The sequence below is a fragment of the Mycolicibacillus trivialis genome (assembly GCF_002102395.1).
Classification (GTDB): Bacteria; Actinomycetota; Actinomycetes; order Mycobacteriales; family Mycobacteriaceae; genus Mycobacterium; species Mycobacterium triviale.
Genome location: NZ_LQPZ01000044.1, coordinates 113,090 through 170,760, shown reverse-complemented (window position 1 = coordinate 170,760; position 57,671 = coordinate 113,090). Strand labels below are relative to the sequence as shown.

At 70.3% G+C, this 57,671-nt stretch carries 49 protein-coding genes (2 of these 49 running past the window's edge); 25 read left to right on the top strand and 24 right to left on the bottom strand.

Annotated features, from left to right (window positions below; genetic code table 11):
- The 12 genes from eccD to AWC30_RS15890 all read right to left on the bottom strand — a co-directional run.
- On the bottom strand, positions 1-176 hold the beginning of the coding sequence (eccD, locus tag AWC30_RS15945) for a type VII secretion integral membrane protein EccD (RefSeq protein ID WP_272937755.1). It extends 1,246 nt beyond the left edge of the window; 176 of the gene's 1,422 nt are visible here — the first part of the coding sequence; the start codon lies at positions 174-176; its stop codon lies off the left edge, out of view.
- Between the two features lie 61 nt (positions 177-237).
- Positions 238-1,086, bottom strand: a complete 849-nt coding sequence (locus AWC30_RS15940; protein ID WP_085111201.1) for an ESX secretion-associated protein EspG — start codon at positions 1,084-1,086, stop codon at positions 238-240.
- A 6-nt stretch (positions 1,087-1,092) separates the two neighbouring features.
- The gene (locus AWC30_RS15935; protein WP_085111200.1) at positions 1,093-1,380 is read right to left on the bottom strand and encodes a WXG100 family type VII secretion target; all 288 of its coding nucleotides are present in this window, start codon (positions 1,378-1,380) and stop codon (positions 1,093-1,095) included.
- Between the two features lie 35 nt (positions 1,381-1,415).
- Positions 1,416-1,715, bottom strand: a complete 300-nt coding sequence (locus tag AWC30_RS15930; protein ID WP_085111199.1) for a type VII secretion protein EsxS — start codon at positions 1,713-1,715, stop codon at positions 1,416-1,418.
- A gap of 64 nt (positions 1,716-1,779) precedes the next feature.
- Entirely contained in the window at positions 1,780-3,303 is a 1,524-nt protein-coding gene (locus tag AWC30_RS15925; protein WP_085111198.1) for a PPE family protein, read from the bottom strand.
- 24 nt (positions 3,304-3,327) lie between these two features.
- Positions 3,328-3,636 (bottom strand): PE family protein, encoded by a 309-nt coding sequence (locus tag AWC30_RS15920; protein WP_085111197.1) that lies wholly within the window; start codon positions 3,634-3,636, stop codon positions 3,328-3,330.
- Positions 3,637-3,670: 34 nt separating this feature from the next.
- Positions 3,671-7,657 (bottom strand): type VII secretion protein EccCa, encoded by a 3,987-nt coding sequence (gene eccCa, locus AWC30_RS15915; protein WP_085111196.1) that lies wholly within the window; start codon positions 7,655-7,657, stop codon positions 3,671-3,673.
- Entirely contained in the window at positions 7,654-9,225 is a 1,572-nt protein-coding gene (eccB, locus tag AWC30_RS15910) for a type VII secretion protein EccB (protein WP_085111195.1), read from the bottom strand. Before eccB ends, eccCa begins: the two co-directional genes overlap by 4 nt.
- On the bottom strand, positions 9,222-11,063 hold the full coding sequence (gene eccA, locus AWC30_RS15905; protein ID WP_372507094.1) for a type VII secretion AAA-ATPase EccA: 1,842 nt from the start codon (positions 11,061-11,063) through the stop codon (positions 9,222-9,224). The genes eccB and eccA overlap by 4 nt, the downstream gene beginning before the upstream one ends.
- Positions 11,064-11,325: 262 nt before the next feature.
- Entirely contained in the window at positions 11,326-12,264 is a 939-nt protein-coding gene (locus AWC30_RS15900; RefSeq protein ID WP_085111232.1) for a class I SAM-dependent methyltransferase, read from the bottom strand.
- A gap of 179 nt (positions 12,265-12,443) precedes the next feature.
- Positions 12,444-13,349 (bottom strand): oxygenase MpaB family protein, encoded by a 906-nt coding sequence (locus AWC30_RS15895; RefSeq protein ID WP_085111193.1) that lies wholly within the window; start codon positions 13,347-13,349, stop codon positions 12,444-12,446.
- A gap of 138 nt (positions 13,350-13,487) precedes the next feature.
- The gene (locus AWC30_RS15890) at positions 13,488-14,066 is read right to left on the bottom strand and encodes a VOC family protein (protein WP_085111192.1); all 579 of its coding nucleotides are present in this window, start codon (positions 14,064-14,066) and stop codon (positions 13,488-13,490) included.
- Between the two features lie 91 nt (positions 14,067-14,157).
- On the opposite strand from AWC30_RS15890, the gene AWC30_RS15885 reads away from it, so the two are divergent.
- The 5 genes from AWC30_RS15885 (at position 14,158) to AWC30_RS15865 (ending at position 19,749) form a co-directional block, all read left to right on the top strand.
- Positions 14,158-14,796, top strand: coding sequence for a TetR/AcrR family transcriptional regulator (locus tag AWC30_RS15885; protein WP_085111191.1), 639 nt, complete (start codon positions 14,158-14,160; stop codon positions 14,794-14,796).
- Entirely contained in the window at positions 14,793-15,917 is a 1,125-nt protein-coding gene (locus AWC30_RS15880) for an alpha/beta hydrolase (protein ID WP_372507095.1), read from the top strand. The genes AWC30_RS15885 and AWC30_RS15880 overlap by 4 nt, the downstream gene beginning before the upstream one ends.
- Complete coding sequence (locus AWC30_RS15875) at positions 15,908-16,894, top strand: 2-hydroxyacid dehydrogenase (protein ID WP_085111230.1); 987 nt, start codon at positions 15,908-15,910, stop codon at positions 16,892-16,894. The genes AWC30_RS15880 and AWC30_RS15875 overlap by 10 nt, the downstream gene beginning before the upstream one ends.
- Before the next feature lie 9 nt (positions 16,895-16,903).
- On the top strand, positions 16,904-19,096 hold the full coding sequence (locus AWC30_RS15870; RefSeq protein ID WP_085111190.1) for an acyl-CoA dehydrogenase family protein: 2,193 nt from the start codon (positions 16,904-16,906) through the stop codon (positions 19,094-19,096).
- 143 nt (positions 19,097-19,239) lie between these two features.
- On the top strand, positions 19,240-19,749 hold the full coding sequence (locus tag AWC30_RS15865; protein ID WP_085111189.1) for a DinB family protein: 510 nt from the start codon (positions 19,240-19,242) through the stop codon (positions 19,747-19,749).
- 107 nt (positions 19,750-19,856) lie between these two features.
- On the opposite strand, the gene fadD2 is transcribed toward AWC30_RS15865, so the two are convergent.
- Entirely contained in the window at positions 19,857-21,527 is a 1,671-nt protein-coding gene (gene fadD2, locus AWC30_RS15860; protein WP_085111188.1) for a long-chain-fatty-acid--CoA ligase FadD2, read from the bottom strand.
- Between fadD2 and AWC30_RS15855 the strand changes: the two genes are divergently transcribed.
- The 6 genes from AWC30_RS15855 (at position 21,526) to AWC30_RS15830 (ending at position 29,863) form a co-directional block, all read left to right on the top strand.
- Positions 21,526-25,173: a hydantoinase B/oxoprolinase family protein gene (locus AWC30_RS15855; RefSeq protein ID WP_085111187.1), complete on the top strand. Its 3,648-nt coding sequence runs from the start codon at positions 21,526-21,528 to the stop codon at positions 25,171-25,173. The two genes, fadD2 and AWC30_RS15855, sit on opposite strands and share 2 nt — an antisense overlap.
- Positions 25,174-25,205: 32 nt before the next feature.
- Positions 25,206-26,177, top strand: coding sequence for an ABC transporter substrate-binding protein (locus AWC30_RS15850; protein ID WP_085111186.1), 972 nt, complete (start codon positions 25,206-25,208; stop codon positions 26,175-26,177).
- A 74-nt stretch (positions 26,178-26,251) separates the two neighbouring features.
- The gene (locus AWC30_RS15845) at positions 26,252-26,902 is read left to right on the top strand and encodes a 5-oxoprolinase subunit B family protein (RefSeq protein ID WP_085111185.1); all 651 of its coding nucleotides are present in this window, start codon (positions 26,252-26,254) and stop codon (positions 26,900-26,902) included.
- A 19-nt stretch (positions 26,903-26,921) separates the two neighbouring features.
- Positions 26,922-27,857 carry a 5-oxoprolinase/urea amidolyase family protein gene (locus tag AWC30_RS15840; protein ID WP_085111184.1) on the top strand — a complete coding sequence of 312 codons (936 nt, stop codon included), beginning with the start codon at positions 26,922-26,924 and terminating at the stop codon, positions 27,855-27,857.
- Positions 27,858-27,867: 10 nt separating this feature from the next.
- On the top strand, positions 27,868-28,413 hold the full coding sequence (locus tag AWC30_RS15835; protein WP_085111183.1) for a GNAT family N-acetyltransferase: 546 nt from the start codon (positions 27,868-27,870) through the stop codon (positions 28,411-28,413).
- Positions 28,414-28,417: 4 nt separating this feature from the next.
- Complete coding sequence (locus AWC30_RS15830; protein WP_109562100.1) at positions 28,418-29,863, top strand: MFS transporter; 1,446 nt, start codon at positions 28,418-28,420, stop codon at positions 29,861-29,863.
- On the opposite strand, the gene AWC30_RS15825 is transcribed toward AWC30_RS15830, so the two are convergent.
- Complete coding sequence (locus AWC30_RS15825; protein WP_085111182.1) at positions 29,775-31,031, bottom strand: NAD(P)/FAD-dependent oxidoreductase; 1,257 nt, start codon at positions 31,029-31,031, stop codon at positions 29,775-29,777. The two genes, AWC30_RS15830 and AWC30_RS15825, sit on opposite strands and share 89 nt — an antisense overlap.
- 242 nt (positions 31,032-31,273) lie before the next feature.
- Between AWC30_RS15825 and AWC30_RS15820 the strand changes: the two genes are divergently transcribed.
- From AWC30_RS15820 to AWC30_RS15810, 3 genes are all read left to right on the top strand, one after another.
- On the top strand, positions 31,274-32,689 hold the full coding sequence (locus AWC30_RS15820; protein ID WP_085111181.1) for an MFS transporter: 1,416 nt from the start codon (positions 31,274-31,276) through the stop codon (positions 32,687-32,689).
- A gap of 87 nt (positions 32,690-32,776) precedes the next feature.
- The gene (locus AWC30_RS15815) at positions 32,777-33,913 is read left to right on the top strand and encodes a uroporphyrinogen-III synthase (protein ID WP_085111180.1); all 1,137 of its coding nucleotides are present in this window, start codon (positions 32,777-32,779) and stop codon (positions 33,911-33,913) included.
- Entirely contained in the window at positions 33,898-34,596 is a 699-nt protein-coding gene (locus tag AWC30_RS15810; RefSeq protein WP_337333779.1) for a sirohydrochlorin chelatase, read from the top strand. The genes AWC30_RS15815 and AWC30_RS15810 overlap by 16 nt, the downstream gene beginning before the upstream one ends.
- Here AWC30_RS15810 and AWC30_RS15805 read toward each other — a convergent pair.
- The 5 genes from AWC30_RS15805 to nirB all read right to left on the bottom strand — a co-directional run bounded on the left by AWC30_RS15805 (position 34,579) and on the right by nirB (position 40,511).
- On the bottom strand, positions 34,579-36,108 hold the full coding sequence (locus AWC30_RS15805; protein WP_085111179.1) for a bifunctional aminoglycoside phosphotransferase/ATP-binding protein: 1,530 nt from the start codon (positions 36,106-36,108) through the stop codon (positions 34,579-34,581). The genes AWC30_RS15810 and AWC30_RS15805 overlap by 18 nt on opposite strands.
- Positions 36,105-37,001, bottom strand: coding sequence for a universal stress protein (locus tag AWC30_RS15800; RefSeq protein ID WP_085111178.1), 897 nt, complete (start codon positions 36,999-37,001; stop codon positions 36,105-36,107). Before AWC30_RS15800 ends, AWC30_RS15805 begins: the two co-directional genes overlap by 4 nt.
- Positions 37,002-37,160: 159 nt before the next feature.
- Positions 37,161-37,496 (bottom strand): cupin domain-containing protein, encoded by a 336-nt coding sequence (locus AWC30_RS15795; RefSeq protein ID WP_085111177.1) that lies wholly within the window; start codon positions 37,494-37,496, stop codon positions 37,161-37,163.
- A gap of 79 nt (positions 37,497-37,575) precedes the next feature.
- Positions 37,576-37,968, bottom strand: a complete 393-nt coding sequence (gene nirD / locus AWC30_RS15790) for a nitrite reductase small subunit NirD (RefSeq protein ID WP_085111227.1) — start codon at positions 37,966-37,968, stop codon at positions 37,576-37,578.
- 2 nt (positions 37,969-37,970) lie between these two features.
- Positions 37,971-40,511: a nitrite reductase large subunit NirB gene (gene nirB, locus AWC30_RS15785; protein ID WP_085111176.1), complete on the bottom strand. Its 2,541-nt coding sequence runs from the start codon at positions 40,509-40,511 to the stop codon at positions 37,971-37,973.
- 222 nt (positions 40,512-40,733) lie between these two features.
- On the opposite strand from nirB, the gene AWC30_RS15780 reads away from it, so the two are divergent.
- The 5 genes from AWC30_RS15780 to AWC30_RS15760 all read left to right on the top strand — a co-directional run bounded on the left by AWC30_RS15780 (position 40,734) and on the right by AWC30_RS15760 (position 45,283).
- Entirely contained in the window at positions 40,734-41,174 is a 441-nt protein-coding gene (locus tag AWC30_RS15780; RefSeq protein WP_085111175.1) for an Hsp20/alpha crystallin family protein, read from the top strand.
- 156 nt (positions 41,175-41,330) lie between these two features.
- Positions 41,331-41,624, top strand: coding sequence for an Rv0250c family protein (locus tag AWC30_RS15775; RefSeq protein WP_085111174.1), 294 nt, complete (start codon positions 41,331-41,333; stop codon positions 41,622-41,624).
- 94 nt (positions 41,625-41,718) lie between these two features.
- Positions 41,719-42,558, top strand: a complete 840-nt coding sequence (locus AWC30_RS15770; protein ID WP_085111173.1) for a succinate dehydrogenase subunit SdhC — start codon at positions 41,719-41,721, stop codon at positions 42,556-42,558.
- 60 nt (positions 42,559-42,618) lie between these two features.
- Positions 42,619-44,535, top strand: a complete 1,917-nt coding sequence (locus AWC30_RS15765; RefSeq protein WP_085111172.1) for a fumarate reductase/succinate dehydrogenase flavoprotein subunit — start codon at positions 42,619-42,621, stop codon at positions 44,533-44,535.
- 1 nt (position 44,536) lies between these two features.
- Complete coding sequence (locus tag AWC30_RS15760; RefSeq protein ID WP_085111171.1) at positions 44,537-45,283, top strand: succinate dehydrogenase/fumarate reductase iron-sulfur subunit; 747 nt, start codon at positions 44,537-44,539, stop codon at positions 45,281-45,283.
- Positions 45,284-45,298: 15 nt separating this feature from the next.
- Here the strand turns inward: AWC30_RS15760 and AWC30_RS15755 are convergent, their stop codons facing one another.
- The gene (locus tag AWC30_RS15755; RefSeq protein WP_085111226.1) at positions 45,299-45,787 is read right to left on the bottom strand and encodes a flavin reductase family protein; all 489 of its coding nucleotides are present in this window, start codon (positions 45,785-45,787) and stop codon (positions 45,299-45,301) included.
- 320 nt (positions 45,788-46,107) lie between these two features.
- Between AWC30_RS15755 and AWC30_RS15750 the strand changes: the two genes are divergently transcribed.
- The gene (locus AWC30_RS15750; protein ID WP_085111170.1) at positions 46,108-47,943 is read left to right on the top strand and encodes an acyl-CoA dehydrogenase; all 1,836 of its coding nucleotides are present in this window, start codon (positions 46,108-46,110) and stop codon (positions 47,941-47,943) included.
- A 218-nt stretch (positions 47,944-48,161) separates the two neighbouring features.
- Here AWC30_RS15750 and AWC30_RS15745 read toward each other — a convergent pair whose 3' ends face one another.
- Together AWC30_RS15745 and AWC30_RS15740 are read right to left on the bottom strand one after the other, a co-directional pair.
- Positions 48,162-49,082, bottom strand: a complete 921-nt coding sequence (locus AWC30_RS15745; RefSeq protein WP_085111169.1) for a TIGR03564 family F420-dependent LLM class oxidoreductase — start codon at positions 49,080-49,082, stop codon at positions 48,162-48,164.
- Positions 49,083-49,298: 216 nt separating this feature from the next.
- On the bottom strand, positions 49,299-50,708 hold the full coding sequence (locus tag AWC30_RS15740; protein WP_085111168.1) for an acetyl-CoA C-acetyltransferase: 1,410 nt from the start codon (positions 50,706-50,708) through the stop codon (positions 49,299-49,301).
- Between the two features lie 169 nt (positions 50,709-50,877).
- Here AWC30_RS15740 and AWC30_RS15735 point away from each other — a divergent pair, with 169 nt between their 5' ends.
- From AWC30_RS15735 to AWC30_RS15725, 3 genes are all read left to right on the top strand, one after another.
- The gene (locus tag AWC30_RS15735; protein ID WP_085111167.1) at positions 50,878-52,242 is read left to right on the top strand and encodes a 3-oxoacyl-ACP reductase; all 1,365 of its coding nucleotides are present in this window, start codon (positions 50,878-50,880) and stop codon (positions 52,240-52,242) included.
- Positions 52,242-53,087: a MaoC/PaaZ C-terminal domain-containing protein gene (locus tag AWC30_RS15730; RefSeq protein ID WP_085111166.1), complete on the top strand. Its 846-nt coding sequence runs from the start codon at positions 52,242-52,244 to the stop codon at positions 53,085-53,087. The genes AWC30_RS15735 and AWC30_RS15730 overlap by 1 nt, the downstream gene beginning before the upstream one ends.
- A 111-nt stretch (positions 53,088-53,198) precedes the next feature.
- Complete coding sequence (locus tag AWC30_RS15725; protein ID WP_085111165.1) at positions 53,199-53,525, top strand: DUF732 domain-containing protein; 327 nt, start codon at positions 53,199-53,201, stop codon at positions 53,523-53,525.
- A gap of 29 nt (positions 53,526-53,554) precedes the next feature.
- On the opposite strand, the gene AWC30_RS15720 is transcribed toward AWC30_RS15725, so the two are convergent.
- Both AWC30_RS15720 and AWC30_RS15715 read right to left on the bottom strand, forming a co-directional pair.
- Positions 53,555-54,169 (bottom strand): TetR/AcrR family transcriptional regulator, encoded by a 615-nt coding sequence (locus AWC30_RS15720; RefSeq protein ID WP_085111164.1) that lies wholly within the window; start codon positions 54,167-54,169, stop codon positions 53,555-53,557.
- Positions 54,170-54,234: 65 nt separating this feature from the next.
- Positions 54,235-55,434, bottom strand: a complete 1,200-nt coding sequence (locus AWC30_RS15715) for a glycoside hydrolase family 3 N-terminal domain-containing protein (RefSeq protein WP_085111163.1) — start codon at positions 55,432-55,434, stop codon at positions 54,235-54,237.
- 128 nt (positions 55,435-55,562) lie between these two features.
- Between AWC30_RS15715 and AWC30_RS15710 the strand changes: the two genes are divergently transcribed.
- A complete protein-coding gene (locus AWC30_RS15710) occupies positions 55,563-55,736 on the top strand; it encodes a DUF2613 domain-containing protein (protein WP_066851082.1) in 174 nt (57 codons plus the stop codon).
- Between the two features lie 43 nt (positions 55,737-55,779).
- Positions 55,780-57,671, top strand: the 5' portion of a protein-coding gene (locus tag AWC30_RS15705; protein ID WP_085111225.1) for an alpha-(1->3)-arabinofuranosyltransferase. The gene runs 2,302 nt beyond the window's last position; 1,892 of the gene's 4,194 nt are visible here — the first part of the coding sequence; it begins with the start codon at positions 55,780-55,782; its stop codon lies off the right edge, out of view.

The following is a 57,671-nucleotide window of genomic DNA, read 5'->3' as shown; positions in this document are numbered from 1 at the left end:
GCGGTGTGGTCGTCCGCGTCGTCGCCGGTGGGTGCCACGAGTTGCTGGACCGCGGGCAGGATCTCGCGCAGTGGCAGTTCAGCGGGCAGCGCCATCTCGGTCAGCCGGCTCTCGGAGAGCACGGCGACCCGAACGATCGGCATGACAACGTCGGGCAACACCGAGGTGTCGGTCATGGGTTATCTCTTCTCTGCGGGGCCGGTGTCGGCCGGTGACAAACGTCGGGACGGGCAGCGGTCAGGTGTGCTGTACGGAGAAATCTCGGGCGAGGCGAACCTCGGGGAACCATCGACCGTCCGGGAGCAGGTCGGTGAGGGCGTCGACCGCGGTGGCGATCGCCAGCGGGGTGCCGGGGCTGAACGTGGAGACCCATTCCCCGTCGAAAGCCCGGGACGGGCTGACCAGCACCCGTCCGGCGGTGGTGTCGACGATGCTCATCCCGACCTCGGTGGTGTCGTGGCGACCGTCGTGGCGCTGCCCGGCGACGATCTCGACGTAGCTGCGGGGTCCGGAGAACACCGATTCCACGACCGGGCGGGCCGCGCGCGGGATGCCCAGGTACTCCAGGACTTCCGGTAGCGGAGTGCCGGCGCGCAGCCGTTCGTCGGCGCGCGCCCCCACCCGGGCCGGCATGGCGAACTCGGGGAACCGGGCCGGTGGCCGTCCGGTCAGGCCGGCACCGAGGACCGGCGCCAGGTCCCTCGGGTCGTTGATGTCCATCGCGGTGAACGTGACCAGCTGGGCGTTGCGCAACGCGACCACCGTCTGGCGGCCGCGTCGCGCCACGATCCCACGCAGGAGCTCCTCCGGATTGGAGGAGGGACCGACGTAGCGAAGGTCCAGCCAGCGGTCCGGGAAGCACACCGCCCGGATCCACTCGGCTACCGCCGGGTTGACGGCACCGTCGGGTGCCAGCAGCCCCAGCTGGTCGAGTTCATGAGCTTGGTCGGCCAGGAACGCCGACCGTTCGCCGGCGTCCTGGTACGGCGTGGTGATCGCCAAAACCCACGGGAACGTCCCCGCGCCAATGGTTTCGGCGATGTACCATGCCTGGTCGACCGTCAGCTCAACCGCGTTGGGTCGCACTGCTCGTTAGCCCCACTTGGCCGCTTGCGCCTGGTCGCGGCCCAGCATGGCCAACGTGTTGGCCTCGTGGGTGCCGGCCATCGCGTGGTAGGCGCGGATCAGCTCTTCCATCGCGGTGTTCCACTGGGCCTGCCACGCCTGGTAGGTCAGCCCGGTGTCACCCTGCCAGGCACCGCGCAGCGCCGCCTGCTCGGTGGCGATGTCGGTGCCGACGGCCTGCAGCGTGCCCGCGTAGCCGGTCATCTCGCCGGCGTGCCCGAGCATCGCCGGGTAGTTGTACATGATCTGAGACATCAGTCGTTCCTTTCGGTGACGGGAGGTCGGGTGGGTTAGGCGCCGCCGCCGGTGTAGGCGGCAGCGGCTGCGGCGTCGGCGGCCACGTAGGTGGTGCCGGCCTCACCGAGGTTGGCCTGGGCGATGTCCAGCAGGGAGTTGACCTTGGTCGCCGCCTCCACGAAACGCAGGTGCGCGGCCTGGAAGGCGGCCGACCCCTCGCCCTGGTGGAAAGCCTGCGATGACAGCGCCGACTGCTCGGCCTGCGCGATCGTGCTGCGCATCAGCGCGGTCTTGGCGCCGAACGCCGACTCGGAGGCGACCAGCTGCGGAATGTGTGCGTCCAGAAGACTCATGGTGTTTCCTTTCTCGAACTCTGTTGTGGTGGTGCGATTGTCGTGTTGGGCGATATCGGGTCGGTCAGTGCTGTTCGCCCCCTTCTGATGGATCGACGTGGTCGTGGGGGCCGTCGGGCCCCCAGGTTCCGGGCATCATCGGAGTCGCCGGGCCGTTGCCGAACTCGTCGGCTTGCAGCGTGGTCAACCCGGTAGCCGGTGCGACATCGGTCTTCACGGCTGTGCCGGTGAAGCCCAGCCGGCCGGACCCGCGCTGCGACGCCGTTGACGTCGGTTCCGGTCCACCGGTGTCGGCGTTCATGTCCATGTATTCGTCGGCGAAGTCCTTCATCTGCCTGCGCTGACGGCGGCGGGCACGGGCCTGCTCCCGGTTCATCGCCCGCACGCCGGCGGCGGCGGCCGGGATCCGGGCCGCAGGCGCCTTGGCGCCGGACCGGTCGGTGATGGTCGGACCGACCGCAGGGCCCCAGTCCTCGCCGCGGACGACGTAGCCGACCGCCTCGGCGCCGGTGACCGGGACGGCCGTCGCGGGGGCGGCGGGGGCAGCCGGCGCGGCCGGTGCGGCCGCAGCGGCTGCCGCGGCCGCGGGCGCCGGGGTGACCGGCAGCGGCGGGTTCTCCTGTCGGGGCGTCATCTCATCCCGGAGCTCCGGCTGGTCGGCCGGAGTCTCGTCGGCCGGCGCCTCGACTCCCACCGGCTGCAGCTGCGTGCCGATACCCAGCGCCAGGCCCAGCACCAGCGGGAGTACCAGCGGCGCGCTCAGGATCATCGCCCACGTCGGCCAGCCGACCAGGTTGAAGAACACCTGGTAGGCGAGCAGGAACAGCAGCGCCGGGTTCGCAAACGGGTTGAGCAGGAACGTCCACAGCGCGTTGGGATCTGTGAACAGATCGATGATCGGCTGGTACATGCCCTTGATCATGTCCATGTACCAGTCCAGCGGGTTCTTGGCGAACAGTGTGTCGGCGATGCCGTTGGAGTTGGTCAGCGCGGAGCGCGACTGCGCGGCTTGGGATGCCGCCTGGGTGGACATCAGGCTCGCGCCCGCCTCGGCGGCCTCCGCGCCGGGAGTCAGCACGAACGGCGCGGGCACCGATCGCGGTGTGGAAGCCATCGCCGTGGTCGAGGTGACCTGGTAGGTGCTCATGGCGACCGCGGCCTGGATCCACATCCGGATGTAGTCGGCCTCGTTGAGCGCGATCGGGATGGTGTTGATCCCGAAGAAGTTGGTGGCGACCAGCACGCCGTGGATGGCGTGGTTGGCGGCCAACTCCGGCAGCGTCGGCATCATCGCCAGCGCCGCGGTGTAGGAACCCGCCGCCACCTGCTGTTCGGCAGCGGTCACCGCAGCATTGGCGCCGGCCTGGGTCAGCCAGGCCACGAACGGCAGGTGCGCCGCTCCGTAAGCCATCGCGCTCGGTCCCTGCCAGGCGCCGGATTGCACCGCGGCGACCGTTGCGGTGATCTCCGCAGCGGCATCCGCGTATTCGGCGCTCAGCGACGACCAGGCGGCGGCCGACGCCAGCAGCGGCCCCGGGCCGGGGCCGGCCGACAGCAGCGCCGACCACACCTCCGGCGGGGACGCCATCCAGACGGGACCGACAGGCATCGATCAGGCCCCGGCGATCCCGTAGGTGGCGGCCGCCGCGGCGTCGCCGGTGGCGTAGCTGATGCCCGATTCGCCGACGCCGATGCCGGCCCGGCCGAGCTCTTCGACGCCCTGCGCGGCGATCGCGGCGTGCTCGCTGCCCTGGGCGCTGAACCCGGCCGCGGTCTGCAGCGACACCGGGTCGGCGGCCGGCGGGATCACCGCGGTGATCGCCGGGGCAGCGGCGGCGTGGGCGGCCGCCAGTCGGGCGGTGAGCGCCTCAACGGCGGCGCTGGCCGCCTCCAAGCCCTCGGGGACGACGCGAAGTGTCATCGGTTCTGCTCCTTTCGATCGGTTGGGTCGGATGTCACCCGGTCACCCGTTCGGTGACCATCGGGTTGACCAGTTGCAGGAAGGTCGGGGTGTCGCTGTCGGCGAGCAACATGGCCCGGCCCGCGGGCATGCGGCTGAAGCGCTGCCCGCGTACCTTGCCACCGTCGGTGGGGTTACCGGAGAGCATCAGCGTGACCGCCTGCAAGTCGTTGAGTCGGCGCAGCAGCGGGTTGGTCATCAGCGCGTGCCCGGAGCCGCTGGCCCGAGCGGTGACGATGACCCGCAGCCCCAGGTCACCGGCTTCCGAGAGCAGCCCGATGAGGTTGGTCCACGGCCGCTGTCCGGCGTAGGGGCCGGTCATGGCCGGCCCGTCCGGGATCTGGTCGACGTCGTCGATGATCAGGTAGTGGGTATGGCCCTGGAAGCTCCAGCGCGCCAACTGTTCCGGCGGCAACCCCGCCGGGGGGCGACGCTGTTCGATGAGGGCGGACAGCCCCAGCATCGCCGGGATGATCCGGTCGATGTTGGCGGTGTACTCGTTCTCCGGGAACAGCGGTTCGTCGACCAGGTGCAGACGTCGGTCCAGCACGGTGAACGCCACGCGGTCCGAGGTCGAGTGGTCCCGAATGGTCCGGATCAGGTGACGCAACAGTGTCGTCTTGCCGGACTTGCTGTCGCCGAGCACCATCACCAACGGGTTGTCGGCGAAGTCGAGCTCGACCGGAGCGAGGTCTTCTTCGCGCTGGCCGATGGTGATGCGTTCGCCGCCGGTCCACAGGGGTCGCAGCGACTCCGGCGCCAGGTCGGTCGGCAGCAGTCGCACCGGCGGTGCGCTGACGCCGGGGTACCGCGCGTTGATCGAGGAGATCTGACCGAGATCCGGTGCTGCGACGAGGAAGTGCTCGGCCGCCATCGTCAGGCCGCGACCCGGTTGGTCGGCCGGCACCGACTCGGCAGGCCGGCGCAGCGCACCGGGCACCCGGACGTTGCTGTCGCGCGGGTCGTGGAGCTTCAGTTCCAACCGCAGGCCGAGGCCGTCCCGCATCGCCAACGGCACCTCAAGCCAGTTCGGCGTGGTGATCACCACATGGATGCCGTAGGCCAGCCCGGTGTTGGCCAGTTCGGTCACCTTGGCCAGCAACGGGTTACGGGTGTTGAACTGGTCGGTGTTGTCCCGACTGAACGCGTACAGGTTGTCGACGACCAGGAAGACCTCGCCGAAACCGTCCTCGAAGCCACCCGAGTTGCCGTTGGTGCGCCGGAATGCCTGACGGTGCTGTCGGGACAGCAGCAGCTGTTCGATCTCGCCGAACGTACGCCGGATGCGTTCGGGTTCCAGCCCCGACGCGACGCTGCCGACGTGGGCCAGATCCTCCAACTCACGCAGTTTCCCGCCGCCGTAGTCCAGGCAGTAGAACGTGACTTCGCGCGGCGAGTGCAGGCTGGCTGCCGACAGCATGAACGTCTGCAGCGCTGTCGATTTACCGGACTTGGGCCCGCCGTGGATGACGATGTTGCCGGCGGCCGACGCAGCGTCGAAGACCAGCGGGTCGCGCCGCATCTCGAACGGCTTGTCGATCTCGGCGAGCGGCCAGCGCAGCGTGCTCTGCCCGACGCCGCTGCGCGCCAGCAGACCCTCCAGCGGGATCTCCGTGTCCAGCGGCGGCAGCCACAATTGCGGCGCCCGCGGCCCGTAGGTCGCCAACTGGTCGCCGATCGTGGTGATCAGCTTGCGCGGCGGGCCGATCGGCTCGTCGTGCTGGTCGCCGACGACCACCGTGTCGTGGTCCGGCTCCACCCGCCCTGCGGTGAACAGCTTCGGGCGCGGATCGGAGTGCACCACAACGGTCCTGGCCGACCGGGGCGGGTCGTAGATGCCGTCGACATACGTGCTGCGGAACTTGATCGGCGCGGCACCGGGCGCGGGCACCAGGAACCCGACGCCTTTGTGCTCCTTGCCCGATTCGATGTGGTAGGCGTCCTCCACACCGATGATCTGACGCGACACCGACGGGCTCGCGACCTTGAGACCGATGCGGTAGGAGGTGTTCTTGTCGATGTCCTTGATCTTGCCGACGTCGAGTGTCTGCGAGGCGAACAGGATGTGAATGCGGAACGAGCGGCCCTTGCGCGCCACGTAGTCGAACAGCTCGGCGTACTCAGGGTGGTCGGCCAGCATCAGGCTGAACTCGTCGGCGACGACGAACAGCGTGGGGATGGACGGGAATTCGGGCCCGCTCAGACCCCGTTCGGCGATCGCCGTCTCGTACTCGGCGACCGAGTTGAACGTGCTGCCCTGCACCGTCCGGCCCGCTTCGCGCAGCAGCAACTCACGCCGGGCCACCTCACCGCGCAGGGTGTCGGCGAAGCGGTCCGCCAGCGACTTCTTCTCGGCCATGTTCGAGATGACGGCGACGACCTGCGGGAAGTCCCGGAAGATGTCCGCGCCGGCCTCACCCTTGAAGTCGGCGTAGATGACGATCAGCCGCTCAGCCGAGTGGGTCGTCAACAGCGACAACAGAATGGACATCAGGGTCTGGGATTTACCCGACCCGGTCATCCCGATCATCAGGCCGTGCGGCCCCATGCCGCCTTCGGCCTCGTCCTTCAAGTCGAAGAACAACGGTTCACCGGTGGCGGTGACACCGATCGGCACCCGCAGCTCGTCTTCGCGCCGGCGCGGCGCCCACAGGGCGGGCACGTCGAGTTGGGTGGCATCCGGGATGTCCAGCAGCGTGGTGAACGTCGCACCCCGGGTCGCGGCCGACTGTAGGCCGACGTGTGTCGGGTTGGAGTCCCAGCGCGACAACCGGCGGGCCAGGTGAGCCGCGTCATCTACCGCCAACCGGTCGGCCGCGTCGACGAACGCCTGCCAACCGCCGGTCCCCCAGAGCTCCAGCCGGCCGTCGACGACCCGCAGAATCGGCCGCTCGGGATCCGGGTACTGCTCGCGGTGCGGCGCGGTCGCGGTGCGGTGGATGACGGTGACGCCGGCACGGCCGACCCCCAGCGGAGAGGCCTTGACGTCGAAGTCCGGATCATCGACCACGACCAGCAGGTGGCGCAGTGCGTCGGCCGGTTCTCCGGTGAAGGCCGGGCGCTCGGCGAGCACCGGCTGCAGCCCGAGCACCAGGTCCCCAGCGTCGGACCACAGGGCGCGTGCCGAACCGACACCGTCGATCTGGCCGGGAATGTCGACGTGCGGCAGCCATTTCAACCAGGCCCAGGCGGAGTTCTCCAGGTCCGGGGTTGCCAGAGCCACGCCGAGCACGGTCGGGTCGTGCCAGGTGATCGCCTGCGCCATCCAGGCGCGCAACACGGCGCGCACCTCCTCGGCCTGGGCGTCCGGGTCGCCCGCGGCGTCGGTGACGACGGTGATCTGCGACATCCGGCCGAGGGTCAGCCCGACCGGAGCGTCGCGCACGATGCTCTGGGTCTCCAGCAGGCTGCGCAGCGCGCTGTGCGACACGGGTTCGAGGTCGATCTCGTCGACGGTGTCCTGCACCCGCAACTGAGTGTCCAGCGCCACATCGTGCAGACCCGTTCGCAGCACCAGGAAGTCGTCGTCTCGTGGGTCACGCTCCCACTGGCGGCGGGTGCCTGCGACGGCAGCCAGGGTGTCCGGCTCCGGGTGGGACCACTCCAGGCGGGTGCGCTGCTGGGCGGCCTGTCCGCGGATGTTGTCGCGGACCACCGAGAGGTAGCGCAGATAGTCCGCACGCTCGGCGTCGACGGCCGCGACCCGGTTCTTCTGGTTGCCGCCGCGGAAGAAGCCGGTCGCCGCGAAGAGCAGCACCAGCGGGAAGAACAGCACCAGCGGAGAGATCATCCGGATACCGGTGGCCACGATCGCCACGATCGCGCCCACCACCAGCAGGATGATGAGCACCGGCAGAGCGCGCTGCAGCATCGTCGCCGGAATGACCCGGGGCAGTTCCGGGGGCGGTTCGATGGCGATGGTGCCCTTGCGGGTCGCCGGGGGCGGCACCCGCCGGCGGGCCTCGAAGATCAGACGGCTCATCGGGTCTCCTGTGCGGCCCGCACGGTGCGGCCGGGTCGTGATTCGGGCGCCACGCTGTCGCGCGCGATGAGCGCATCGGCGCGGGACAGCGCGGGGCCGGGAGCGAACAGGGTCAGCAGCGACCAGGGGATCGGCAACGCGGGCGGGTTCAGCCCGAGTGCCTCAACGGTTTTCGAGTCACCAGCGGGGCCGGCGGCTTCGTCGATTCCGTAGCGCACCCCGGTGTCGGAGATCCAGTAGAGCGAACCCTCGATCGGCGAGGTCGGTTCCGCCCCGACGATCTGCGCGAAATAGCCGGTCCCCGAAGGCAACGCGACGCGGCTGGCGGTGCCCTCGGCGGCGCCGACCAGGTCGACGGTGTGCACGCCGTCGGGCACGGGCAGCGTCGAGCCGGACAACAGCGACAGGTCGCTGGTGGCCGCGCCCTCGGGCTTGGCCCAGTGCGCGCAGGTCACCGGTGCGGCGGCCGCATCGACCGGAGCGAGCCGCTGCTCCGGGTAGCGGGCGGTGTCGAGCATCCGCGACACCGGCAGCGCCGCGATCGCGTCGGCCGACAGCCGCGGCGGCTGGGCCAGCCCGTAGGAGTCGGTGTTACGCAGCAGCGCGGCCAGCACCGGCGAGATGGGCTGCAGCCCGTCGGGCAGCACCGCGTAATACAGCGCGGAGTTGTCGGCCGCGTATGCGACCACAACGCCGCCGATCGGCGCGGGTGCGGGCAGTTCATAGTGCGGGGGCTGACCGGCGTCCGGGATGGGCGGGGCGGCCAGCGGCGGCGCCTCGGGGATCGCGTTGAACAGCCCGTGGGCGATCGGGCGCGGGGTGGGCAGGTCCACACCCCAACCCAGCGCACCGGTGACGGCGCGGTCACCGAGGTCGATCGGGCTGCGCTTGCCGTCCCACAACAGCCAGGTTCCGTTGCCGTTGTCGACCAGCACCGCGTGTTTCTCGTCGAGGGTGTCCGCCCGGGTGCCGTCGGTGCGCGGCGTACCCGCGATCACGGTGACCCCGGCGCTCGACCCGGTGGCCGCGTCACAGACGGTCCAGTCCGCGTCGGTGGCGTCGGCCTGCACCATCCGTTCCGGTGCACCGGGGATCCCGAGCAGGTTCCCGCGTGGGATGGCGTCCAGCTCACTGGTTTTCACGGTCTTAGGGCTGACCGGCTTGCCGACGATCAGCCGCGCCGAGGTGAGGTTGAGCACCGGGTGGAGTTGGTCGCCGAGCCGGACGTACAGCGCGGCGGTCGACCGGTCGGCGAGCACCGGCTCATTGCCGGGGGCGCCGCCGGGCCGGAGGAAGGAGAACACGAAGAAACCCAGCACGGCGGTGATGGTGATCAGTGCGCCCATCATCACCGACCGGCTCTGGGTGCGCAGCGGCTCGACGAGCATCCGAGCGTCGTGCAGGGCGACACCCGATGCGATGCGGCGCATCACGAAACGCCATCCACTGACCTGGTGTTTGGTGACGAAACCACGCCGGTAGACCACCCGGTCGGGGTTGTCGTTGACCGGGGTGCGCGAAGCGAACGACCGGCGGTCGTCGTCGATGTCGTCGTCGTAGTCGCTCATGCGGGCACCGTCAATCCCAGGCCGCGCAGCAGTGGCGCCGCCGAGTAGCCGACATCGGCGGCGGTGATCGTCATCAGTTCCTCATCGGTGAATTCGCCGGTGTCGGCCTGTTCGGAGTGGTCGAGGCGGTATTCGCGTTCCTCCTCGGAGCGCTCGACGAGGTTACGCACGAACCGGCCGTTGCCGGCGATGTCGAGGCTGCGCCGCTCCACGCCGTTGGCGTCGGGGGTCGATCCGGCGGCCAGGTCCGCGAACAGCTTCTCCATGTCGTTGAGCGCGGCCTGTTCGAAGACGCTGTCGCGGTGTTCGGCCATCACGTGGGCGATCTCGACGAGTTCGGCCGGGGTGTAGGACGGGAAGTCGATGCTGCGGGTGAAGCGGGAGCGCAGACCCTCGTTGGTGTCGAGGAACCGGTCGAGGTCGGCGCGGTACCCGGCGATGATCACCACGAGGCGGTCGCGGTCGTTCTCCATCCGGGCCAGCAGGGTGTCGATCGCCACCAGCCCGAAGTCGTTCTTGGCGCCGGTGGCTACCAGGGCGTAGGCCTCATCGAGGAATAGCACGCCGTCGAGCGCACTGTCGATGATGGCGTTGGTCTTGGCTTCGGTCTCCCCGATGTGCTGGCCGATCAGGTCGGCGCGGTGGACCTCTTTGACGTTCTCCTTCTTGAGCAGCCCGAGTCCGCAGTAGATCTTGGCCACGACACGCGCGATCGTGGTCTTACCGGTTCCGGGCGGGCCGGCGAAGATCAGGTGGTGGGTGCGTTGCGCGACGGCCAGCCCACGTTCCTGGCGCATCAGCCCCATCGCCACCGAACTCTTGAGCCGCTGCACCTGGTTCTTGACCTCGTCGAGGCCGATGAACTCGCCGAGTTCACGTTCGGCCTCGGCGAGCAGTTGCGCCTTGCGCTCCTGGGCCTCCGGGTCGATGAAGTCGCCCTCGTCGGGTTCGGTGGCCGGGTCCCAGGGGTCGGTCCGAGCGTCGATGCGGTCGGCGGTGGTGGTCGCGATCCCGAAGGACCGGTCGTTGAGGGCGTGCTGGACCTGTTCGTTCTCCGGGTTGGCCGCATACAGGTCCTGCAGCACCTCTTCGGCGGACTCCTCGTCGACGTGCACGCGCAGCACCAGTCCGCGGGCCAGGGCGCCGTCGACGGCGGCGACCGGGATGGGGCCGTCCGGCTCTTCGAGGTAGGACAGCGCCGCGGCGTGCATTCCCAGCCGGGCCAGGCTGATGCCGAGAGTGACCTTCACCGCGTGGGCGAACAGGTCGTCGAGGGCCGGGTCGTTGACCATGGCGGTCAGCAGCTTGACCACGTCGGCCCACCGCTCCGCGCGGTAGTGAACGGTTGCGGCCACCCAGCGGGCTTCGCGCCAGGACGGCCGACGCTCGGTGATCTCGGTGACGATGCGGTGTGCCTCGGCGAAGGCGCCGGTGGCGGCGAGCGCCGCCGCGTGGGCCAGGTGATAGTCGTCGGGTTCGGCGGCACGGAACCGCAGGTACAGCCCGCTGTCGTAGGTGAACGTCACCGTCCCCGGCGCCAGGTCGAGTTCGCGTTGCAGCAATCCGGCGGTCTCCGCGGTCGTCGAGACCGCTTCCAGCACCCGGGGCGAGTCATCGCCCGCGGCGGCCAAACCGACCCAGGCGTCGCACTGGTCGTGGGCGATGCGGGTCAGCGCAGCGAAGCCGCTCCGCGCGGCAGCCAGGTCGGCCGGACGCTGCCGACCGTGCACGGTGACACCCAGTGCGCGACAGCAGGTAGCAAACCGGCTGGCGATGTCGCTGTCGACGCGGTGCACGACGGACCGGCCGGAAAGCGTGCCGGTATCAGCGTTGGCCACCGGGGACCGCCCTTTCAACATAGCTTTACCTAACCTAACTTGGTGAAGTTAGCACTGCACCGGGTTCACTGTCGAGGCGAGCCCCGACGTCCAGCACGTGGCCTGAATCACCGTGGCCACCGGAGGTCTTCCGCAAACAGGTAGACGCACCGCCGAACCCCCACCGTTATTGAAAACGATTTTCGATAGGCACGATACCGCACGGCGGCCGCCGGGTGAATTCCGCCCGGGGCATGGCCGGACACGGTTCATCTCGGCATCGCTAGGCCCCGCCCGAACCGGCCGCGCTCACACCGCCCCCGGGCTCTTTGACGGCGCTGACCAAGGTGATGCGGGCGATCATCGGGCCCGCCTCGGCCGCGGCATAGGGGACCGGACGTCCGGCGGAGCGCAGACACTCCGACAGCGGTGTCGGCTGCGCCGTCCAGCCGCGCGCACCGAACCATTGCTCGGCCGGCGCGCACTGCTCGTTGTAGATCAACTGGTGGAAGATGCGTGCGTCGTCGCCGGCGGCGCGTTCCTCCTCCAGCGCAGCCCGGTAGTCCGCGTCGGGCATCGGCGCGCCGTCCTCGACGGCGATCCGGCTGCCCGGTGCGGCCAGCGCGTCCACTCCGGTGAACAGCTGCTCCTGGGCCTCAGCAGGCAGGTAGATGAGCAATCCCTCGGCGATCCAGGCCGAGGGCTGCTGCGGGTCGAACCCGTGCTCGCGCAGCGCCCGCTGCCAGTCATCGCGCAGGTCCACCGCGATTTCGCGCCGCTCGGCGCGCGGGCGCGCCCCGTGTTCGGCCAACACCGCGCGCTTGAACTCGAGCACCTGCGGCTGGTCGAGTTCGAAGACCGCCGTCTCCGGCGCCCAGTCCAGCCGGTAGGCGCGGGAGTCCAGACCGGCGGCCAGGATGACGACCTGCCGAATGCCGGCGTCGGCGACCCGCCCGAAGTACTCGTCGAAATAACGGGTGCGCGCCGCCTGGAAGTTGACGAAGTGCTCACCGAACTCGGGTGTCTTGAGATCGTGATCGGGTAACGCCCCATCCAGCACGCCGGCCCAGTCGCCGCCGACGGCCCGGCAGAACAGCTCCGCATACGGGTCGACCGCCAGCGGATCAGGCTTCTGCGCCTCCAACGCGCGCGCCGTGGCCACGAACAAGGCCGTCGACCCGACGCTGGTCGTGATGTCCCAACTGTCACCCTCACTGCGAATCCCGGTCATGCCGCCGACGCTACGCCGGGTCGGCGCCAGGCCACCCGCCCGGGGCGACGACGTAGAGACCGGCCGCGGCCGGGACGTCATCGGGTGCACCCACCGACCCTATGTCTCGCAGTAGCGGAAATTCAACTGAGAATTCTCCGCAAATTAGCATTCTTGGTCGGTCGCGCCGATTAAACCAACGGCCGGCCGGTCCGCATCCGCCAGCGCATGTCCCACATCAGCGCGTTGAACGGGAACTGGCGCAGCGGGACGGGCGTGAGGCCGTTGACCACCCGCAACATCGCGATCAGCGCGTCGAATTGTCGTTGCTTGGCCGGGCTCCAGGACAGGTGCATCTCATCGCGGAACCGTTGCGGCAGGAAGCCGGTGGTGATGAACAGCATCGGCTGCTCCACCAGTTTGTGCAGCGGGCCGGGCAGGGTGACACCGCGCATCCGGACCGCCGCGATGCGGTACAGATACTTCCGGACCGTGTCATCGATGTGGATGTTGGTCTCCAGTTGCTCCTGCCAGTACTTGTCGAACGCGGCCCGATCGGCCGGCCACATCTCCGGGCGCACCTGCAGCGCGGTGCCGAAGATCTTGGCCTCCTGGTACCCGCGTTCGGCCTCCTCCTCGTCCATCTCGCCGTAGAACATCCGGTACAGATCGACCGAGCCCTTGTACAGGCAAGCCGCCACCCACAGCTGCAGCTGCGGATCGAAGGCGTTGTATTTGACCGGGCTGTCCGGCCCCGAACGCACCTGACGGTGCGCCGAGTCGATCGCCCTTTTAAAGGCCGCCCGCTCTTCGTCGCTCCCCAGCGCCACCACCGCCAGGTAGCCGATCGTGGTGCGGGCCCGCTTGAACGGGTGCAGGTCGGCGCGCCCACTGTCGACCTTGCTCTCCACCACGCCATAGCCGACGCTGGGACGCGCCAGTTGCATGATCACGTTGGCCGACCCGGCCATCAGCGAGAGTCCGAACAGCCCGTCGGTCATGTCGGCCGTCGAGCCGGGCCTGGCGCGCCGTCGCCGCGGGTCGGGCGGATCGCCGACCGGACGCTCGACTTGCGCAATCGCGGCGCTTCCCGACATCGGATCACCTGCTCTCAATTGTGAGAACGCTTGTTTTCAGAATACAAGCCTGCCCCGCTCGCGGCGCTCAATCGGGACGGTCCGGCCGTGTCGTCGCCCCACCGCTGCGCCACTGCACCGCGAACACCCAGGTGCGGACTATCCGCCTGCGGCGCCGACCCGCCGGTCGGCGGCGGTCTTGGGGACCACCTGCACATCTTCGGCGGTGAATTCCTTGGTCCAGCAGGCGAACTCGATGGTGATGCCGTCGGGATCCAGGAAGTAGAACGATCGCACGTAGACGCCGGGATGCACGGTCGCGCTGACCTGCGACTCGGACTCGTCATGGTTGAGGATCGGCCCGACCCGCACGCCCTTGTCCTTGAGCTTCTGCCGGTAGTCGTCGAACTTCTCCGGCGGCACATGCAACGCCAGGTGGTTCATGGTGCTGACCGCGCTGACGATCTCACCGATGCCGGGGATGGCGGCCGGCGAGGAGACGCCGGGCACCCGGTCGGGGGCGTCGGCGAACCAGAAGAACGCCACGCAGTCCCCGTTGCCGGCGTCGAAGAAGAAGTGCTGCCCCATGCCGTGCGGCAGATCCAGCGCCTTCACCAGCGGCATTCCCAGCGTGTTGCTGTAGAAGTCCACGGTGCGCGCCATGTCCGAGCACACCATTGCGACGTGGTTGATGCCGCTGAACTCGAACTCGGTGTTGGGGTTGGACGGCTTGATCATCGGCTCGCTCCCGGTCAGAATACGTATCTGAACCTAACATCAGATTCAGTTTGTGACCAGAGCCACTAGCGACGATCTCAGGGGGCCACCGGTGCCGACCGCATCCGACCAGAGCGCCCCCACCGAGCGCGGCAGGCAGACCCGGGCCGCCATCGACGCCGCCGCCCGATCCCTCATCGCCCGCCGGGGGATCCTGGCGACCACGATCGCCGACATCGCCGCGGAGTCACGCCGGTCGGCGGCGTCGTTCTACAATTACTACGACTCCAAAGAAGACATGCTGCGCCAGTGGGCGCTGCGCTTCCGCGACGAAGCCGGTGACCGCGCCACCGCCGCCACCCGGCACGGGCTGTCCAACCGGGAACGGGCCCACGAGATCGCCGCCGCCCACTGGCACACCTACCGCCATCGACTGGCGGAGATGATCGGGGTGTCGCAACTGGCCATGATCAACGACGATTTCGCCCGGCACTGGGCCGAGATCTGCGCCATCCCCATCGGTTTCATCACCGAAACCGTGCGCCGCGCCCAAACCGACGGCTACTGCCGCGACGACGACCCGCGCCTGCTGGCCGAAGCCCTGGTCGCGATGTTCAATCAGTTCTGCTTCGTCCAACTCAGCGGCATCGGATCCGAGCGTGACGCCCCCGCCCCCGACGACGAGGCGTGTATCGCCACCCTGGCCCACGTCTTCTACCGCGCCATCTACTGCACCGAGGAGCAGCCGTGACCCGCACCGTCGAGATCAGTCGCGAGTTCATCGGACTGCCCTCCCCCACCGCACCGCGCGCCGGCGCCGGCGGGCACCCCTGCCAGGGCATCTATCACCGCGCGAAGGGCCACCGGCCGACGGTCGCGTTGATCGCCACGCACTACCAGATCGACTTCTCCGAGCATTACCTCGCCGAGTACATGGCTGCCCGCGGCGTCGGATTCCTGGGCTGGAACACCCGCTTTCGCGGGTTCGAGAGCAGCTTCCTGCTCGACCACGCACTCGTCGACATCGGTGTGGGGGTGCGCTGGCTGCGCGAGGTCGCCGGCGTGCAGACCGTGGTGCTGCTGGGCAACTCCGGCGGCGGCTCGCTGATGGCGGCCTACCAGTCGCAGGCGGTGGACCCCAACGTCACCCCGTTGCCCGGTATGCGACCCGCCGCCGGACTGGACGAACTTCCCCCCGCCGACGGCTACATCGCCAGCGCCGCCCACCCGGGTCGCCCCGAGGTGCTCACCGCCTGGATGGACGGCGCCGTCGTCGACGAGGCCGACCCGGTGGCCACCGATCCCGCGCTGGACCTGTTCACCGGTGAGCACGGCCCGCCCTACAACCCAGACTTCGTCGCGCGCTACCGGGCCGCCCAGGTCGCCCGCAACCACGCCATCACCGACTGGGTGGAGGCCGAACTCGACCGGGTGCGCGCGGCCGGCTTCTCCGATCGGCCGTTCACCGTGATGCGCACCTGGGCGGATCCGCGGATGGTGGACCCCACCTTGGAGCCGACCAACCGGCCCGCCAACCGCTGCTACGCCGGCGAGCCGGTCAAAGCGAACCGGTCCGCCCGCGGCATCGCCGCCGCGTGCACCCTGCGCAACTGGCTCGGCATGTGGAGCCTGCGGCACGCCCAGACCCGTGCCGAACCGCACCTGGCCCGGATGCACTGCCCGGCCCTGGTGATCAACGCCGACGCCGACACCGGGGTGTTCCCGTCGGACGCCCGGCGCATCCACGACGGTCTGGCCGGCACCGACACCACGCTGCGCACCCTGGGCGCCGACCACTACTTCACCAACCCGGGTGCACGCGATGAGCAGGCCGACCTGGTCGCCGAATGGATCGGCGCACGATGGCGTTGAGGGTCCTCGCGCACTTCATCCCGGGACGTCGGGCCCGCGAGATCGTCGCAGCGGAGGCCGACTGGCTCGACGTCCGGTTCTGCGCCGACGACGACTCCGCCGAATCGCTGGCCACGCTGCGCGCGGAGCTTCCCGCCGCCGACGTCATCTGGCACGTGCTGCGCCCGTTGACCGACGCGGATCTGGCCGCCGCCAGCAGGGTGCGCCTGGTGCAGAAACTGGGCGCCGGGGTGAACACCATCGACGTCGACGGCGCCACCGCCCGCGGCATCGCGGTGTCGAACATGCCCGGCGCCAACGCCCCGTCGGTCGCCGAGGGGACCGTGGCCCTGATGCTGGCCGCGCTGCGCCGCGTCCCCGACCTCGACCGCTTGACCCGCGCCGGCCAAGGCTGGCCCCCCGACCCCGGCCTCGGCGACACGGTGCGCGACATCGGCGGGTCCACCGTCGGGCTGGTCGGCTACGGCAACGTCGCGCAGCGGGTGGCGACGATCGTCGCCGCGATGGGCGCGCAGGTCCTGCACACCAGCACCGGCGACGACGGCCGGCCCGGCTGGCGGCCGCTGCCGGAGTTGTTGGCCGCCAGCGACATCGTCTCGCTGCACCTACCGTTGACCGACACCACCTACCACCTGCTCGATGTCGACGCGCTGTCGTTGCTGCGCCCGGGTGCGGTGCTGGTCAACACCGCCCGCGGCCCGATCGTCGACGAGGCCGCCCTGACCGACGCGCTGCGCTCCGGCCGGATCGCGGCAGCCGGGCTCGACGTGTTCGACACCGAACCGGTGGACCCGGCGAATCCACTGCTGACCCTGCCCAACACGGTGTTCAGCCCGCACGTCACCTGGTACACCGTCGACACGATGCAGCGGTATCTGGCGGCGGCGATCGACAACTGCCGCCGTCTTCGGGACGGCGAGCGGCCCGCCAACGTGGTCAACCCGGTGGACGTTCCCAACCGACCGGTTAATAGATAGGGTGCCTACATGCCGATTGCGATCAACACCGAACATCAGGATCTGGCCGACTCCGTCAAGGCCTTCGTCGCGAAGGTAGCACCCTCGGAGACGCTGCACGCCGCCTTGGAGACCCCGGTCGACAACCCACCGCCGTACTGGGCCGCGGCCACCGGCCAAGGCCTCTCGGCGGTGCATCTGCCGGAGGACGTCGGCGGGCAGGGCTTCGGGCTCCTCGAACTGTCCGTGGTGCTCGCCGAGTTCGGCTACGGCGCTGTCCCCGGACCGTTCGTCCCGTCCGCCATCGCCAGCGCCCTCATCGCGGCCCACGACGCCGGCGCCGCCCCGCTGGCCGGCCTGGCCTCGGGCGAGACCATCGCCGCCTACGCGCTCGACTCCCAGTTGACCGCCACCCGTTCCGGCGACACCCTGGTGATCCGCGGCGAGGTCCGCTCGGTACCCGCCGCCGCGCAGGCATCGCTGCTGGTGCTGCCGGTGGCGATCGACAGTGGTGACGAGTGGGTGGTGCTCGAGGCCGAGAAGCTCGAGATCGAGCCGGTGGAGAGCGTCGACCCGTTGCGCCCGATCGCCCACGTGCGCGCCAACGCCGTCGAGGTCGGCGCCGAGGCGGTGTTGAGCAACCTCAACAGCGCCCACGCCCGCGCGTTGATCACCACGCTGCTGTCCGCCGAGGCCGTCGGCGTCGCCCGGTGGGCCACCGACACCGCCGCGGCCTACGCTAAGATCCGCGAACAGTTCGGCCGGCCGATCGGCCAGTTCCAGGCCGTCAAGCACAAGTGCGCCGAGATGATCGCCGACACCGAGCGGGCCACCGCCGCGGTGTGGGACGCCGCCCGCGCACTCGACGACGTCGCCGAGAACGGTTGGGACAACGCGCACGCGGAGTTCGCGGCCGCGGTCGCCGCCACCCTCGCTCCCGCCGCCGCCCAGCGCTGCACCCAGGACTGCATCCAGGTGCACGGCGGAATCGGCTTCACCTGGGAGCACGACACCAACGTCTACTACCGGCGTGCCCTGCTGCTGGCCGCCGCCTTCGGCCGACGCGGCGACTACCCGCAGCAGGTGGTGGACACCGCTACCGGCACCGGCATGCGCAAGGTCGACATCGACCTGGACCCGGACACCGAGGCCCAGCGCGAGGAGATCCGAGCCGAGGTGGCCGCACTCAAGGCGATGCCGAGTGACGAACGCACCGTCGCGATCGCCGAAGCCGGCTGGGTGCAGCCGCACCTGCCCAAGCCGTGGGGGCGCGACGCCACCCCGGTGGAGCAGATCATCATCGCCCAGGAGTTCTCCACCGGCCGGGTCAAGCGCCCACAGATGGGGATCGCCGCCTGGATCATCCCGTCGATCGTGGCCTACGGCACCGACGAACAGCAGCAGCGCTTCCTGCCGGCGACCTTCCGCGGCGAGATGGTGTGGTGCCAGTTGTTCTCCGAACCGGGCGCCGGTTCCGACCTGGCCAGCCTCACCACCAAGGCGGTCAAGGTCGACGGCGGCTGGCGGATCACCGGGCAGAAGATCTGGACCTCCGCGGCCCAGTTCTCGCAGTGGGGCGCGCTGCTGGCCCGCACCGATCCCGCCGCGCCGAAGCACAACGGGATCACTTACTTCCTGCTGGACATGAAGACCGAGGGAGTGACGGTCTCGCCGCTGCGCGAGCTGACCGGCGGCGCCATGTTCAACACCGTCTACCTCGACGACGTTTTCATCCCCGACGAGCTGGTGCTCGGCGAGGTCGACCGCGGCTGGGAGGTCAGCCGCAACACGTTGACCAACGAGCGGGTCTCGATCGGCGGCACCGAGATGCCCTTCCTGGCCACCCTCGATCAACTGGTGGAGTTCGTCCGTGACGGCCAGTTCGACGCCGTGGCGCAAAACCAGGCCGGCCGGCTCATCGCCGAGGGCCACGCCGCCAAGCTGCTCAACCTGCGCTCGACCCTGCTGACCCTCGCCGGTGGCGACGCCATGCCGTCGGCGGCGGTGTCCAAGCTGCTGTCGATGCGCACCGGGCAGGGCTACGCCGAGTTCGGCGTCGCGTCCTTCGGCGCCGACGCCGCTATCGGGGATTCTGAGCAGGAACCGGGTAAGTGGACCGAATATCTGCTGTTCAGCCGCGCGACCACGATCTACGGCGGCACCTCGGAGGTCCAGCTCAACATCATCGCCGAGCGGCTGCTGGGCTTGCCCCGGGACCCGTAAACCGAGCCGACAAAGTACGGTGCCCCTGAAATCGACACCGTAACGGCGAAAACGGCCCTTTTTTGCGGGGATAGCGCCGCTGGGCTGTCGATTTCAGGGATGACCGCGCCGTCGTGGCGGCCGGCCGCTGCTAGATTGACGCCGTGTCCGCACCTCCGCGCCTTCTCGCCGGTGAGCAGGCCACTGGCGGCGAGCGTGAGACGCTGGCGGCGTTCCTCGACGGCTACCGCGACATCGTGGTGGCGAAAGCGGCGGGCTTGTCCGACGAGGCGGCGCGCCGACACCTGGTTCCCTCGGCGACCACCGTGGGCGGATTGGTCAAGCATCTGCGCTGGGCCGAGCACGGCTGGTTCGGCCAGGTGCTGCGCGACCGCACCGGCGAGAACCAGCGCAGCCACGGCCGGGAGTGGGAATTCGACTTCCGCACCGAGGAATCCCTACCGGTGCTGGTGGCCGAATACCAGCAGCAGTGTGCGGAGTCCCGGCGGGCCGCCACCGGTCTGACGTTGGAGCACACCGTGCCGCACACCCGCCTCGGTGCGGTGTCGCTGCGCTGGATCTACCTGCACATGATCGAGGAGACCGCCCGGCACGCCGGCCACCTGGACATCCTCCGGGAGCAACTGGACGGCGCCACCGGGTTCGGCCCCTGACGCCGTCTTCGGCACACGGCCGCACCCTCACGCGAGAGTGAAGTTATGCAGACCGCCTCTCGACCTTTTCCTGCATGGCTTCATTCTCGCGGGCGGGCGGCGCTCATTTACAGCTCGCGCAGCTCGCGTTTGAGGATCTTGCCGGTGGGGTTGCGCGGCAGCTCATCGAGGAAGAGCACGTCGCGGGGCACCTTGTAGCGGGCCAGCCGCTCCTTCACGTACAGCTTGATGGCGTCCTCGTCGACCTCGGAGCCCTCCCTGCGGACCACGAAGGCCCGCAGCCGCGCTCCCCACTCGCGGTCCTCGACACCGAGGGCAGTGGCCTCCACGACCTCGGGGTGCCCGCTGATGAGGTCCTCCACCTCAGCGGGGAAGACGTTCTCCCCACCGGAGACGATCATCTCGTCATCGCGGCCGCTGACGAACAACAGACCGGTCTCGTCGAAGTACCCGACGTCCCCCGAGGAGAGCAGGCCGTCGATGATCTGCTTGCCGCCGCCGCCGGTGTAGCCCTGGAACGGGAAGAAGTTGCCGACGAAGATCCGGCCCACCTGGCCCTGGGGCAGTTCGTTGCCGTTGTCGTCGAGGATCTTGACCTTGACGCCCTTGACGACCGGCCCGACGGTGGCCGGGTCCCGTTTCAGGTCCTCGGGGCCGGCGATGGTCGCGAACGCCACCTCAGTGGACCCGTACATGTTGTAGATGACCGGGCCGAGGTCGTCCATCGCCCGGGCTGCGAGTTCCCCGCCGAGCTGGGAGCCGGAGACGAACACGATCCGCAGCGCCGACAGGTCGGGCTTCTTCTCGGTCTTCTCCAGCTCGTCGAGGATCCGCGCGAGCATCACCGGGACCACGATCATCGCGGTCGCCTTGTGCTCCGCGAGGTCCTGCAGCACGGTGGCGGGCTTGAACCGTCGGCGCAGCACCAGCGTGGACCCGAAGAACATCGCCAGTGTGGCGTGCAGGTAGCCCAGGGCGTGGAACATCGGTGACGGCAGCGACGTCACCTCCCCGGCCCGGAACGGCACGTGGGACAGGATCCCGCCGATCGGCGCCAGGGTGGGCGGGGTGCTGCGGTTGGCGCCCTTGGGCGTTCCGGTGGTGCCCGACGTCAGGATGATGATCGACGCGTGCTTGGTCACCTTGGGCGGTGGGGCGGTGCTGCTGCGCGCGATCAACTCGGCCAGCGTCTCGTCGGTGCTGCCCGACGGGGTGTCGGTGTCGGGGTTCTTCGCCAGGGCCCGCAGTTTGCCCAGCGGCGGTTCGGCCTGGGCGACGGCGGCGGTGTACTCGTCGTCGTAGATGATCAGTTTGGCGCCTTCGCGCTCGGAAACGTCCTTGATCTGCGGGCCGGAGAACTCGCTGTTCAGCAGGATCAGCCGGGCGCCGACCCGGGCGCAGCCGTAGTTGGCGATCAGGAACCAGCGGTGGTTGCGGGCCAGGATCGCCACGCCGTCGCCGCCGCGGACTCCCATCGCGACCAACCCGTTGGCCACCGCGTTGGCGGCGTCGTCGAGTTCCTTGAAGGTGATGCTGCCGTCATCGTCGATGACGGCGCGACCGTTGGGGTTGCGGCGGGCGTTGAGCGCCGGGATCATGCCCAGCTCGCCCCAGCGCACCGCATCGCTGATCGCTGCGGCGATGATCTGCGGTGACCCCACCTTCAGGGCCCCGGAGCTCAAGATCTTGCGCAGATAGTGCAACTCGGCGGCACCGCGCTCGGCGAACAGCTGAAATTTGTTGATGACCTGCCCGGGAAGGTCCATGGCGTTGAACATGACCTCACTTTATGTGACGCCGGTCGCAGCCGGTCGTCGAATTACCATCGGGCAGGTGGGCGACGGCAACTGGCAGTTCTGGGTGGACCGCGGCGGGACGTTCACCGACATCGTGGCCCGCCGCCCCGACGGTCGGCTGCTCACCCACAAACTGCTCTCGGACAACCCCGCCCACTACGCCGACGCGGCCGTCGCCGGGATCCGCGCCCTGCTCGGGGCGGACGCCGAGCAATCCATCGCCGAGGAGGTCGGGGCGGTGCGGATGGGCACCACCGTGGCCACCAACGCGCTGCTCGAACGGGCCGGGGAGCCGACTCTGCTGGTGATCACCCGCGGCTTCGGCGATGCGCTGCGCATCGCCTACCAGAACCGGCCGCGGATCTTCGACCGGCACATCGTGCTGCCCGAGCCGCTCTACGCGCGGGTGTTGGAGGTCGACGAGCGGGTACACGCCGACGGCACCGTGCTCACCGCGCCCGACCCGGCCCGGATCGAGCGGCAACTGCGCCACGCCCACGCCGACGGGCTGCGCGCGGTCGCGGTGGTCTGCCTGCACAGCTACCTCTACCCCGATCACGAGCGGTTGATCGGGGCGCTGGCCGAGCGGGTCGGGTTCACCCAGGTGTCGCTGTCCAGCGCGGTCAGCCCGCTGATGAAGCTCATCCCACGCGGTGACACCGCGGTGGTCGACGCCTACCTCTCCCCGGTGCTGCGCCGCTACGTGCGGCAGGTGACCGGCGAACTCAGCGGCGTGCCGCTGATGTTCATGCAGTCCAACGGCGGACTCGCCGAGGCCGACCACTTCCGCGGCAAGGACGCCATCCTGTCCGGTCCCGCGGGCGGCATCGTCGGCATGGCACGGATGTCCGAGCTCGCCGGGTTCGACCGGGTCATCGGCTTCGACATGGGCGGCACCTCCACCGACGTCTCGCACTACGCGGGCGCCTACGAGCGGTTGTTCGCCACCGAGGTCGCCGGGGTGCGGTTGCGCGCCCCGATGCTGGACATCCAGACCGTGGCGGCCGGGGGTGGGTCGATCCTGCACTTCGACGGCAGCCGATACCGGGTGGGCCCGGATTCCGCCGGAGCCGCGCCCGGCCCGGCCTGCTACCGCGGCGGCGGACCGTTGACGGTCACCGACGCCAACGTGATGCTCGGCCGCATCCAGCCGGAACACTTCCCCGCCGTGTTCGGCCCGGCCGGCGACCAGCCGCTGGACGCCGCGACGGTGCGCGACCGGTTCCGCGCACTGGCCGGCCGCATCACCGCGGCCACCGGCGACGACCGGTCCGCCGAACAGGTCGCCGAGGGCTTCCTGCGCATCGCGGTGGCCAACATCGCCAACTCGGTGAAGAAGATCTCGGTGCAGAAAGGCCACGACGTCACCCGCTACGCGTTGACCACGTTCGGCGGAGCGGGCGGCCAGCACGCCTGCGCGGTCGCCGACGCATTGGGCATGCGCACCGTGGTGGTCCCGCCGATGGCCGGGGTGCTCTCCGCGCTCGGGATCGGGCTGGCCGACACCACCGCGCTGCGCGAGCAGGCGGTGGAACTCCCCGTCGGACCGGCCGGCCACGCCCGGCTGACCGCCTGCGCCGACGACCTGGAGCGCGAGGTTCGCGCCGACCTCGACGCCCAGGGCGTACCCGCACACCGGGTGGAGGTGGTGCGCCGCGCCCACCTGCGCTACTCGGGCACCGACACCGTCCTCGCGGTCGAAATGGCCGACCCGGCGACGATGACCGCGGCGTTCGAGGCCCGCCACCGCGCCATGTACTCGTTCACGCTGGACCGGCCGCTCATCGCCGGCGCGGTCGCGGTCGAGGCGACCGGGCGCACCGAGCAACCCGATCTCGCCCCGCTCGCAATCGCTGCGGGTGAGGCAGACGAGCCGGCGGCGGTGCCGTTGCACTGCGCCGGTGCCTGGCGCGATGCCCCGCTGCACCGCCGTGAGGCGTTGTCGCCGGGTGCGACGGTGAACGGACCGGCGATCGTGGCCGAGGCCAACGCCACCACCGTCATCGATCCGGGCTGGCGCGCGACGGTGACCGACGGCGGCCATCTGGTCCTCGTCCGGACCGAGGCCGCGACGGCTCGCGGAGCGTCCACCGCGGTGGACCCGGTGTTGTTGGAGATCTTCAACAACCTGTTCATGTCGATCGCCGAGCAGATGGGAACCCGGCTGGAGGCCACCGCACAGTCGGTGAACATCCGTGAGCGGCTGGACTTCTCGTGCGCGCTGTTCGACCCGGACGGCAACCTCGTCGCCAATGCTCCGCACATCCCGGTGCACCTCGGCTCGATGAGCACGACCGTCCGGGAGGTCATCGCCCGCCGCGCCGGCACCATGCGGCCCGGCCAGTCCTACGCCGTCAACGACCCCTATCACGGCGGCACCCACCTGCCCGACATCACCGTGATCACACCGGTTTTCGGTGCCGATGCAACCGAACTGCTGTTCTTCGTCGCGTCCCGCGGCCATCACGCCGAGATCGGCGGAATCACCCCCGGGTCAATGCCCGCCGACAGCACCACCATCGCCGAAGAGGGCGTGCTGTTCGACAATTGGCTGCTCACCGAGGACGGCGTGTTCCGCGAGGAGCAGACGCTGGAGTTGCTGGCGTCGGCGGAGTACCCGTCCCGCAACCCGGAGGCGAACCTCGCCGACCTGCGTGCCCAGATCGCGGCCAACCAGAAGGGCGTCGACGAGGTGCACGCCATGATCGGTGATTTCGGCCTCGATGTGGTTCAGGCCTACATGCGCCATGTGCAGGACAACGCCGAGGAGGCGGTCCGTCGGGTCATCGACCGGCTGCGCGACGGCGAATTCCGTTACACCATGGACTCCGGTGCCACCATCACGGTGCGCATCGAGGTCGACCGCGCCGGCCGCAGCGCCACCGTCGACTTCACCGGCACCTCAGCCCAGTTGGGTACGAACTTCAATGCTCCCGCCGCGGTGGCGACCGCGGCCGTGCTGTACGTGTTCCGCACCCTGGTCGCCGACGACATCCCGCTCAACGACGGCTGCCTGCGTCCGCTGCGCATCGTCGTACCGCCCGCCTCGATGCTCGCTCCAAAGCCCCCGGCGGCGGTGGTGGCCGGCAATGTCGAGACCTCCCAAGCGATCACCGGCGCGCTGCTGGGTGCGCTGGGCGTGCAGGCCGAGGGTTCGGGCACGATGAACAACCTCACCTTCGGCAACGCGGACCACCAGTACTACGAGACCCTCGGATCGGGTTCGGGCGCCGGCGACGGGTTCGCCGGGACACCGGTGGTGCAGACCCACATGACCAACTCTCGGCTCACCGACCCCGAGGTGCTCGAGTGGCGTTTCCCGGTGCTGGTGCGCGAGTTCGCGGTGCGCCACGGCAGCGGCGGGGTCGGCCGGTGGCCCGGCGGCGACGGCGCGGTGCGGCGCCTGGAGTTCACCGAGCCGATGACGGTGAGCGTGCTCTCCGGGCACCGCCGGGTCGCGCCCTACGGCATGGCGGGCGGCGGCCCGGGCGGACTGGGACGCAACACCGTGGTGCGCGCCGACGGCCGCGTCATCGAGCTGGGCGGTTGCGACTCGGTCCGGCTCGACCCCGGCGACACCGTGGTGATCGAGACCCCCGGCGGCGGCGGGTACGGGTCGCCGCGCTGACCCACGGGGGCCACGCGGGTTAGTCTGCCCCGGTGGCACAACAGTGGAGCCGGCGCGGCTTCTTCGGTGTCGCGGCGGCGGGGTTGATCGCCGCCGGGTTGCCCGCCGCCTGCGCCCGCACCGAAGACGACGAGGACGACCCCGGCAAGCCGGTCACCATCCGCCACCTGTTCGGCGAGACCGTCATCGACGGCCCGCCGGCCCGGGTGGTCAGCGCCGGCTACACCGGCCAGGACGACCTGCTCGCGGTCGGTGTGGTGCCCGTCGGGGTGACGTACTGGTTCGGCGACCAGCCGTTCGCGGTATGGCCGTGGGCCCGCACCCAACTCGGTGCCGCCGAACCGGCCGTACTCACCCTCGATGCGGGGATCGACGTCGACGCCGTCGCCGCACTGGAGCCGGACCTGATCGTGGCCACCAACGCCGGGGTGGACGCCGACACCTACGCCGCCCTGTCGGAGGTGGCGCCGACGGTGCCGCAGAGCGGGCCCGACGCCTTCTTCGAACCGTGGCGCGATCAGGCCGCCACGATCGGCCGGGCGGTGTTCGCCGGCGAGCGGATGCGCGGCATCATCGACGGAGTCGACGCCCGGTTCGCGTCGGTTGCCGAGGCGCACCCGCAGTTCCGGGACCGCACGGTGATGCTGCTCGACGGTCGCCTCGAACGCGGGGAGGTGGTCGCCGCCCAGGGGTGGCGCACCGAATTCCTCACCGCGATGGGGCTGCGCGTCGCCGACCGACTCGGCGAGTTCGGCGACGGAGTGCGTGCGGTGATCCCCCGCGACCGGATCCGCCAGGTCCTCGACACCGCCGACGTGGTGATCTGGACGACCGACTCCGAACCCGACGCCGATGCGCTGCGCGCCGACCCGGAGATCGCGGCGGTCCACACCCCCCAGGTCTTCACCCCGCCGGAGCTCTCCGGGGCGATCGCATTCGCCTCGCCGCTGAGCTACCCGGTGGTGGCCGACCAACTGCCGCCGCTGCTCATCGACGCGCTCTGAGCGGTTGCTAAGGCCGTTCTGGCAAGCTTCGAAAACCCCTTACCCGGGCCGCCGTCGAGCGTTACCGTCGGGCCATGGGCGCGGCATTGGATCTGACCGTCTCCGACGCGGTCCTCGACTACGGCGACCGGGCGCTGCTGCTGCAGTTCGCCAGCACCGCCGAGGTGTTGGCCTGGACCGCGGCGGTGCGCAAGGCCGAACTTCCGGGCGTGCACGACGTGGTGCCCGCGTCCCGCACCGTTCTGCTGAAACTGGAAAGCCCTCGATACCAGGGCGCCACCCGGCAGCGGCTGCGGCGCATGCAGGTGATCGCCGACGACATCCAGACCGGTCCGCCGCCGGCCGGGGCCGACGTGGTGATCGACGTGGTCTACGACGGCCCGGACCTGCCGGTGGTCGCCGAGCACACCGGGTTGAGCGTGGCGCAGATCATCGACGCGCACACCGCGACGCCGTGGCGGGTGGGGTTCGGCGGCGCCATCCCCGGCTTCGCCTACCTCACCGGCGGGGACCCGCGACTGGCGATTCCGCGCCGCGCCGAGACCCGCGACCTGGTCCGCGCCGGGTCGGTGGCGCTGGCCGGGGAGTTCAGCGGGATCTACCCGCGCGAATCACCCGGCTGGTGGCAACTGATCGGCCGCACCGACACGGTGGTGTGGGACATCACCCGCCCCTCCCCGGCGCTGTTGACACCGGGCATGTGGGTGCAGTTCCGGGCCGCTTAGCCGCCAGAAGGAGAACACGATGCCTACCCGAACCGCGCCCACCCTGGAGATTCTGCGCACCGGGCCGCTGGCGTTGATCGAGGACCTCGGCCGAGCCGGGCTGATCCATCTCGGCGTCACCCGCTCGGGCGCGGCCGACCTCGGCGCCCACACGCTGGCCAACCGGCTGGTGGCCAACCCCGACGACGCCGCCACCATCGAGGTCACCTTCGGCGGGCTGGCCGTGCGGGCGCGGGGCGGCGACGTCACGGTCGCGGTCACCGGCGCCGACACCGACCCCACCGTCAGCGGTGTGCCGTTCGGCACCAACAGCATTCACACCGTCGAAGACGGTCAGATCCTGTCCCTGGGCTCCCCGCACGCCGGCCTGCGCACCTACCTGGCGGTCCGCGGCGGCATCGACGTCCCCCCGGTGCTGGGTTCGCGCAGCTACGACGTGATGTCGCAGATCGGGCCGCGCCCGTTGCGCACCGGCGACGTGTTGCCGATCGGTGAACACAGCGAGGAATTCCCCGAACTCGACCACGCTCCGGTCGAACCGATCGACGAGCAGCTGCTGGACCTGCGGGTAGTGCCCGGGCCGCGCGACGACTGGCTGGAGCACCCCGACACGCTGGTCCATTCGATCTGGATGGTCACCGACCGCAGTGACCGCGTCGGCATGCGCCTGGAAGGCCGGCCGCTGCGGCTGCGCCGGCCGGACCGGCAGCTGCCCAGCGAAGGCACCACCCGCGGCGCCATCCAGGTGCCGCCGTCGGGGCAACCGGTGATCCTGGGCCCTGATCATCCGCTGACCGGCAGCTTCCCGGTCGCCGGTGTCGTCGTCGACGACGACCTCGACAAGCTGGCCCAGATCCGGCCCGGCCAGCACGTCCGCCTGCATTGGTCCCGGCCGCGCCATGCCGAAGACCACCATTCGGACGCTTCGGTCGCCGCGGCGGGCGGCACCTGGTAGACCGGGCAGTGTGCATGCCCAGGTTCACACCGCCCGTCTGATCCACACCTCCGATCTCGACCAGGACACCCGCCGCAGCGCACACCGGATGGTCATCGACGCCTACGACGGCGAACTGACCGACACCGAGTGGGACCACGCGCTCGGCGGTATGCACGCCCTGGTCTGGCGGCACGGTTCGATCATCGCCCACGGCGCGGTGGTCCAGCGCCGGATGCTGCACCGCGGCGTGGCACTGCGCTGCGGGTACGTCGAGGCGGTCGCGGTCCGGGAGGACTGGCGGGGCCAAGGGCTGGCGATCGCGGTGCTCGACGCCTGCGAGCAGGTGATCCGCGGCGCCTACCCGCTCGGCGCGTTGAGCTCCTCCGAACGGGGCCGGCGGCTCTACACGGTGCGCGGTTGGCTGCCGTGGCGCGGCCCGACGGCGGCGCTGACCCCCGACGGCCCGGTCCGCACCCCCGACGAGGATCGATCGGTGTTCGTGTTGCCGGTCTCGGTCGACCTGGACCCGACCGCGGAGTTGGCCTGCGATTGGCGCGACGGCGACGTCTGGTAGCCCGGTGAGCGACGCCTTCCCGCGGGCCCGCCGGGTGATCGACTGGGATCCCGAAGACCGGTCCGGGTGGGCGGCGGGCAACCGGCGCGTCGCCCGCCGGAACCTCATCGCGTCGATGACCGCCGACCATGTCGCGTTCTCGGTGTGGGCGATCTGGTCGGCACTGGTGCTGCTGATGCCCACGTCGGTCTACGGTCTGTCGCTGGCCGACAAGCTGCTGCTCGGCGCGGTGGCCGCGTTCGTCGGCGCCCTGGTCCGCATCCCGTATGTCTTGGGGCTGGCGCGATTCGGCGGTCGCGCCTGGACCACGTTCGCCGCGCTGATCCTGGTGTTGCCGACCGGGCTGACCTTGGTGTTGCTGACCAACCCGGGCCTGCCGTTCTGGGTCTATCTGGTGTGCGCCGCGGCGACCGGACTCGGCGGCGGCAACTACTCGGCCTCGATGGTCAACGTCAACGCGCTCTATCCGCAGCGCCTCAAGGGCACCGCGCTGGCGGTCAACGCCGGCGGCGGGAACCTGGGCGTGGCGGTGGTGCAGGTCGGCGCCCTGCTGCTGCTGGCGGCGGGCAGCGCCCACCCGCACTGGATCTGCGCCGGCTACCTGGTGGTGTTGACCGCGGTCGGGGTCATCGCGCCGCTGTTCATGGACGACGTGGCCCATCCGCTGCGGCTTCACCACTTCCCCACGATCCTCGCCGACCGCCGGTCCTGGGCCGTCGCCGTGCTCTACGGCTGCACCTTCGGCTCGTTCCTCGGATTCGCGTTCGCGTTCAGCCGGGTGCTCTACATCAACCTGGTCGCCGGCGGCCACAGCGGCGCCGACGCGAGGCTGCAGGTCGCGCAGGTCGCGTTCGTCGGCCCACTGCTCGGCGCGGTGGCCCGCGTCATCGCGGGGCGGGTCGCCGACCGCCACGGCGGCGGCCGGGTCACCCTGGTCGGCTTCGCCGGCATGGTGGTGACCGCCGCGGGGCTGCTGGCGGTGAGCATCCGCGACGGTCGCCTCCCCGGGCCGGCCGACACCGCCACGCTGGTGGGTTATCTCACCGGTTTCCTGGTCCTGTTCGTCTTCTCCGGCCTGGGCAGCGGCGCGGTGTTCACCCTGGTCCCCGCACTGTTCGAACCGGTCGGTCAGCGCACACCCCGGGCACTCCAGCAGACCGAATCCCGGGCGCTGTCCGGGGCGCTGATCGGCTTCGCCGGCGCCTTCGGTGGACTGGGCGCGGTCGCGGTCAACCTGGTGCTGCGGCATTCCTACCTGGCCACCGGGAACGAGACCCGGGCGTTCGCGATCTTCCTGCCGTGTTATCTGTTCGCGTTCCTGCTGACCTGGCGGCTGTTCGTGCGCCCGAAACCGGGAAGCGTCAGCCCGCGACCAGCCGGTCCAGCGGGACCCGCGGGTCCGCCAGCCGCCCCGGATCGACCGGGACCCGCGAGAGCACCAGGGCCTTGATGTCGTCGACCACGCCGGGAACGTTGACGTTCATCCCGGCCAGCACCCGATGCTGCGCGTCCACCCAGAACGCGATGAACTCGCGCCCCGGTCGATCGCCGCGGAACACCACTCGCCGGTAGCCGGCCGCGTACCCCACGTATTCCATTCCCAGGTCGAATTGGTCGGTGAAGAAATACGGCAGGTCACGGTATTCGCCCGGGCGCCCCAGCATGCCCGACGCGGCCACCACGGGTTGTTTACGCGCGTTGGCCCAGTGCTCGACCCGCACCCGGACGCCGAGGATCGGGTGCTCGGCGGCGGCGATGTCCCCGGCGGCGAAGATGTCCGGGTCGCTGCTGCGCAGACCGGCGTCGACCAGCACCCCGCCCATCCCGGTGGCCAACCCGGCACCTCGTGCCAGCTCGAGGTCCGGGGCCGCACCGACGGCCGCCAAGACGGTGTCCGCCGGCACCCGTGTCCCGTCGGTCAAGCGGAGCTCGCCGGCGGTGATGTCGCCGACCTGCGCCCCCAACCGCAGGTCCACCCCGTTCTCACGATGCAGGCGCGCGAACTCGGTGCCCAACTCGGGGCCGACGGCGTTGACCAGGGGGATCTCCGACCGGCCCACCACGGTGACGTCGACGCCGCGCTGTCGGGCGCTGGCGGCGACCTCCAAGCCGATCCAGCCCGCCCCGATCACCGCCAACGACGACCCCTCGGTCAGGAGTGAGTCCAGTTCCACAGCATCGGCATAGTCGCGCAGGTATTTGATCCGCCCCGCGTTCGGTCCGGGAGTCTTCAACCGGCGTGCCCGGGACCCGGTGGCCAACAACAACTTGTCGTAGCGGACGGTCTCGCCGGAAGCCGATCGCACGGTGTGCGCGACCGGGTCCAGCGCCTCAACCCGGACGCCGGTGCGGAGATCGATGCCGTGGTCCCGGTACCAGTCCTGATCGTGGAAAGTGAAGTCCGCCAGCCCGAGCCGCTGGTCTGCTTCGGCATAGTTCTGCGCGATCGGTGACGTCTTGGGCGCCAGGAACTCGAGCGACAACGGGATCCGGTCGTAGGGAAGCCGGGGTTCGTCCCCGATCAGGATGATGTCACCGGTGAAACCGTCGGCGCGCAAACTCTCTGCGGCCTTGACCCCGGCGATACCGCCCCCGACGACAACGAAGGTCTTCGACACCTGCGTCTCCTCTTCCCGTGACCGCGAATCGGCCGACCGGGCATCGACAGCCGCGCATCGGCTTTCCGGGTCACGTTGTGACCGTCGTCACCTCGCCGGCGGCCCCGTCGGCGGCCCCACGCCCACCGTATCGGGAGGGGTTTCCCGGCGGTTTCACAGCGCGGAGTAACAGTTCTGACACACCGGATTTCTAACCTGGCTGGCGGTACACCCGAACCCGGATCGGACCGTGAGGAGAGTGCATGGCCAGCCGACACCGCATCGAGCACTGGGACCCCGAGGACACCGTCGCCTGGGAGGCCGGCAACAAGCGCATCGCGCGCCGCAACCTGGTCTGCACGGTCGCCGGCGATCACGCCGCGTTCTCGATCTGGTCCCTGTGGGCGGTGATGGCGCTGTTCATGCCCGAGAGTGTCTTCGGCTTCTCGCCCGGCGACAAACTGCTGCTCGGCGCGGTCGCCACCTTCGTCGGCGGATGCGCCCGAATCCCCTACACGTTGGGCCTGGCGAAATTCGGCGGCCGGAACTGGACGGTGTTCTCGGCGCTGGTCCTGCTGGTCCCCACCGCCGGGACGCTGTACCTGCTCGACCATCCCGGACTGCCGCTGTGGATGTTCGCGGCGTGTGCCGCGCTGACCGGGCTCGGCGGCGGCAACTACTCGGCCTCACTGGCCAACGTCAACGCGTTCTACCCGCAGCGGCTCAAGGGGGTGGCGCTGGGAATCAACGCCGGCATCGGCAACCTCGGTGTGGCCGGAATCCAGCTGGTGGGCCTGCTCGTACTGGCCACCGCGGGCAATCGGGCGCCCTACTGGGTCTGCGCGGTCTACCTGGTGGTGCTGGCCGCGGTCGCGGTCGCCGCGGCCCTGTTCATGGACAACCTCGATCACACCATCGAAGTGGGTCACATCCGGTCGATCCTGGCCGTGCCGGACAGCTGGATGATCACGCTGTTGTACACCTGCGCGTTCGGTTCCTGGATCGGGTTCGTGTTCGCCTTCGGGCAGGTGCTGCACGTCAACTTCGAAAGCACCGGGCAGTCCCCGGCGCAGGTGTCGCTGCATGTGGCTCAGATCGCCTTCCTCGGCCCACTGTTGGGTGGCTTGGCGCGGGTCGCAGGCGGCAAGCTCGCCGACCGGCTCGGTGGGGGCCGGGTCAGCCTGTGGGTCTTCGGCGGCATGATCGGAGCCACCGGCCTGCTGGTGGCGTTGAGCGTCCACGACGACTACATGCACGGACCCAACCACGTCTATGGCGCCACCCATACCCTCACCATGATCGGATACATCGTCGGGTTCATCGCATTGTTCGTGCTGGCCGGGATGAGCAACGGGTCGGTGTTCAAGTTGATCCCCTCGGTGTTCGAGGAACGCAGCCGCGCACTGGATCTCAGCGAGACCGAGCGGCAGCACTGGGCGCGCACCCACGCGGGCGCGCTGATCGGGTTCGCCTCCACCATCGGGGCTCTGGGTGGTGTGGGCATCGACCTGACCCTGCGCCAGTCCTACGCGAGTACTGGTTCGGAGACCACCGCGTACTGGATCTTCTTGGCGTTCTACGGCATTGCGGCGGTGTTGACCTGGGTACGATACGTGCGCCGGACACCGGCCACACCGCCGCCGGTCCGTGAACCGGAGCCGGTGCCCGCCCTCTTGTGAGCGATCTCGCAGAGACGCTGAGCTCACGCAATGGCGCGGCAATCGCGGTGTAACACAACGGAAATGCCGGACGCATAAACCGGACACATGAGCCGAGGACCGCTTACCGGTTACCGGGTCGCGGTGACCGCCGCGCATCGCGTGGCGGAACTCTGCGCCCTGCTGAGCCGCGCCGGCGCGGCGGTGAGCACCGCACCGGCGATCGAGATGGTCGCACTGCCCGACGACACTGAGTTGCGCCGGGCCACCGCCGCACTGATCGCCTCGCCCCCCGAGGTGTTCGTCGCCACCACCGCGCTGGGCTTGCGGGCCTGGATCGCGGCGGCCGACGGCTGGGGCGTGGCCACCGACCTGCTGGCATCCGTCGCCGGTGCCCGGATCCTGTCCCGCGGACCCAAGGCCACCGGCGCGCTGCGGGCCGCCGGCTTACGCGAGCACTGGGCACCGTCGTCGGAGTCCTCGACCGACCTCCTTGCCCACCTGCTGGCTGACGGCGTCGCCGGCCGGCGGGTCGCGGTGCAGACGCACGGGTTGGCCGATGACCTCGACCCCGCGCCGCACCTGCTTTCGGTGCTGGCCGACGCGGGAGCACAGCTGATCCCGATCCGCACCTACCGGTGGGCACTGCCGCCCGCCGGCGGCCCGCTCGACCGGGTGATCGGCGAGGTCGTCCGGCGCCGGGTCGACGCGGTGGCCTTCACCTCGGCGGCGGCCGCCCTGGCGCTGTTGTCACGTGCCGATGAGCTCGGGCTCACCGAAACGGTGCACGAGGCGTTGCGCGGCGATGTCGCCGTGTTCTGCGTCGGGCCGCACTGCGCCACGCCGCTGGCCCGCCGGCAGATCCCGGTGTCCTGCCCGGACCGTTCGCGGTTGGGTGCGCTGGCCCGCCACATCGGCGAGGAGTTGCCGCGGCTGGCCCGCCGCGTCGTGCACGCGGGCGGGCACGTCATCGAGATCCGCAACGCCGGTGTGGCCGTCGACGGAACGCCTCGGGCGGTACCGCCGTCGGCGATGGCGGCGCTGCGCCTCCTGGCGCGTCAGCCCGGTGCGGTGGTGACCCGGGCGGAATTGTTGCGGGTCCTGCCGGGCACGAGCAGCGACACCCATGCGGTGGAGACCGCGGTGCTTCGGCTCCGGACGGCGCTGGGTGATCGCGGCATCGTGGGCACCGTCGTCAAACGCGGGTACCGGCTGGCCGTCGACGACCGGTGCGGTGCGGCGTGAACCGGGTCCTGGTGGCCCACGGCTGCCGACACGCCTCGGGTCTCGCGATGATCGAACACCTCGCGGATCGCGTCGGTGCGCGGCTCGGGGATCCGGTGCAGGTCGCCTTCGTCGATGTCGCCGCACCGTCCCCGGCCGAACTGCTGAGCAGGCTCGGGCCGGGCCCGGCGGTGGTGGTGCCCGCGTTCCTGGCCCGCGGCTATCACGTGCGTACCGACCTGCCCGCCCAGATCGTGGCCAGCGGGCACCCGGAGGTGACCGTGACCCCGGCGTTGGGGCCGGGTCCGGCACTGGTCTCGATGCTGGTCGATCAGTTGGCCGACGCGGGCGCCCCGGACGGCGGGCCGGTGGTGCTGGCGGCGGCCGGCAGTTCCGATCCGGTGGCCCGCGCGGACCTGGACCGAACGTCCGCGCTGCTCGCTGCCCGCTTGGGCCGGCCGGTACGGTTGGCCTTCGCCGCCGCCGGCGCTCCGACCGTGGCCCAGGCGGTTCGCGTCGCCCGGGCCGCCGTGCCGGGCGCCGCGGTGACGGTGTTGTCCTACCTGTTGGCGGACGGCTTTTTTCAGGACCGGTTGCATGCGTCGGGGGCCGATCTGGTGACTTCTCCGTTGGCGCATCGACCGCAGCTGGCCGAAGCCATCGTCGGCCTGTTCCGCGGAGCCGCGTTACCCGCCGCGGCGTGAGGCGGGTTCGGCCCCGCGCCACCGGCTCTCCGCCGCGGCCACCGCGTCCTGGACCGGGCCGCCGGTATCGATGCGGTGGGCCTGCGGCCAGTCCTCGGCGTCGGTCCCCCACTGCCGGGCCAGTTCGGCGGTGGCGTCGGAGGGATGGTCGGCGCTCCGGTTTCCGACGCGTCGCGCGGCGACCTCGGCTGCAGCGGTGCAACACAGTTCGATCAGGCTCGCCCGGGTCTCCCCGGCCACTGCCCGGGCCTGCTCACGCCGGTCGGGGTCTCGCCAGGTGCCGTCGAGGATCACCGGTCGGCCGCGCTCGAGCAGTGCCCGGGCCCGCCGCAGCATTTCCTCGTAGACCGCGTTCACCTGGTCCGCTCGGTACAGTCCGGCGTCGCGGGTTCCGGGTTCGCCACCGATGCGGCCCCGTCGGACAAGCTCTTTGCGCACCTCATCGGTCGAGATGACCCGAGCATCGACCCGCTCGGCGAGGAGACCGGCAACGGTGGTCTTGCCGGTTCCCGGCCCGCCGCCGACCAGCGCCAGCCGCACCGCGGAACTCCGCAGGTGGTCCACGGCCATCGCCAGATGGGTGTGGGCGGCCGCCCGGGACTCGGCATGCCCCTGGCCGAACCGGACACAGTCGGTCTTCGCCCGGACCAGGGCCCGGTAGGCGATGTAGAAGTCGACCAACGATTCCGGCGCCGGATCGTCGGCATGGTGGCGGTACCGCGCCAGCAGAACCTCGGCCAGGTCCCGGCGGCCGAGGAACTCCAGATCCATGGCGAGAAAAGCGATGTCGTCGATCGCGTCGACATGCCGAAGGGCGTCGTCGAACTCCAGACAGTCGAGGATCTCGATCCCTTCGGGCAGGCAGAAGATGTCGTCCGTCAGCAGGTCGCCGTGGCCGTCGACGATGCGGCGGTCCGCGATGCGCTGCTCGAACAGGGCGGTGCGTCCGTCGAGGTAGCGATCGGCCAGCAGTTCGATCTCGCCGAGCAGCGCCGGATCGACCAGGTCGGAACGAAACGGGGCCAGTTCCCGGATATTGGCGTGCCATCGCCGGCGCACCGCCGCGACCGTGCCCTGCTCGTCGATCACCGGGCCACGCTTGGCGGCGGTGTGGAACCGGGCGAGGATCCCGGCGATCGCATCGAGCACGTCGTCCACGGGCTCGCCGGCACGCACTTTCGCGGCCAGTCGGGCGCTGTCGGGGTGTCGGCGCATCACGATGACCGGTTCGGCAGGCCCGTCGCCCGGCCCGCTCAGGTGTGCCACCCCCAGGTAGCTGCGTGGTGACAGCCGACGGTTGAGTTCCACCTCCCGGAGGCAGACCTGCTCCCGTTTCTCCGGCGTGGCGAAATCCAAGAAATCCGTGGTGACCGGCTTCTTCGCCTTGTAGGCCCGGTCTCCGACGAGAACGACGATGCCCGAATGGGTTTCGTGGATCTGTGGACCCTGGTGCGGTGCCTCGTCGACCGGGTCGACGGGGTTGACGGGTTCGCCGCGGTCCGCTGCCGTCATGGCCGCCGGGCGACGATCACCGGGATCTCGGCGGCGTGCACCACCGCGCGACTGACCGAACCGAGCAGCATCCCGGTGAACCCGCCGCGGCCGTGGCTGCCCACCACGATCAGTTGTGCGGACTCGGCGTGTTCGAGCAGGTGATGGGTCGGTTGCCCCCAGACCACCACCCGTCGTACCGCGACGTCCGGGTAGCGCTCCTGGTAGCCGGCGAGCCGCTCGGCGAGGACCTGCTCGCCGCGGGTGACCAGATCCGACCACTCGTCGCCGGTGACCCCGACCAGGTCGGCGTCGTGCCAGGCGTGCAGCGCGGTGAGCCCGACACCGCGTACCGACGCCTCGGCGAAGGCGATCTCGGTGGCCAGCTCGGAGGCGCGGGAACCGTCGACGCCGACCAGGACCGGCAGCTCCGCGGCATTCTTTCCGCGCTCGTCGTCGCCGTGGATCACCGCGACCGGACCGCGGGCGTGCTGGACCAGCCCGGCACTGACCGAGCCGACCAGGGTGCGCCGGACCGCCCCGAGGCCCCGGGACCCGACCACCACCAGGGAGGCATCCTTCGACATGTGCACCAGGGTGGGAACCGGCTGCGCCCAGATCGTCTCGGTGCGCACCTCCGGTCGCGGGCCGGACCCGACGGTGGCTTCGACGACCTCCAGCGCGTCGCCGAGCACGCGGCGGGCCTCCCGCTCGTAGGGTTCGCGCAGCGACACCGGGCTGGCGTCGACCTCCCAGGCGATGGCCTGCGCCTCGACCTGCGCCACGGTGATGGCGAGCACCACGGTGAGCGGTTGCTGGTGGCGTTGCGCCGCGTCGACCGCCCAGCGCAGCGCCGCCCGGGCCGGTCCCGACCCGTCGTAGCCGACCACGATTCCCCGTTGGGTCGCAGACATCGCCGTATTCCTTCCGATTGGCGTCCCACCCGGGCACACCCGAAGTGCGCGTGGGCCCGCGTGCGACGTTGCCGGGCGTCTCCTCCGGCTTCTCTCCCCTTTGTACCCGGCCGGTATCGCCGCCGGGTGCGTTCGCGGGTGGGGCGGGCCTGCGGTCGGTCAGCGACTCTTCTTGGCCACCGTCAGCAGCACCACCGAGTCCTCCAGGGCCTCCAGCGCGTGAGCGCCATCGGGGATGATCAACAGATCGCCGACCCAGCCGATCCATTCGTCGGCTCCGGCGCTGAGCCGTACCCGGCCGGTGAGCACCTGCAGGGTGGCGTCATCGAGGGTGGTGTGCTCATCGAGGCGGTGCCCCTGGGCCAGCGCGATGACGGTCTGACGCAGGGTGTGTTCGTGGCCGCCGAACACCGTGTCCGCGCGCCGGCCGCTGGCCTCGGTCTTGGCGCGGTGCAACTGATCGCGGGCCAGCGCTGTCAACGAGAATTTGTTCATCGGCTTCGCCTCGATCCGTCGTCGGGCCAGGTGATCCGAGGCTACCGCCGAGGTGTCCGCGCCGCGGCGAGTTGACCGATCAGGCGGCCACTCCGGCCCCGGCGCGCCCGACCGCCACCAAGCCCTCGGCGGTGACCCGGGCGGCGTACACCGGCACCGCCGCCCGCGGGTCGTCCAGGCAGCTGCCGTCGTCGAGGTCGAAGAGGTGCTTTTTCAGCGGGGAGGCGACCACGGCGCGGCCGCCGCGGTCACCGACCAGCCCGCGGGAGAGCACTCCGGCACCGAAGAACGGGTCGATGTTGCCGATCGCCCGGAGCGATCCGTCGGCGAGCCGGAAGAGGGCGGCCTGCTCGCCGTCGTCGAGCAGCACGGCCACTCCGCGGCCGGGGATGAGGTGCTCGTAGCGGCAGGCCGTGGTCCACCCGGCGGAGTCCGCCGCGGAGTCGAACCGGTCGGTGTCCAGCAGGGTCATGATCACTCCTCACTCTCACGCAGCCGCGGCATCCCGATCGGAACCGGGACCTTGCGGCCGTCGTCCTCGGTGAACGACACCGTCGGGTCGACGGCGCCGGGGGCGTTGACGAACGAGACGAACCGGGACAGCTTCTCCGGGTCGTCGAGCACGCCTTTCCACTCGCATTGGTACCCGGCGATGTGACGCTCCATAGCGGCCTCGAAATCCGCTGCGAGACCGAGGGAGTCATCGCAGACGACGTCACGCAGGTGGTCGATTCCACCGTCGAGTGTGTCGATCCACGGTGCGGTGCGCTGCAGCCGATCGGCGGTGCGGATGTAGAACATCAGGAAGCGGTCGATGTAGCGGATGAGGGTGTCGGTGTCGAGGTCGCCGGCGAGCAACTTGGCGTGCGCCGGGGTCATTCCGCCGTTGCCGCCGACGTAGAGGTTCCAGCCGGTTTCGGTGGCGATCACCCCGACGTCCTTGCCGCGGGCTTCGGCGCATTCCCGGGCGCAGCCGGAGACACCCATCTTGATCTTGTGCGGGGCGCGCAGGCCGCGGTAGCGCAGCTCCAGATCGATGGCCAGCTGGGTGGAGTCCTGTTGGCCGTAGCGGCACCAGCGGCTGCCCACACAGCTTTTGACGGTGCGCAGCGATTTTCCGTAGGCGTGGCCGGATTCCATCCCGGCGTCGACGAGCCGCGCCCAGATCGCCGGCAGCTGGTCGACGCGGGCGCCGAACAGGTCGATGCGCTGGCCGCCGGTGATCTTGGTGTACAGCCCGAACTCCTGGGCGATCTGGCCGATCAGGATCAGGTGCTCGGGGGTGATCTCTCCGCCGGGCACCCGGGGGACCACCGAATAGCTGCCGTTGCGCTGGATGTTGGCCAGGAAGTGGTCGTTGGAATCCTGCAGAGCCGCCTGTTCCCCGTCGAGGATGTGGTCGGATCCGGTCGACGCCAGGATCGAGGCGACGACGGGTTTGCAGATGTCACAGCCGGTTCCGGTGCCGAATCGGGACACCAGCCCGGAAAAGGTACGGATGCCGGTGACGCTGATGATCTCGAACAGCTCCGCCCGCGACTGTTGGAAGTGTTCGCACAGTGCCCTGGACTGTTCGACGCCTTCGGCTTCGAGCAGCTGCTTGAGCAGCGGCACACAGGAGCCGCAGGCGGTGCCCGCGCCGGTGCATGCCTTCAGCGCCGGGACGTCGGTGCAGCCGCCGGCGATGGCGGCGGTGATCTCGCCCTTGCTGACGTTGTTGCAGGAGCAGATCTGGGCGGTCTCGGGCAGCGCCGCCACGCCGGGGGCGGCGGTGTCGCCGGCCGGCCCGGCGATGAACGCCATCGGGTCGCCCGGCAGCCGGGAGCCCACCATCGGACGCAGCAGCCCGTAGGAGGAGGTGTCGCCGACCAGCACGCCGCCGAGCAGGGTCTCGGCGTCGTCGGAGAGCACCAGTTTCGCGTAGGTCCGGTGCACCGCGTCGTTGACGGTGACTTCCAGGCTGTCCGGGTGTTCGGCCAGGGCGTCGCCGAAGCTCGCGACGTCCACGCCGAGCAGTTTGAGTTTGGTGGCGGTGTCGGCGCCGGGGAAGGTGGCCGAGCCGCCGAGCAGCCGGTCGGCGACCACCTCGGCGGTGGCGTAGCCGGGCGCGACCAGCCCGTAGCAGCGGCCCTCCACCGCGGCGACCTCGCCGATCGCGTAGACGTCGGGGTCGTCGGTGCGGCAGGTGAGGTCGGTGAGCACCCCGCCGCGCTCCGCGGTGCGCAGGCCGGCGGCGCGGGCCAGTTCGTCACGGGGGCGGATGCCGGCCGCGAAGATCACCAACCCGGCGTCGACGCTGCCGCCGTCGGTGAGCCGCAGCGTCAGCCCGGCCCCGTCCGGGTGGGCCACGATCTCGTCGGTGCCGGTCTCCACCCGCACGTCGATACCGAGTTCGGCGATGAGCCGCGCCAGCAGTGCACCGCCGCCCTGATCGAGTTGCTGGGCCATCAACCGGGGGGCGCGTTCCACGACGACCGCCGGGACCCCCATCCCGCGCAGCGCGTTGGCCGCCTCCAGTCCCAGCAGGCCGCCGCCGATCACCACCCCGGCCCGGCCGGCGGCCCGCGCCGCCTCGGCGCTGTCGCGGATCGCGTCGAGGTCGTCGAGGGTGCGGTAGACGTGGCAGTTCGGCAGGTCGTGGCCGGGTACCGGCGGTACGAACGCCGACGATCCGGTGGCCAGCACCAGGGTGTCGTAGCCGTACCGGTCACCGGCGGCGGTGACGACGGTTTTGGCGGCGCGGTCGATGGCCACGACCGGGCTGCCGACGTGCAACCGAACCCGGTCGTCGTCGGGGTAGGCGTTGCCGGGCAGCGCCATCGGCACCCGGTCCCAGTGGTCGGTGTAGCCGGTGAGGCCGACCCGGTCGTAGGCGGGATGCGGCTCCTCACCGAAAACGGTCACCCGCCAGTCGCCGGCGCCGTCGCGGCCCCGCAGCGTCTCGACCAGCCGGTGCGCGACCATGCCGTGGCCGACGACCACCAGCTCGCGTGCGCTGTCCTCGTTGCGGGTCATGGTCGCAGGTTAGGAGCGCCGTGTTGCGGTCATGTCGCCTCGTGTGACGTCACGATGACGGTGTGCTCACAGCCCGGCCGGGCGCCGGTGAGGTGTTCGCGGTGGGCGAACACCTCACCGGGACTTAAGCGTGGTCGACTCAAGTTGTACGGGGCAGCGACCGGCATCGGGCCGGTCCCCGACACGCAGACACAAACCGGTGAACCAACAAAGGAGACAACCATGAGCAACCTGACACTGTGGTCGCGCCCGGCGTTCGACGTCGACCGCTGGGTACACGATTTCTTCGGTGACGGCGCCGGCTGGCTGAAGCCGATCACCGACGAGGCCGGTTTCCATCCGGCCGCCGAGATCGTCCGCGAGGACGAGGACGCGGTGGTCCGGCTGGAGTTGCCCGGCGTGGACGTCGACAAGGACGTCACCGTCGAGGTGGACGGCGGACAGTTGGTCATCCACGGTGAACGCCGCGACGAGCACGGCGGGCAGGCCGACGGCCGCACGCTGCGCGAGGTCCGCTACGGCTCGTTCCGGCGCACCTTCCGGCTCCCCGAGCATGTGACCGGTGACGCGGTCGCGGCGTCGTACGACGCCGGGGTGCTCACCGTCCGGGTGACCGGCGCTTACGCGGGGTCGGAGCCGAAACGGATCGCGATCACCAAGTAACCCACGGCGATCCGGCACCGGCCCGGATCGGCCGCCGCTTTCGAGATGCGGCGGGGCTTGACCGCCCCGCCGCATTTTCCTTTCGCGGTTAACCCGGCGGCCTTACCCTGGGTGCCGTAGTGTGATCCATGACACCTTCGGCCGCTAGGAGCTCTGTTGTCTCGCCCCACCGAATTCACCGAGTTGTACGACCTGATCGGTGGATTGCGCCGCAGCCTCTCGGCGCTCAAGACGCGCTACACCGACACCCCCGGGATGCGGCGCATCGTCGCCCACATCGACCGGCTGGTCGCCGACGCCGAACTGCTCGACGCCGATCTCGACGACCTGGACCTCACCCGCTGGGCCGCCAACCACCCCGAAGAGAAGATCACCATCCCCGACACCGAATACGACATCGAGTTCTGGCGCGACGTCGATGACGAGGGGCTGGGCGGCGCCCGCTTCTGACCCCGCGGCGGGTCGCCCCGGCGCCCATTCCCCCACGGGCGTCCATGTGATTTGAGTATCCTCCGAACAGCCCACGTGAAGAGGATCACTTTTTATGAGCGCACCCGCAGTGACCCGTCGCACCACCGGCGTTTTCTCCGCCGACCGCGCCCAGATCGACCAACGCACCCTGCGCAGCGACCGGTGGTGGCTGCAGCCGCTGCTGGTCAACCTGGGCCTCGGCGCGTTCATCCTCTACGCGACCGTGCGGGCGTTCTGGGGCCGCGACTACTGGGTGGACGACTACCACTACCTGACGCCGTTCTACTCACCGTGCATCAGCGCGTCATGCGTGCCCAACGCCAGCCATCTGGGGGTGTGGTTCGGCCACTTCCCGCCCTGGATCCCGCTGGGGATGCTGGTGCTGCCGATCCTGCTGGCCTTCCGGGTGACCTGCTACTACTACCGCAAGGCCTACTACCGGTCGGTGTGGCAGTCCCCGACCGGCTGCGCGGTGCCCGAGCCCCGCAAGAGCTACACCGGTGAGACCCGGTTCCCGCTCATCGTCCAGAACGGGCACCGCTACTTCTTCTATTTGGCGTCGGCGATCCTGCTGCTCAACACCTACGACGCGGCGGCCGCGTTCTACTCGGCGGACGCCAACAACGGGCAGGGCGGGTTCGGTTTCGGGCTGGGCAACGTCATCCTGGTGGCCAACGTGGCGTTGCTGTGGGCCTACACCGGCGGCTGCCACTCCTGCAGGCACGTGATCGGCGGGCGGCTCAAGCACTTCTCCAAACACCCGGTGCGCTACTGGTTGTGGACCAAGGTGTCCTGGTTCAACGGCAGGCACATGACGTTCGCCTGGATCACGCTGGGCACGCTGGCCTTCACCGACTTCTACGTCTGGATGGTCTCCAGCGGGACGATCACCGACCTCCGGTTCATCGGGTGAGCACCGTCGCGACACCTCCGGCCGGAACCGGCCGACCAACGACAGCACAAGTGAGGGTTCATGGTTGAAGTCGAACGGCACGCCTACGACGTCGTCGTGATCGGTGCCGGCGGCGCGGGGTTGCGCGCGGTGATCGAAGCCCGCGAGCGGGGCCTGAGCGTCGCGGTGGTGTGCAAGTCGCTGTTCGGCAAGGCCCACACCGTGATGGCCGAGGGCGGCTGCGCCGCCTCGATGGGCAACGTCAACGACAAGGACAACTGGAAAGTCCACTTCGGCGACACCATGCGCGGCGGCAAGTTCCTCAACAACTGGCGGATGGCCGAGTTGCACGCCAAGGAGGCGCCCGACCGGGTGTGGGAGCTGGAGACCTACGGGGCGCTGTTCGACCGCACCAAGGACGGCCGGATCAGCCAGCGCAACTTCGGCGGCCACACCTACCCGCGACTGGCCCACGTCGGGGACCGCACCGGTCTGGAGCTCATCCGCACCATGCAGCAGAAGATCGTCTCGCTGCAGCAGGAGGACAAGGCCGAGTACGGCGACTACGAGGCCCGGATCAAGGTGTTCATGGAGTGCACCATCACCGAGTTGGTCAAGGACGGTGACCGGATCGCCGGGGCGTTCGGCTACTGGCGTGAGTCCGGCCGGTTCATCCTGTTCGAGGCACCGGCGGTGGTGCTGGCCACCGGCGGCATCGGCAAGTCGTTCAAGGTGACCTCGAACTCCTGGGAGTACACCGGCGACGGGCACGCGCTGGCCCTGCGGGCCGGGGCGAGCCTGATCAACATGGAGTTCATCCAGTTCCACCCCACCGGCATGGTCTGGCCGCCCAGCGTGAAGGGCATCCTGGTCACCGAGGGCGTGCGCGGCGACGGCGGGGTGCTGAAGAACTCCGAGGGCTCGCGGTTCATGTTCGACTACATCCCCCCGGTCTTCAAAGGGCAGTACGCCGAAACCGAGGAGGAGGCCGACCAGTGGCTCAAGGACAACGACTCCGCGCGGCGCACCCCTGACCTGCTGCCCCGCGACGAGGTGGCCCGGGCGATCAACTCCGAGGTCAAGGCGGGCCGCGGCTCCCCGCACGGCGGGGTCTACCTCGACATCGCCTCCCGGCTCACCCCGGAGGAGATCACCAGGCGGCTGCCCTCGATGTACCACCAGTTCATGGAGCTCGCCGAGGTCGACATCACCAAGCAGCCGATGGAGGTGGGTCCGACCTGCCACTACGTGATGGGTGGCATCGAGGTCGACCCGGACACCGGCGCTGCCACCACCCCGGGGCTGTTCGCCGCCGGGGAGTGTTCCGGCGGGATGCACGGCTCGAACCGGCTCGGCGGCAACTCGCTGTCGGACCTGCTGGTGTTCGGTCGGCGCGCCGGACTGGGCGCCGCCGACTACGTCGAGAGCCTGACCGACCGCCCGCAGGTGGAGCCGACCGCGGTGGACGCGGCGGCCAAGCTAGCGCTGGCCCCGTTCAACGGCCCGGCCGGCGAGACCCGACCGGAGAACCCCTACACGCTGCACACCGAGTTGCAGGAGGCGATGAACGAACTGGTCGGCATCATCCGCAACGCCGACGAGATGCGCCAGGCGCTGGCCAAGCTCGAGGAGCTCAAGGCCCGGTTCGCCAACATCGCCGTGGAGGGGCACCGCCAGTTCAACCCGGGCTGGCACCTGGCGGTCGACCTGCGCAACATGTTGCCGATCAGCGAGTGTGTGGCCCAGGCGGCGCTGGAGCGCACCGAGAGCCGCGGCGGGCACACCCGCGACGATCACCCGGCGATGGACGCCGAGTGGCGTCGCACCCTGCTGGTGTGCCGCACCACCGGCGACAACGCGGTCGTTCCCGACATCAGCGTCACCCGGGAACCCCAGGTGCCGGTCCGCGAAGACCTGCTGGAGTTGTTCGAGATCGACGAGCTCGAGAAGTACTTCACCGACGACGAACTGGCCGATCATCCAGGACGGAGAAGCTGACATGAGCTACGACGCGACGTTTCAGGTCTGGCGCGGCGACGAGGACGGCGGCGCTCTCGAGGAGTTCACCGTCGAGGTCAACGAGGGCGAGGTGGTGCTCGACGTCATCCACCGGCTGCAGGCCACCCAGACCCCGGACCTGGCGGTGCGCTGGAACTGCAAGGCGGGTAAGTGCGGGTCCTGCTCGGCGGAGATCAACGGCCGTCCGAAGTTGCTGTGCATGACCCGGATGTCGACGTTCGACCCCGACGAGGTCGTCACCGTGACCCCGATGCGCACCTTCCCGGTGGTCCGTGACCTGGTCACCGACGTGTCCTACAACTACGAGAAGGCCCGCGAGATCCCGTCGTTCACCCCGCCCGCCGACCTCAAGCCCGGCGAGTACCGGATGGATCAGCGCGACGTCGAACGCTCCCAGGAGTTCCGGGAGTGCATCGAGTGCTTCCTGTGCCAGGACGTCTGTCACGTGATCCGCGACCACGAGGACAACAAGAAGAACTACGCCGGTCCGCGCTTCTTCATCCGGATCGCCGAACTGGAGATGCATCCGCTCGACCAGGGCGACCGCCGCGACCTGGCCCAGGACGAGGCCGGGCTGGGCATGTGCAACATCACCAAGTGCTGCACCGAGGTGTGCCCGGCCGGCATCAAGATCACCGACAACGCGATCATCCCGATGAAGGAGCGCGTCGCCGGCCACCGCTACGACCCGATCGTGTGGCTGGGCAACAAGCTGTTCCGGCGCTAGCCACCCGTCGGGCGGTCAGCCGCGTAGCCGGCGGAACGCACTGCGGTGGAACACGATCGGGGCGACGTCGGGGTGCACGGTGATGTCGTTGACCCGTAGCAGCACCAGGGTGTGGTCCCCGGCGGGGATCGACTGTTCGATCGCGCTCTCCAGCCAGACACTGGTGCCCTTGATGAACACCGCGCCGGTGGCGCTCGATTGGGTCTCCAGGCCGGCGAAGCGGTCGCCGGTCTTGGCCGCCAGCGTCCGCGCGGCGGTGTCGTGCGCCTCGCCGAGGACGCTGATGCCCAGCACCGGCAGGTCGCGCAACCGCGGCCAGGTGGTGGAGGAGTTCTGCACGCAGAACGACACCAGCGGCGGCTCCAGCGAGACCGGGACGAAGGTGCTGGCCGCCAGCCCGACCCGGCTGCCGTCGACCTCCGCGGCGATGGCGATCACGCCGGACGGGAAGTGTCCGAACGCCTCGCGCAGCGCGGCCGGACTCAGATCACTGGGGGTATTCACCGAATTCTCTTCCACAGCACATCGACTCGGTTGGATGCCTGTCCGTACCCTACCCGCCCGGTCCGGACGGTCGGCGGCCGCGCGGCGCCGCGGCCGAGGCGGCTCCCACAGACCGCCGAGGTAGCGCGTCCACGCAGGTCAGCGCGATTTCGATGCCGCGGGACACGATCACAGCCAACCGGTTGGTTTGGGATAGGTAACAATTTTGCCGGTCAGCTTGCGCCGAAGTTACCCACCGGTTACCTTGAGGGTCGTTACTGGTGGGTAACTTAGCCCGAGTACCCAACCGTCAAGTGGCGCTCTCATCGAGGAGGAAATCCGTGAGCCACTACAAGAGCAACATCCGTGACCAGGTGTTCAACCTGTTCGAAGTCCTCGGTGTGGACAAAGCGCTCGGCAAGGGCGCCTACGCCGAGCTGGATGTCGAGACCGCCCGCGACATGCTCACCGAGATGGCCCGGCTGGCCGAAGGCCCCATCGCCGAGTCGTTCGTCGAGGGGGACCGCAACCCGCCGGTCTTCGACCCCGAAACCCACAGCGTGACCCTGCCCGAGTCGTTCAAGGCGTCGGTGCGCGCGGTCATCGAGGCCGGCTGGGACAAGGCCGGACTCGACGAGGAGCTCGGCGGCATGCCGATGCCCAAGGCGCTGATGTGGGCGCTCAACGAGCACATCCTCGGCGCCAACCCGGCGGTGTGGATGTACGCCGGTGGCGCCGGCTTCGCCAACATCCTCTACCACCTCGGCACCGACGAGCAGAAGAAGTGGGCCATCACCGCCGCCGAGCGCGGCTGGGGGTCGACGATGGTGCTCACCGAACCCGACGCCGGCTCGGATGTCGGCGCCGGCCGCACCAAGGCGATCCAGCAGGACGACGGCACCTGGCACATCGACGGGGTGAAGCGGTTCATCACCTCGGCGGACTCCGACGACCTGTTCGAGAACATCTTCCACCTGGTGCTGGCCCGCCCCGAGGGTGCTGGCCCGGGCACCAAGGGGCTGTCGCTGTTCTTCGTCCCGAAGGTGCTGTTCGATTTCGAGACCGGTGAGATGGGCGAGCGCAACGGTGTGTTCGTCACCAACATCGAGCACAAGATGGGCCTGAAGGTCTCCACCACCTGTGAGCTGACCTTCGGTCAGCACGGCGTGCCCGCCAAGGGCTGGCTGGTCGGCGAGGTGCACGATGGCATCGCCCAGATGTTCGAGGTGATCGAGCAGGCCCGGATGATGGTCGGCACCAAGGCGATCGCCACGCTGTCCACCGGCTACCTCAACGCACTCGAGTACGCCAAGGAGCGGGTGCAGGGCGCGGACCTGACCCAGATGACCGACAAGACCGCCCCGCGGGTCACCATCACCCACCACCCGGATGTGCGCCGCTCGCTGATGACCCAGAAGGCCTACGCCGAGGGGCTGCGCGCGCTGTACATGTACACCGGCACCTACCAGGACGCCGAGGTAGCCACCGCGGTCCACGACATCGACCCGGAGCTGGCGGTGAAGGTCAACGACCTGCTGCTGCCGATCGTCAAGGGGGTCGGCTCCGAGCAGGCCTACGCCAAGCTGACCGAGAGCCTGCAGACCCTGGGCGGCTCGGGCTTCCTGCAGGACTACCCGATCGAGCAGTACATCCGCGACGCCAAGATCGACTCGCTGTACGAAGGCACCACCGCGATCCAGGCCCAGGACTTCTTCTTCCGCAAGATCGTCCGGGACAAGGGGGTGGCGCTGGGCCACGTGGCCGGCCAGATCGAGGCGTTCGTCAAGAGCGAGTCCGGCAACGGGCGGCTCAAGACCGAACGTGAACTGCTCGGCACCGCCCTGGCCGACGTCCAGGGCATGGCGGCCGCGCTCACCGGCTACCTGATGGCCGCGCAGGAAGAGGTCTCCTCCATCTACAAGGTGGGGCTGGGCTCGGTGCGGTTCCTGATGGCCGTCGGTGACCTGGTGATCGGCTGGCTGCTGCAGCGTCAGGCGGCGGTGGCCGTCGAGGCGCTCGACGCCGGGGTCGGTGACGAGGACCGGGCCTTCTACGAGGGCAAGATCGCGGTGGCGTCGTTCTTCGCCAAGAACTTCCTGCCGCTGCTGTCCAGCACCCGTCAGGTCATCGAGACCCTGGACAACGAGATCATGGAGCTCGACGAAGCGGCGTTCTGACCGCGTAGTACGTGACGGGCCCCCGGGTGATCCCCGGGGGCCTGTTGCATTCGGTGTCGCCGAACTCCCGCCGTGGCGGGCCGTGCGGGTTGCGCTGCCGGCGACCCATCCGAGCGCCGGTCCGGTGAGAGTTCCCCTGAAATCGACGCCACGACGGCGTGATCGACTGATTTTTTGCGTTATGAGCCGATTCTGACGTCGATCTCAGCAGTATCGAGTCAGCCGTCGAGCCGGCGCAGCAGCGCCCGGGTGCGGTCCCGGCTCTCCGCGTCCGGGTCGAAGACCACCCCGACGAATTCGTCGACACCGGCCGCCGCGAAGGCACCGATCTGCTCGGCGACGCTGTCCTCGTCGCCGAGCAGCGCGACCTCGCCGGGTCCGGCGAAGCCCTCCCGGTCGAGCATCGCCCGGTAGGACGGCAGGTAGCCGTACACGGCGAACTGCTCGGCGGCGACCCGGCGGAGCGCATCGGTGTCGTCGGTGACCGCGACCGGCAGGCATGCGACGACCCGCACCGCGCCCGCCGGGCGGCCGGCCTCGGCCGCCGCGTCCCGCAGGGTGGGCCCGATGTGCTCGGTCAGGGTTGTCGGACCGGTCATCCAGGTGATCGTGCCCGCGCTGCGCCGACCGGCCAGCCGCAGCAGCTGGGGTCCGAGCGCGGCGAGGTAGACCGGCGGCGCGGTGGCCCCGGGGATCTGCAGTTCGCCGCGGGTGGTGACGGTTTCGCCGACCGCCTCGGCCCGCTCGCCGGTCAGCAGCGGTTGCAGCCCGTCGAGGTATTCGCGCAGTCGGCGCACCGGCCGGTCCCACGGGATGCCCCACATGCCCTCGGTGACCGCCTGGTGGGTCATGCCCAGCCCGAGCAGGAAGCGCCCACCGCTGATCAGCGACAACGTCAGTGCCCGCTGGGCCAGCAGCATCGGGTGCTGGTTCTGGATCGGGATCACCCCGGTGCCGACCTCGATGCCGTCGACCTCGCGCAGCACCACCGCCAGCATCGTCAGCAGGTCCGGCTCGTTGGGCAGCTGCGGCACCCAGATCCGCCGGAACCCTTCCTGCTGCAGCCCCGCGAAGCGGGCCACCGTGGCGTCCACCGGGGATTCGCCGCCACCGACCGCGCCGAGAATGCTCACCTGCATGGGCCCACCCTAGTCAGGCCCCCCGGTACGGGCCCCGGGGCGGCGGACCGCTCAGCGGAACGAGAACCGCCGGCGGGCCGCCATCGGGTCCCCTCATCCCGACGACGGCCCCCAGCGGAACGCTCCGCGTAGTCACCGGGTCGGGGGTTCGATGACCAACACGGAGCGCCCTGTGTATCGGGTAACCGTTCGTCGGCGTTACAAAACCGGTCGGCGTCAGGCCTCCACGATGGCGGCGACGCCCTGCCCGCCGGCGGCGCAGATCGAGATCAGCGCCCGGACCGGCGCGTTCTTGGCCGCACCCTTGCGCTGCGCCTTGGCCTCGGCGACCATCTTGGCGGTCTGGGCCAGGATGCGCCCGCCGGTGGCCGCGAACGGGTGGCCGGCGGCCAGCGAGGAGCCGTGGACGTTGAGCTTGGCGCGGTCGATGGCGCCCAGCGCCTTGTCCAGCCCGAGTCGCTGGGTGCAGTACTGCTCGGACTCCCAGGCGGCCAGGTGGCACAGCACGGTGGCGGCGAACGCCTCGTGGATCTCGTAGAAGTCGAAGTCCTGCAGCGTCAGGCCGTTGCGGGCCAGCAGTCGTGGCACCGCGTAGGTGGGCGCCATCAGCAGCCCGTCAGGGCCGTTGACGTAGTCCACCGCGGCGGTCTCCGCGTCGACGAAGTAGGCCAGCGGGGTCAGCTTGTGCTGCTCGGCCCAGTCCTCGCTGGCCAGCAGCGCCACCGATGCGCCGTCGGTCAGCGGGGTGGAGTTGCCTGCGGTCATGGTGGCGTCGCCGGATCGCACCCCGAAGACCGGGCGCAGGGTGGCGAGCTTTTCCGCGCTGGAGTCCGCGCGCAGGTTGTTGTCGCGGTAGAGACCCAGGAACGGGGTGACCAGGTCGTCGAAGAACCCGTTGTCGTAGGCGGCGGCCATGTTGCGGTGGCTGGCGGCAGCCAGTTCATCCTGGTCGGTCCGCTTGATCCCCATCTCCTTGGTGGTGATCGCCTGGTGCTCGCCCATCGACAGCCCGGTGCGCACCTCCTGGTTGGCCGGGATCTCGACTCCGAGGGTGGCGGGCAGTTTGGCGACCAGCTTCAGCCGCTGCACGTTGGACTTGGCCCGGCGCAGCGCCAGCAGCGTCCGGCGCAGCTGGTCACCGACCTCCAGCGGCGCGTCGGAGGTGGTGTCCACCCCGCCCGCCGCGGCGACCTCGTAGCGACCGCCCGCCACCCCGTCGGCGGCGCTGATGGCGGCCTGCAGGCCGGTGCCGCAGGCTTGCTGTAGGTCGAATGCCGGGGTGTAGGAGGAGAGCTTGGAACCGAGCACGGATTCCCGGATCAGGTTGAAGTCCCGGCTGTGCTTGAGCACCGCACCGCCGATGACCGCGTCGAGGCGCTCCCCGGCCAGCCCGAACCGATCGACCAGCCCGTCGAGCGCCGCGGTGAACATGTCCTGGTTGGACGCCTCGGCGTAGGCACCGTCCGAGCGGGCGAACGGGATGCGGTTGCCGCCCAGGATCGCCACGCGTCGGCGCTCGGTGCGGGGCTGGGGGGCTTTCGGGGCGGCCTTCGCCGCCGTCTTCGCCGTCTTCGCCGGCTTCGCGGTGCTCTTCGAGGATTTCGGGGCGGGCTCGGTGGGGGCCATGGTCTCTCCGATGGTCGGTGGTTTCGGTTGTGGTCGGGTCGCGGGTGGACACTGCCGGGCCGCGGGCCGTCGTTGTCCGACGGCCGGCGTCGGGCCATACTACCCACTGTTCTTACTCTGGAGTAAGTTCGTAGTCATACACGATACGCCCGCAACGGAAGGCAGTTCAGTGGCGCCCAAGCTTCCCTCCGACCTGTTCTCGCAGGTCGTCAACTCCGCACCCGGCTCGTTCCTGGCCAAACAACTCGGCGTCCCGCAGCCCGAGACGCTGCGCCGCTACCGCCCGGGTGAGCGGCCGCTGGCCGGTTCCCTGCTGATCGGCGGCGCGGGCCGGGCCGTCGAGCCGCTGCGTGCCGCCCTGGCCGACGACTACGACCTGGTCAGCGACAACCTCGGCGGGCGCTGGGCCGACTCGTTCGGCGGGCTGGTGTTCGACGCCACCGGCATCACCGAACCGGCCGGGCTGAAGGCGCTGCACGACTTCTTCACCCCGCTGCTGCGCAACCTCGGCCCCTCCGGCCGCGTCGCGGTCATCGGCACCACCCCCGACGAGGTCGACGACGTCGACGAGCGGATCGCCCAGCGCGCCCTGGAGGGCTTCACCCGTTCCCTGGGCAAGGAGCTGCGCCGCGGCGCGACGGTGGCGCTGGTCTACCTCTCCCCCGCCGCCAAGGCAGGTCTCGCCGGCGCCGAGTCCACGCTGCGGTTCATCCTGTCGGCCAAGTCCGCCTACGTCGACGGGCAGGTGTTCCACGTCGGCGCCGGTGACGCGACCCCGCCCGCGAACTGGGACAAACCGCTGGACGGCAAGGTCGCGATCGTGACCGGCGCGGCCCGCGGTATCGGCGCCACCATCGCCGAGGTCTTCGCCCGCGACGGTGCGACGGTGGTGGCGGTCGACGTCGCCGCCGCCTCCGAAGCCCTGGAGAAGACCGCCGCCAAGGTCGGCGGGACCGCCCTGGCCCTCGATGTCACCGCCGAGGACGCGGTGGACCGCATCACCGCGCACCTGCGCGAGCACCACGGCGGCAAGGCCGACATCCTGGTCAACAACGCCGGGATCACCCGCGACAAGCTGCTGGCCAACATGGACGACGCCCGCTGGGACGCGGTGGTCGCGGTGAACCTGCTCGCCCCGCAGCGGCTCACCCAGGGGCTGGTCGACGCCGGCGTCCTGGGTGCGGGCGGCCGGGTGATCGGGCTGTCGTCGATGGCCGGGATCGCCGGCAACCGCGGCCAGACCAACTACGCGGCCACCAAGGCCGGGATGATCGGGCTGACCCAGGCGCTGGCTCCGGTGCTGGCGAAGAAGGACATCACGATCAACGCGGTCGCACCCGGGTTCATCGAAACCGACATGACCGCGGCGATCCCGCTGGCGACCCGCGAGGTGGGGCGCCGGCTGAACTCGCTGTTCCAGGGCGGCGAACCAGTCGACGTCGCCGAAGCCATCGCGTTCTTCGCCAGCCCGGCCTCCGGCGCCGTCACCGGCACCACCATCCGGGTCTGCGGCCAGGCGATACTGGGGGCCTGATGACACAGCAACCGAGCGCGCTGACCAACATGCTGCGTGCGGTGGCCGGGGCGCTGCCGTTCGTGCCGCGCGGCGACACCCTGCCCGAGCGCACCGTGCGCATCGACGAGATGCCCATCGACCGGGCTCATGTGGCCGCCTACGCCGAGGTGACCGGGCTGCGCTACCGCGACACGGTGCCGCTGACCTACCCGTTCGTACTGACCTTCCCGACCGTGATGTCGCTGGTGACCGGGTTCGACTTCCCGTTCGCCGCAATGGGTTCGGTGCACACCGAGAACCACATCACCTCCTACCGGCCGATCCGGGTCAACGACACCGTCGGGGTGGCGGTGCACGCGGAGAACCTGCGCGAACACCGCAAGGGCCTTCTGGTGGACATCATCAGCGAGGTCAGTGTCGGCAACGAACCGGCCTGGCATCAGGTGACCACGTTCCTCCACCAGCAGCGCACCAGCCTCTCCGACCAGCCCAAGCCGCCGCCGGCGCCACAACCCAAGCTGCCGCCGCCACCGGCGCTGCTGCGCATCAGCCCGGCCCAGATCCGCCGCTACGCCTCGGTCGGCGGGGACCACAACCCGATCCACACCAGCGCGATCGGGGCGAAACTGTTCGGGTTCCCCACCGTCATCGCCCACGGGATGTTCACCGCCGCGGCGGTGCTGGGCAACATCGAGGCCCGGCTGCCCGAGCAGGTGCGGTACTCGGTGCGGTTCGGCAAACCGGTGCTGCTGCCCGCCACGACGGGCCTGTACACCGAGGCCACCGACGACGGCTGGGAGCTGACGCTGCGCAACGTCGCCAAGGGCTATCCGCATCTGACCGCGACGGTGGCCGCGCTGTAGTTCGGCGCACACCGCGATGTGCCGGTGCGGCCCGGTGGTGGCCGGAACCGTCGTTTCGCCACCACCGGGCCGGTGCACCGGTGATAATGCTGTCGGGCGGAAGGGAGCAGGATGCACACGTTGCGCACCGCGATCGTCGTCGGGGCCACCGCGGCCGGGCTGGCCGGCGGCGGGCTGCTGTCCGGCGCCGCCGTCGCCCACGCCAACGAGTACACCTACCTCAGCGACCTGCGGGCCGCCGGGGTGTTCATCCACACCGACGCCGTGCCCTACGTGCTCCAGCAGGCGTTCCGGGCCTGCCGCGACCTGCGCGACGGGGTGCCGCCGGACGTCGTCGGCTCACAGTTCCCGGTCGGCTCCGGGGTGGCGCCCGCCCCCGACCCGAATGTCTACCTCGACATCCTGCAACGCAACATGTGCCCCAACGCGCTGAAGTGACGCGCTGACGTGTCGGCCGCCGGGCAGGTCTAGGCGCCGGCCTCCGCACCCGAGTCGGGCGGGGTGCCCTTCAACCCGCGCCAGAACAGGTTGGTCATCAGCGTCGCCGCCTCACCGACGTCGGCGTCGCCGGTGCTGACCCGGGTGGCGATCGCCTCTCCCGCGCCGACCAGCGCCACCGCCATCAGGTCGAAGTCCTCGCCCGGTTCGGGGTGGCGGGTGCCCGCGCGCAGCAACCGGGTCACCAGGTCGATGATCTGTTCGCGGCCCTCCCGCACGGTGTGGGCGAACGCCTGCGAACTGGTCGCCTGGGTGTACAGCACGATCCACGACGCCCGGTTGGCGTCGATGTAGTGCAGGAAGGTGTGGATGGTGTCGGCGAGCAGCCCCTTGGCGCCCTGCTCGAAGTCGATGTCCTCGCGCACCGCCTCGATGAACCGGGTCAGCTCCCGGTCCAGGCAGGCGCCGAACAACTCCTCCTTGGAGCCGTAGTACAGGTACAGCATCGGCTTGGAGATCTCGGCCTTCGCCGCGATCGCGTCCATCGAGGTCTCGTGGTAGCCGTTGATCGAGAACATCTCGACCGCGGCGTCGAGCATCTGCTGTTCGCGGACGGCGCGCGGCAACCGCTTGGTTCCCGCCATGGCTCCCCTTCCGCACCGTCGTCCGCCGCGCCCCGCAGCGGGGCGCACCTCAGGGTAAGGCCTGGTCAGCCTCCGCAGGCCGGTCCGGCGGCTTTCGCGCCGGCCACCCGCCGCACGGCGTTGTCGAGGGCGGCCTCGGGGAAGTCGCCGTCGGCCACCGCGGCCTCGAGGCGGTCCAGCACCGCGGGCACCTCGTCGGTGGTCACCCACAGCGCCACATCCACCCCGGCCTGCAGGGCCCGCAGCACCGCCTCGGCCACCCCGAACCGGGCGCTGATCGCCGCCATCGACGACAGGTCGTCGGTGAAGATCACCCCGTTGTACGGCGGGCCGCCGTAGCCGCCGCCCTGCCGCAGCAGGTTCACCGCCGCCGGGCTGAGGCTGGCCGGATCGTCGCCGGTCAGTTCGGGAACCTGCAGGTGCCCGATCATCACCGCCGACCCGTACTTGTTGACCAGCGTCCGGTAGGGCACCAGGTCGCTGTCCTGCAACTGCGACAGCGGCGGGGTGGACACCGCCCCGGTGTGGGTGTCCCCGGTGCCGTGGCCGTGGCCGGGGAAGTGCTTGAACACCGGCATCAGCCCGGCGTCGTGCAGGCCGCGGGCGTAGGCGTCGGCGTACTCGGTCACCGCCTGCGGGTCCGAGCCGAACGAGCGGTCGCCGATCACGGTGTCGTCGGCGGCGTCGGTGACGTCGACGACCGGCGCGAAGTCGATGGTGATACCCAGGTCGTGCATCTTGCGGCCACGCTCCAGCGCGATCTGGTAGACCGCGTCGGGGCTGTTGTTCTGGGCCAGCACCTTCGCCGACGGCGACGACCCGATCAGCGAGGACAGCCGCGACACCCGGCCGCCCTCCTCGTCGACACTGACCGCCAGCGCCACCGGGCCGGCCTGCGCCTTGATGTCGGGCAGCGAGCCGTCGGTGAGCATCGACAGGTCCGTCCAGCTGCCGATGAAGATGCCCCCGACATGATGGTCGGCCACCACCGCGCGGGCGTCGCCGGCGTCCCGCACCCCGACCATCAGCAGCTGGGCCAGCTTGTCGCGCACCGGCAACGCGGCCACATCCCCGCACGGGGCACCCGGCTCCACCAGCGGCGAATCGGTCGACGCCGGCGCCGGAACCGGCGTCGACGGGGCGGGCGGCGGCTCGGCAGGCGGGGCCGAGCACGACATCACCAGCGCGGGCAACGCCGCCAGCGTGACCAGCAGGCGCGAATACCGGGGGCGGGCGGCGGACCGGGACACCGGAGGTGCGATCATCGCCCCATCGTGTCATGGGCCTGCGGCCCGGCCGGGCAGCCCCCGTCACCTCCCGCGTGGCGGGTCCGGCTCATGCTAGTTTGGCGGACGGGGTAACCCCGATCGGTCGACGTCTAGGAGCCATGAGTATGCAGCGGTTCGTCGTACCCGCCGCGGCGAGTGTCGTGGTCGGTCTGCTGCTGGGTGCGGCCGCGATCTTCGGGATCACGCTGATGGTCCAGCAGGACACCAAACCGCAGCTCGCCGGGGGTGACCCGCAGTCGTCGGTGCTCAACCGGGTTGAGTACGGCGACCGCAGCTGACCTGAGCGCACCCGCCGCACCGGTGCCGGCCCCGCCGACACCGCTGTCGCGCCGGTGGCTGTGGCTGGTCGGCACGATCTCGCTGGTGTGCTGTCTCCTGCAGGCACCCGGGCAGATCTCCCCGGACACCAAACTCGACCTCACCGCCAACCCGCTGCGCTTCCTGGCCCGGGCCACCAACCTGTGGAGCAGTGAGCTGCCGTTCGGGCAGGCCCAGAACCAGGCGTACGGCTACCTGTTCCCGCACGGCGCCTTCTTCCTGGCCGGCGACGCACTCGGTCTTCCCGGCTGGATCACCCAGCGGCTGTGGTGGGCGCTGCTGCTGACGGTCGGTTTCTGGGGACTGCTGCGGGTGGCCGAGGCGCTGCGGATCGGCTCACCGACATCCCGGGTGCTGGCCGCCACCGCGTTCGCGCTCTCCCCGCGGGTGCTGACCACCCTGGGCTCGATCTCCTCGGAGACCCTGCCGATGATGCTGGCGCCGTGGGTACTGCTCCCGGTGATCCTGGCGCTGGACGGTCGTTCCCGCCGCCGCCTGTCGGTGCTGGCCGGGCAGGCCGGGCTGGCGGTGGCGCTGATGGGGGCGGTCAACGCGGTCGCCACCCTGGCCGGTGGCCTGCCCGCGCTGGTCTGGCTGGTCTGCCACCGGCCCAACCGCCGCTGGTGGCGTTTCGTCGCCTGGTGGGCGCTGGCTCTGGTGCTGGCCAGCACCTGGTGGGTCACCGCGCTGCTGCTGCTGGGCCGGATCAGCCCGCCGTTCCTGGACTTCATCGAATCCTCCGGGGTCACCACCCAGTGGACGTCGCTGACCGAGATGTTGCGCGGCACCGCCGCCTGGACGCCGTTCGTCGCCCCGGACGCCACCGCCGGGACCTCCCTGGTCACCGGCCCGGTCTACGTGCTGGCCACCGTGCTGGTGGCCGCGGCCGGGCTGGCCGGGCTGGTGCTGCTGGCGCGGCGCGGCGCCGCGCCGGCCGGGCGGCTGGTGGTGATGCTGCTGGTGGGGGTGGTGTTGCTGGGCGCCGGGTACGCCGGCGGCCTGGGCGCCCCGCTGGCCCATCCGGTGCAGGCGTTCCTCGACGGCGCCGGGGCGCCGCTGCGCAACGTGCACAAGCTGGAGTCGCTGATCCGGATTCCGCTGACGCTGGGCCTGGCGGCGCTGTTGGCCCGCATCCCGCTGCCCGGCAGCGCGCCCCGGGAGCAATGGCTGGCCGCGTTCGCCCACCCCGAACGCGACCGGCGGGTGGCGGCCGGGATCGTGACGCTGTGCGCGCTGCTGACCGCCACGTCGATGGCCTGGACCGGCCGGCTCACCCCGCCGGGCACCTTCGACGCGATCCCGCAGTACTGGCACGACGCCGCCGACTGGCTCACCGAACACAACACCGGCACCCCGGTCCCAGCGCGGGTCCTGGTGGCGCCGGGCGCGCCGTTCGCCACCCAGGTGTGGGGCTCCACCCATGACGAGCCGCTGCAGGTGCTCGGGGAGAACCCGTGGGGGGTGCGGGACTCGATCCCGCTGATCCCGCCGCAGGCGATCCGCGCCCTGGACTCGGTGCAGCGGTTGCTGGCCGGCGGCCGGCCCTCGGCGGGGCTGGCCGACACCCTGGCCCGGCAGGGCGTCGGCTACCTGGTGGTGCGCAACGACCTGGACCCCGACACGTCCCGCTCGGCGCGGCCGATCCTGGTGCACCGGGCGGTCGACGGGTCGCCGGGGCTGCGCAAGGTCGCCGAGTTCGGCGACCCGGTCGGCCCCGGCGCGCTGGACGGCTTCGTCGTCGACAGCGGCCTGCGCCCGCGCTACCCGGCGGTGGAGATCTACCGGGTGGACGCGCCCACCAACCCCGGCGCCCCCTATCTGGCGCCCGCCGACGCGCTGCCCCGCGTGGACGGCGGGCCGGAGGTGCTGCTGCGCCTCGACGAGCGGCGCCGGCT

Excerpts from the sequence above, each read along its gene's own strand:
- AWC30_RS15745 (WP_085111169.1), bottom strand. The coding sequence starts at position 49,082 with ATGCAGGTGAGCATTCTCGGCGCGGTCGGTGGCGGCGAATCCCCGGTG.
- AWC30_RS15930 (WP_085111199.1), bottom strand. The coding sequence starts at position 1,715 with ATGAGTCTTCTGGACGCACACATTCCGCAGCTGGTCGCCTCCGAGTCG.
- AWC30_RS15805 (WP_085111179.1), bottom strand. The coding sequence starts at position 36,108 with ATGACGGCAGCGGACCGCGGCGAACCCGTCAACCCCGTCGACCCGGTC.
- AWC30_RS15725 (WP_085111165.1), top strand. The coding sequence starts at position 53,199 with ATGCACACGTTGCGCACCGCGATCGTCGTCGGGGCCACCGCGGCCGGG.
- AWC30_RS15855 (WP_085111187.1), top strand. The coding sequence starts at position 21,526 with ATGACCTCACTTTATGTGACGCCGGTCGCAGCCGGTCGTCGAATTACC.
- AWC30_RS15760 (WP_085111171.1), top strand. The coding sequence starts at position 44,537 with ATGAGCTACGACGCGACGTTTCAGGTCTGGCGCGGCGACGAGGACGGC.
- eccCa (WP_085111196.1), bottom strand. The coding sequence starts at position 7,657 with ATGAGCCGTCTGATCTTCGAGGCCCGCCGGCGGGTGCCGCCCCCGGCG.
- AWC30_RS15710 (WP_066851082.1), top strand. The coding sequence starts at position 55,563 with ATGCAGCGGTTCGTCGTACCCGCCGCGGCGAGTGTCGTGGTCGGTCTG.
- AWC30_RS15730 (WP_085111166.1), top strand. The coding sequence starts at position 52,242 with ATGACACAGCAACCGAGCGCGCTGACCAACATGCTGCGTGCGGTGGCC.
- AWC30_RS15780 (WP_085111175.1), top strand. The coding sequence starts at position 40,734 with ATGAGCAACCTGACACTGTGGTCGCGCCCGGCGTTCGACGTCGACCGC.
- AWC30_RS15925 (WP_085111198.1), bottom strand. The coding sequence starts at position 3,303 with ATGGCGTCCCCGCCGGAGGTGTGGTCGGCGCTGCTGTCGGCCGGCCCC.
- AWC30_RS15875 (WP_085111230.1), top strand. The coding sequence starts at position 15,908 with ATGGCGTTGAGGGTCCTCGCGCACTTCATCCCGGGACGTCGGGCCCGC.
- AWC30_RS15715 (WP_085111163.1), bottom strand. The coding sequence starts at position 55,434 with ATGATCGCACCTCCGGTGTCCCGGTCCGCCGCCCGCCCCCGGTATTCG.
- fadD2 (WP_085111188.1), bottom strand. The coding sequence starts at position 21,527 with ATGTTCAACGCCATGGACCTTCCCGGGCAGGTCATCAACAAATTTCAG.
- AWC30_RS15720 (WP_085111164.1), bottom strand. The coding sequence starts at position 54,169 with ATGGCGGGAACCAAGCGGTTGCCGCGCGCCGTCCGCGAACAGCAGATG.
- AWC30_RS15870 (WP_085111190.1), top strand. The coding sequence starts at position 16,904 with ATGCCGATTGCGATCAACACCGAACATCAGGATCTGGCCGACTCCGTC.
- nirB (WP_085111176.1), bottom strand. The coding sequence starts at position 40,511 with ATGACCCGCAACGAGGACAGCGCACGCGAGCTGGTGGTCGTCGGCCAC.
- AWC30_RS15800 (WP_085111178.1), bottom strand. The coding sequence starts at position 37,001 with ATGTCTGCGACCCAACGGGGAATCGTGGTCGGCTACGACGGGTCGGGA.
- AWC30_RS15935 (WP_085111200.1), bottom strand. The coding sequence starts at position 1,380 with ATGTCTCAGATCATGTACAACTACCCGGCGATGCTCGGGCACGCCGGC.
- AWC30_RS15815 (WP_085111180.1), top strand. The coding sequence starts at position 32,777 with ATGAGCCGAGGACCGCTTACCGGTTACCGGGTCGCGGTGACCGCCGCG.
- AWC30_RS15845 (WP_085111185.1), top strand. The coding sequence starts at position 26,252 with ATGGGCGCGGCATTGGATCTGACCGTCTCCGACGCGGTCCTCGACTAC.
- AWC30_RS15765 (WP_085111172.1), top strand. The coding sequence starts at position 42,619 with ATGGTTGAAGTCGAACGGCACGCCTACGACGTCGTCGTGATCGGTGCC.
- AWC30_RS15920 (WP_085111197.1), bottom strand. The coding sequence starts at position 3,636 with ATGACACTTCGCGTCGTCCCCGAGGGCTTGGAGGCGGCCAGCGCCGCC.
- AWC30_RS15840 (WP_085111184.1), top strand. The coding sequence starts at position 26,922 with ATGCCTACCCGAACCGCGCCCACCCTGGAGATTCTGCGCACCGGGCCG.
- nirD (WP_085111227.1), bottom strand. The coding sequence starts at position 37,968 with ATGACCCTGCTGGACACCGACCGGTTCGACTCCGCGGCGGACTCCGCC.
- AWC30_RS15890 (WP_085111192.1), bottom strand. The coding sequence starts at position 14,066 with ATGATCAAGCCGTCCAACCCCAACACCGAGTTCGAGTTCAGCGGCATC.
- AWC30_RS15795 (WP_085111177.1), bottom strand. The coding sequence starts at position 37,496 with ATGAACAAATTCTCGTTGACAGCGCTGGCCCGCGATCAGTTGCACCGC.
- eccB (WP_085111195.1), bottom strand. The coding sequence starts at position 9,225 with ATGAGCGACTACGACGACGACATCGACGACGACCGCCGGTCGTTCGCT.
- AWC30_RS15820 (WP_085111181.1), top strand. The coding sequence starts at position 31,274 with ATGGCCAGCCGACACCGCATCGAGCACTGGGACCCCGAGGACACCGTC.
- AWC30_RS15770 (WP_085111173.1), top strand. The coding sequence starts at position 41,719 with ATGAGCGCACCCGCAGTGACCCGTCGCACCACCGGCGTTTTCTCCGCC.
- AWC30_RS15740 (WP_085111168.1), bottom strand. The coding sequence starts at position 50,708 with ATGGCCCCCACCGAGCCCGCCCCGAAATCCTCGAAGAGCACCGCGAAG.
- AWC30_RS15895 (WP_085111193.1), bottom strand. The coding sequence starts at position 13,349 with ATGTCGGGAAGCGCCGCGATTGCGCAAGTCGAGCGTCCGGTCGGCGAT.